56 protein-coding genes and 4 pseudogenes are annotated in these 57,671 nt (G+C 45.2%); 28 read left to right on the forward strand and 32 right to left on the reverse strand.

The annotated features are described in order from the left end of the window. Window positions 1-327 precede the first annotated feature (327 nt). Window positions 328-771: a SufE family protein gene (locus RH949_RS29425; RefSeq protein ID WP_006104027.1), complete on the reverse strand. Its 444-nt coding sequence runs from the start codon at window positions 769-771 to the stop codon at window positions 328-330. Between the two features lie 346 nt (window positions 772-1,117). On the opposite strand from RH949_RS29425, the gene RH949_RS29430 reads away from it, so the two are divergent. From RH949_RS29430 to RH949_RS29440, 3 genes are all read left to right on the forward strand, one after another. Further along, on the forward strand, window positions 1,118-3,559 hold the full coding sequence (locus RH949_RS29430) for a putative PEP-binding protein (protein ID WP_446358186.1): 2,442 nt from the start codon (window positions 1,118-1,120) through the stop codon (window positions 3,557-3,559). Between the two features lie 19 nt (window positions 3,560-3,578). After that, window positions 3,579-5,294 carry an asparagine synthetase B family protein gene (locus tag RH949_RS29435; protein WP_446358188.1) on the forward strand — a complete coding sequence of 572 codons (1,716 nt, stop codon included), beginning with the start codon at window positions 3,579-3,581 and terminating at the stop codon, window positions 5,292-5,294. Window positions 5,295-5,624: 330 nt separating this feature from the next. Further along, entirely contained in the window at window positions 5,625-6,050 is a 426-nt protein-coding gene (locus RH949_RS29440) for a leucine-rich repeat domain-containing protein (RefSeq protein WP_446358190.1), read from the forward strand. Between the two features lie 90 nt (window positions 6,051-6,140). On the opposite strand, the gene RH949_RS29445 is transcribed toward RH949_RS29440, so the two are convergent. From RH949_RS29445 to RH949_RS29455, 3 genes are all read right to left on the reverse strand, one after another. Further along, a complete protein-coding gene (locus RH949_RS29445) occupies window positions 6,141-7,418 on the reverse strand; it encodes an MFS transporter permease (RefSeq protein ID WP_446358192.1) in 1,278 nt (425 codons plus the stop codon). 201 nt (window positions 7,419-7,619) lie between these two features. After that, complete coding sequence (locus RH949_RS29450) at window positions 7,620-8,795, reverse strand: diaminopimelate decarboxylase family protein (RefSeq protein ID WP_446358194.1); 1,176 nt, start codon at window positions 8,793-8,795, stop codon at window positions 7,620-7,622. A gap of 314 nt (window positions 8,796-9,109) precedes the next feature. Next, window positions 9,110-11,281: a pentapeptide repeat-containing protein gene (locus RH949_RS29455; protein ID WP_446358196.1), complete on the reverse strand. Its 2,172-nt coding sequence runs from the start codon at window positions 11,279-11,281 to the stop codon at window positions 9,110-9,112. A gap of 493 nt (window positions 11,282-11,774) precedes the next feature. Here RH949_RS29455 and RH949_RS29460 point away from each other — a divergent pair, with 493 nt between their 5' ends. Beyond that, the gene (locus RH949_RS29460) at window positions 11,775-12,131 is read left to right on the forward strand and encodes a nucleotidyltransferase family protein (protein ID WP_446358198.1); all 357 of its coding nucleotides are present in this window, start codon (window positions 11,775-11,777) and stop codon (window positions 12,129-12,131) included. Further along, the gene (locus RH949_RS29465) at window positions 12,118-12,459 is read left to right on the forward strand and encodes a HepT-like ribonuclease domain-containing protein (protein WP_006104058.1); all 342 of its coding nucleotides are present in this window, start codon (window positions 12,118-12,120) and stop codon (window positions 12,457-12,459) included. The genes RH949_RS29460 and RH949_RS29465 overlap by 14 nt, the downstream gene beginning before the upstream one ends. A gap of 221 nt (window positions 12,460-12,680) precedes the next feature. Here the strand turns inward: RH949_RS29465 and RH949_RS29470 are convergent, their stop codons facing one another. Then, window positions 12,681-14,456, reverse strand: a complete 1,776-nt coding sequence (locus tag RH949_RS29470; RefSeq protein ID WP_446358201.1) for an asparagine synthetase B family protein — start codon at window positions 14,454-14,456, stop codon at window positions 12,681-12,683. Window positions 14,457-15,006: 550 nt separating this feature from the next. On the opposite strand from RH949_RS29470, the gene RH949_RS29475 reads away from it, so the two are divergent. Next, window positions 15,007-15,891, forward strand: a complete 885-nt coding sequence (locus RH949_RS29475; RefSeq protein ID WP_446358203.1) for a Uma2 family endonuclease — start codon at window positions 15,007-15,009, stop codon at window positions 15,889-15,891. A gap of 6 nt (window positions 15,892-15,897) precedes the next feature. On the opposite strand, the gene RH949_RS29480 is transcribed toward RH949_RS29475, so the two are convergent. From RH949_RS29480 to RH949_RS29490, 3 genes and pseudogenes are all read right to left on the reverse strand, one after another. Continuing rightward, window positions 15,898-16,515: a DUF3859 domain-containing protein gene (locus RH949_RS29480; protein ID WP_446358205.1), complete on the reverse strand. Its 618-nt coding sequence runs from the start codon at window positions 16,513-16,515 to the stop codon at window positions 15,898-15,900. Window positions 16,516-16,920: 405 nt separating this feature from the next. Further along, the gene (locus RH949_RS29485; protein ID WP_446358207.1) at window positions 16,921-18,093 is read right to left on the reverse strand and encodes a GTPase; all 1,173 of its coding nucleotides are present in this window, start codon (window positions 18,091-18,093) and stop codon (window positions 16,921-16,923) included. A 176-nt stretch (window positions 18,094-18,269) separates the two neighbouring features. Further along, window positions 18,270-18,410: pseudogene (locus RH949_RS29490) on the reverse strand (Rieske 2Fe-2S domain-containing protein); the annotation flags it as partial. A gap of 20 nt (window positions 18,411-18,430) precedes the next feature. Between RH949_RS29490 and RH949_RS29495 the strand changes: the two are divergent. After that, window positions 18,431-19,660, forward strand: coding sequence for a hypothetical protein (locus RH949_RS29495; RefSeq protein WP_446358209.1), 1,230 nt, complete (start codon window positions 18,431-18,433; stop codon window positions 19,658-19,660). On the opposite strand, the gene RH949_RS29500 is transcribed toward RH949_RS29495, so the two are convergent. Beyond that, window positions 19,647-20,651, reverse strand: coding sequence for an endonuclease/exonuclease/phosphatase family protein (locus tag RH949_RS29500; protein WP_006103970.1), 1,005 nt, complete (start codon window positions 20,649-20,651; stop codon window positions 19,647-19,649). The two genes, RH949_RS29495 and RH949_RS29500, sit on opposite strands and share 14 nt — an antisense overlap. A 595-nt stretch (window positions 20,652-21,246) precedes the next feature. On the opposite strand from RH949_RS29500, the gene RH949_RS29505 reads away from it, so the two are divergent. Next, entirely contained in the window at window positions 21,247-22,491 is a 1,245-nt protein-coding gene (locus RH949_RS29505; RefSeq protein ID WP_006104034.1) for an HhoA/HhoB/HtrA family serine endopeptidase, read from the forward strand. A gap of 76 nt (window positions 22,492-22,567) precedes the next feature. Here the strand turns inward: RH949_RS29505 and RH949_RS29510 are convergent, their stop codons facing one another. After that, window positions 22,568-23,659 (reverse strand): Rpn family recombination-promoting nuclease/putative transposase, encoded by a 1,092-nt coding sequence (locus tag RH949_RS29510; RefSeq protein WP_157453323.1) that lies wholly within the window; start codon window positions 23,657-23,659, stop codon window positions 22,568-22,570. A 169-nt stretch (window positions 23,660-23,828) separates the two neighbouring features. On the opposite strand from RH949_RS29510, the gene RH949_RS29515 reads away from it, so the two are divergent. Next, window positions 23,829-24,701, forward strand: coding sequence for a formylglycine-generating enzyme family protein (locus tag RH949_RS29515; protein ID WP_446358212.1), 873 nt, complete (start codon window positions 23,829-23,831; stop codon window positions 24,699-24,701). Between the two features lie 271 nt (window positions 24,702-24,972). On the opposite strand, the pseudogene RH949_RS29520 reads toward RH949_RS29515, so the two are convergent. After that, a pseudogene (locus tag RH949_RS29520) lies at window positions 24,973-25,158 on the reverse strand (Uma2 family endonuclease); the annotation flags it as partial. A gap of 69 nt (window positions 25,159-25,227) precedes the next feature. Next, window positions 25,228-25,662 (reverse strand): SRPBCC family protein, encoded by a 435-nt coding sequence (locus RH949_RS29525; protein WP_446358214.1) that lies wholly within the window; start codon window positions 25,660-25,662, stop codon window positions 25,228-25,230. A 23-nt stretch (window positions 25,663-25,685) separates the two neighbouring features. Here RH949_RS29525 and RH949_RS29530 point away from each other — a divergent pair, with 23 nt between their 5' ends. From RH949_RS29530 to RH949_RS29540, 3 genes are all read left to right on the forward strand, one after another. Beyond that, a complete protein-coding gene (locus RH949_RS29530) occupies window positions 25,686-25,814 on the forward strand; it encodes a glycine zipper domain-containing protein (RefSeq protein ID WP_006103991.1) in 129 nt (42 codons plus the stop codon). A gap of 164 nt (window positions 25,815-25,978) precedes the next feature. After that, on the forward strand, window positions 25,979-27,370 hold the full coding sequence (locus tag RH949_RS29535) for a malic enzyme-like NAD(P)-binding protein (RefSeq protein ID WP_446358216.1): 1,392 nt from the start codon (window positions 25,979-25,981) through the stop codon (window positions 27,368-27,370). Between the two features lie 265 nt (window positions 27,371-27,635). After that, complete coding sequence (locus RH949_RS29540) at window positions 27,636-28,730, forward strand: WG repeat-containing protein (RefSeq protein WP_446358218.1); 1,095 nt, start codon at window positions 27,636-27,638, stop codon at window positions 28,728-28,730. Window positions 28,731-28,984: 254 nt separating this feature from the next. On the opposite strand, the gene RH949_RS29545 is transcribed toward RH949_RS29540, so the two are convergent. From RH949_RS29545 to RH949_RS29575, 7 genes and pseudogenes are all read right to left on the reverse strand, one after another. Next, window positions 28,985-29,890 carry a DUF4340 domain-containing protein gene (locus RH949_RS29545; RefSeq protein WP_446358220.1) on the reverse strand — a complete coding sequence of 302 codons (906 nt, stop codon included), beginning with the start codon at window positions 29,888-29,890 and terminating at the stop codon, window positions 28,985-28,987. Between the two features lie 214 nt (window positions 29,891-30,104). Beyond that, window positions 30,105-31,922, reverse strand: a complete 1,818-nt coding sequence (locus tag RH949_RS29550; protein WP_044209595.1) for a Gldg family protein — start codon at window positions 31,920-31,922, stop codon at window positions 30,105-30,107. Window positions 31,923-32,078: 156 nt separating this feature from the next. Further along, window positions 32,079-32,879, reverse strand: coding sequence for an ABC transporter permease (locus tag RH949_RS29555; RefSeq protein WP_006104075.1), 801 nt, complete (start codon window positions 32,877-32,879; stop codon window positions 32,079-32,081). Continuing rightward, entirely contained in the window at window positions 32,879-33,979 is a 1,101-nt protein-coding gene (locus tag RH949_RS29560; RefSeq protein ID WP_044209592.1) for an ABC transporter ATP-binding protein, read from the reverse strand. Before RH949_RS29560 ends, RH949_RS29555 begins: the two co-directional genes overlap by 1 nt. Before the next feature lie 139 nt (window positions 33,980-34,118). Beyond that, window positions 34,119-34,334: a hypothetical protein gene (locus RH949_RS29565; RefSeq protein ID WP_446358223.1), complete on the reverse strand. Its 216-nt coding sequence runs from the start codon at window positions 34,332-34,334 to the stop codon at window positions 34,119-34,121. Between the two features lie 90 nt (window positions 34,335-34,424). After that, a pseudogene (locus RH949_RS29570) lies at window positions 34,425-34,886 on the reverse strand (hypothetical protein); the annotation flags it as partial. Between the two features lie 62 nt (window positions 34,887-34,948). Beyond that, window positions 34,949-35,848, reverse strand: a complete 900-nt coding sequence (locus tag RH949_RS29575) for a sugar phosphate nucleotidyltransferase (protein ID WP_446358225.1) — start codon at window positions 35,846-35,848, stop codon at window positions 34,949-34,951. 63 nt (window positions 35,849-35,911) lie between these two features. Between RH949_RS29575 and RH949_RS29580 the strand changes: the two are divergent. Next, window positions 35,912-36,133 (forward strand): annotated as a pseudogene (locus tag RH949_RS29580) (DUF1802 family protein); the annotation flags it as partial. A gap of 352 nt (window positions 36,134-36,485) precedes the next feature. Beyond that, window positions 36,486-37,478: an RluA family pseudouridine synthase gene (locus RH949_RS29585; protein ID WP_446358227.1), complete on the forward strand. Its 993-nt coding sequence runs from the start codon at window positions 36,486-36,488 to the stop codon at window positions 37,476-37,478. On the opposite strand, the gene RH949_RS29590 is transcribed toward RH949_RS29585, so the two are convergent. Beyond that, window positions 37,475-38,224 (reverse strand): phycobilisome rod-core linker polypeptide, encoded by a 750-nt coding sequence (locus tag RH949_RS29590; RefSeq protein WP_446358229.1) that lies wholly within the window; start codon window positions 38,222-38,224, stop codon window positions 37,475-37,477. The two genes, RH949_RS29585 and RH949_RS29590, sit on opposite strands and share 4 nt — an antisense overlap. Window positions 38,225-38,311: 87 nt before the next feature. After that, window positions 38,312-38,986 (reverse strand): hypothetical protein, encoded by a 675-nt coding sequence (locus RH949_RS29595; RefSeq protein ID WP_446358231.1) that lies wholly within the window; start codon window positions 38,984-38,986, stop codon window positions 38,312-38,314. 236 nt (window positions 38,987-39,222) lie between these two features. On the opposite strand from RH949_RS29595, the gene RH949_RS29600 reads away from it, so the two are divergent. The 3 genes from RH949_RS29600 (at window position 39,223) to RH949_RS29610 (ending at window position 41,278) form a co-directional block, all read left to right on the forward strand. Further along, window positions 39,223-40,182: an orange carotenoid-binding protein gene (locus RH949_RS29600; RefSeq protein WP_446358233.1), complete on the forward strand. Its 960-nt coding sequence runs from the start codon at window positions 39,223-39,225 to the stop codon at window positions 40,180-40,182. 91 nt (window positions 40,183-40,273) lie between these two features. Continuing rightward, window positions 40,274-40,600 carry a hypothetical protein gene (locus RH949_RS29605; protein ID WP_446358235.1) on the forward strand — a complete coding sequence of 109 codons (327 nt, stop codon included), beginning with the start codon at window positions 40,274-40,276 and terminating at the stop codon, window positions 40,598-40,600. Between the two features lie 351 nt (window positions 40,601-40,951). Further along, the gene (locus RH949_RS29610) at window positions 40,952-41,278 is read left to right on the forward strand and encodes a chromosome segregation ATPase (RefSeq protein WP_446358237.1); all 327 of its coding nucleotides are present in this window, start codon (window positions 40,952-40,954) and stop codon (window positions 41,276-41,278) included. Here the strand turns inward: RH949_RS29610 and RH949_RS29615 are convergent. The 5 genes from RH949_RS29615 to RH949_RS29635 all read right to left on the reverse strand — a co-directional run bounded on the left by RH949_RS29615 (window position 41,275) and on the right by RH949_RS29635 (window position 44,433). Then, window positions 41,275-41,877: a HEAT repeat domain-containing protein gene (locus RH949_RS29615; protein WP_446358239.1), complete on the reverse strand. Its 603-nt coding sequence runs from the start codon at window positions 41,875-41,877 to the stop codon at window positions 41,275-41,277. The two genes, RH949_RS29610 and RH949_RS29615, sit on opposite strands and share 4 nt — an antisense overlap. Window positions 41,878-41,952: 75 nt before the next feature. Continuing rightward, on the reverse strand, window positions 41,953-42,735 hold the full coding sequence (locus RH949_RS29620) for a HEAT repeat domain-containing protein (RefSeq protein WP_446358241.1): 783 nt from the start codon (window positions 42,733-42,735) through the stop codon (window positions 41,953-41,955). Between the two features lie 349 nt (window positions 42,736-43,084). After that, entirely contained in the window at window positions 43,085-43,573 is a 489-nt protein-coding gene (locus RH949_RS29625) for a phycobilisome protein (RefSeq protein ID WP_006103226.1), read from the reverse strand. An 83-nt stretch (window positions 43,574-43,656) separates the two neighbouring features. Beyond that, the gene (locus RH949_RS29630) at window positions 43,657-44,175 is read right to left on the reverse strand and encodes a phycobilisome protein (RefSeq protein WP_006103164.1); all 519 of its coding nucleotides are present in this window, start codon (window positions 44,173-44,175) and stop codon (window positions 43,657-43,659) included. Window positions 44,176-44,301: 126 nt separating this feature from the next. Then, window positions 44,302-44,433 (reverse strand): hypothetical protein, encoded by a 132-nt coding sequence (locus tag RH949_RS29635; RefSeq protein WP_269546324.1) that lies wholly within the window; start codon window positions 44,431-44,433, stop codon window positions 44,302-44,304. A gap of 863 nt (window positions 44,434-45,296) precedes the next feature. Between RH949_RS29635 and RH949_RS29640 the strand changes: the two genes are divergently transcribed. From RH949_RS29640 to RH949_RS29670, 7 genes are all read left to right on the forward strand, one after another. Then, window positions 45,297-45,815, forward strand: coding sequence for a phycocyanin subunit beta (locus RH949_RS29640; RefSeq protein ID WP_006103271.1), 519 nt, complete (start codon window positions 45,297-45,299; stop codon window positions 45,813-45,815). Between the two features lie 90 nt (window positions 45,816-45,905). Then, complete coding sequence (cpcA, locus tag RH949_RS29645) at window positions 45,906-46,394, forward strand: phycocyanin subunit alpha (protein WP_006103299.1); 489 nt, start codon at window positions 45,906-45,908, stop codon at window positions 46,392-46,394. A 102-nt stretch (window positions 46,395-46,496) separates the two neighbouring features. Beyond that, window positions 46,497-47,318, forward strand: coding sequence for a phycobilisome rod-core linker polypeptide (locus tag RH949_RS29650; RefSeq protein WP_006103229.1), 822 nt, complete (start codon window positions 46,497-46,499; stop codon window positions 47,316-47,318). Window positions 47,319-47,355: 37 nt separating this feature from the next. Next, window positions 47,356-48,225: a phycobilisome linker polypeptide gene (locus RH949_RS29655; protein ID WP_006103263.1), complete on the forward strand. Its 870-nt coding sequence runs from the start codon at window positions 47,356-47,358 to the stop codon at window positions 48,223-48,225. A 282-nt stretch (window positions 48,226-48,507) separates the two neighbouring features. Next, entirely contained in the window at window positions 48,508-48,747 is a 240-nt protein-coding gene (locus tag RH949_RS29660) for a phycobilisome linker polypeptide (protein ID WP_006103152.1), read from the forward strand. Between the two features lie 209 nt (window positions 48,748-48,956). Next, a complete protein-coding gene (locus tag RH949_RS29665; RefSeq protein ID WP_446358245.1) occupies window positions 48,957-49,784 on the forward strand; it encodes a HEAT repeat domain-containing protein in 828 nt (275 codons plus the stop codon). Between the two features lie 57 nt (window positions 49,785-49,841). Further along, window positions 49,842-50,492 carry a HEAT repeat domain-containing protein gene (locus tag RH949_RS29670; protein ID WP_446358247.1) on the forward strand — a complete coding sequence of 217 codons (651 nt, stop codon included), beginning with the start codon at window positions 49,842-49,844 and terminating at the stop codon, window positions 50,490-50,492. Between the two features lie 301 nt (window positions 50,493-50,793). Here RH949_RS29670 and RH949_RS29675 read toward each other — a convergent pair whose 3' ends face one another. Then, window positions 50,794-51,132, reverse strand: a complete 339-nt coding sequence (locus tag RH949_RS29675) for an alpha/beta hydrolase (protein ID WP_157453275.1) — start codon at window positions 51,130-51,132, stop codon at window positions 50,794-50,796. A gap of 312 nt (window positions 51,133-51,444) precedes the next feature. Here RH949_RS29675 and RH949_RS29680 point away from each other — a divergent pair, with 312 nt between their 5' ends. The 3 genes from RH949_RS29680 (at window position 51,445) to RH949_RS29690 (ending at window position 53,264) form a co-directional block, all read left to right on the forward strand. Then, window positions 51,445-51,879: a YidH family protein gene (locus tag RH949_RS29680; RefSeq protein WP_006103317.1), complete on the forward strand. Its 435-nt coding sequence runs from the start codon at window positions 51,445-51,447 to the stop codon at window positions 51,877-51,879. 118 nt (window positions 51,880-51,997) lie between these two features. Further along, complete coding sequence (locus tag RH949_RS29685) at window positions 51,998-52,600, forward strand: Uma2 family endonuclease (RefSeq protein ID WP_446358249.1); 603 nt, start codon at window positions 51,998-52,000, stop codon at window positions 52,598-52,600. A 61-nt stretch (window positions 52,601-52,661) separates the two neighbouring features. Next, entirely contained in the window at window positions 52,662-53,264 is a 603-nt protein-coding gene (locus RH949_RS29690; RefSeq protein ID WP_446358251.1) for a Uma2 family endonuclease, read from the forward strand. Between the two features lie 1,098 nt (window positions 53,265-54,362). Here RH949_RS29690 and RH949_RS29695 read toward each other — a convergent pair. The 5 genes from RH949_RS29695 to RH949_RS29715 all read right to left on the reverse strand — a co-directional run bounded on the left by RH949_RS29695 (window position 54,363) and on the right by RH949_RS29715 (window position 56,368). Then, a complete protein-coding gene (locus RH949_RS29695; RefSeq protein ID WP_006103112.1) occupies window positions 54,363-54,485 on the reverse strand; it encodes a hypothetical protein in 123 nt (40 codons plus the stop codon). Then, window positions 54,473-55,012: a hypothetical protein gene (locus RH949_RS29700; RefSeq protein ID WP_044208943.1), complete on the reverse strand. Its 540-nt coding sequence runs from the start codon at window positions 55,010-55,012 to the stop codon at window positions 54,473-54,475. Before RH949_RS29700 ends, RH949_RS29695 begins: the two co-directional genes overlap by 13 nt. Continuing rightward, window positions 55,009-55,512, reverse strand: a complete 504-nt coding sequence (locus RH949_RS29705; RefSeq protein ID WP_044208946.1) for a DUF4365 domain-containing protein — start codon at window positions 55,510-55,512, stop codon at window positions 55,009-55,011. Before RH949_RS29705 ends, RH949_RS29700 begins: the two co-directional genes overlap by 4 nt. A gap of 154 nt (window positions 55,513-55,666) precedes the next feature. After that, window positions 55,667-56,116: a hypothetical protein gene (locus RH949_RS29710; RefSeq protein WP_446358254.1), complete on the reverse strand. Its 450-nt coding sequence runs from the start codon at window positions 56,114-56,116 to the stop codon at window positions 55,667-55,669. Between the two features lie 102 nt (window positions 56,117-56,218). Continuing rightward, window positions 56,219-56,368 (reverse strand): hypothetical protein, encoded by a 150-nt coding sequence (locus tag RH949_RS29715; protein WP_446358256.1) that lies wholly within the window; start codon window positions 56,366-56,368, stop codon window positions 56,219-56,221. Window positions 56,369-56,407: 39 nt separating this feature from the next. Here RH949_RS29715 and RH949_RS29720 point away from each other — a divergent pair, with 39 nt between their 5' ends. Continuing rightward, window positions 56,408-57,601, forward strand: a complete 1,194-nt coding sequence (locus RH949_RS29720) for a cysteine desulfurase family protein (RefSeq protein WP_446358258.1) — start codon at window positions 56,408-56,410, stop codon at window positions 57,599-57,601. Window positions 57,602-57,671: the final 70 nt, after the last annotated feature.

The following is a 57,671-nucleotide window of genomic DNA, read 5'->3' on the forward strand; positions in this document are numbered from 1 at the left end:
AAATAGGGCGTTTCGGCTTTTAGAAGTTAGTTTGACCGAACCGAATTCTGTACGGTTTTTCCCCCTTGTCTTCTTTCCTTCCTTGTCCCCTTGTCTTGTCTCCACCCTTAAATAAAAAACCTACACCTGTCAGCTCTCCCAACCCCCCTCGTTCCCCCCTGCGAGGAGGGATGACTAAGGATGCTTCGCTTTTTTTGCACGGGAGAGGGGAGTAAGAGAATCCGATCCCCCTTCTCCCCACGGTGGGAGAAGGGGTTAGGGGATGAGGGGGAAAATGTCGAGAAGTAGATAGACATCCCCCTCACCACAACACTTATTCAGCAATCCCTAACTAGGATTCGTCGCCAGTTTGAATCCCAGGGCTTTTTTCTTCATCGTCTGGAAAATATTGTAGAAGCCATTGGCACGAGAGGGGGTTAAGCTGACATTTAACCCGGTTTCTTGGATAAACTCTGGGGACACGTCCACAATGTCCTCTGGGGGGAGTCCATTCAATCCTTCAATTAGCAGCGCCACTAGCCCTTTGACTAACTGGGCATCTGAATCCCCTTGATACCATACCTTTCCGTCTTCTAGGTTGGCAGTGATGTAAACCTGGGAAACGCAGCCTTGGACTTTATTTTCCGGTGTTTTGTCTGCTTCTGGCATATCCTGAAGCTTCTTGGCATACCAGAGAAGCTGTTCATACCGTTGTTTAGGATTCGTCCGTCGCTTAAATCGCTGCACAATTTTGGCGAGGGAATCGGGTAGAGGGGTTGAGGTTGATGACATACCCAGTATTCAAGACCTACTGTTCACATTTATCCTAACAAGACTTATGCAATTCTACTCATGCAACCCAGAAAACAGAAGTCAATCCTTAGTCAGGGCGGGTTTAGTTATAGCAGTAGACACATCGATTAGGACTTTCGGCACCATTGTAGAGACGCGCCATGGCGCGTCTCTACATAAATGATGTGTCCTAACCGCTATGGCGGTTGCTATACATCTGGGTGAGGTCAAAAACGATAGTAGTGAAACCCGCCCTTACACACTTGGTTAGGGCGGGTTTTGCACAAACGTTATCATCAATAGCGACAAGAGATTCCCTAAACCCGCCCCTACGCACTCAACACTGTTGGCTAATCGAGTTTCCGTTATTCTAGATCACTTAACCACGAGTGGTATTCCAAAGCAAATTGTGGACAATCTCTACTGGCTGGATCAGATTCAACCGTCACAACGTTCCCTGGTGGGAGAGAAAGCCTTTGGCTTAAGTCAACTTGGGCAACAAGGGTATCCGGTTATTCGCGGCTTTGTGATTCCAGCGATCGCGTTTTGGCAAGTCATCGCTGATTTAAGTCAATCAGAACCCTTGTTAGCCGATTTACCGCAGTCCTCGTTGTACGTGAATGTTGATAATCCCCGTCAGTTGCAACAGGTTGCTCAACATATTCGCCAAGTGATTACCTCTGCCACTGTATCAGACGGTTGGCGATCGCAGATTCTGGATGCAGCCGCAACTCTAGACGCCCCCGCCCTGATTTTACAGCCATCTGTGTCATTTCCTGAGGTGCGATCGCGGACGCCGATGTCTACTCATCCGGTTAACCGCGAGGATTGGGCTGAGTTTGCGCCGATTCCAGAACTTTTAGCATCTCATTATTGCCGCAAACAGCCGGATGCTCTGATCCAGACTTTAAAGCAGGTGTGGGCAGAATTGTTTCGAGCCAAAAGCTTATTTTACTGGCAACGGGTTGGCATGGGACTAGATCAGATTAATTTAGCGGTTCTGGTACAACCGATCTATGACACTTTAGCCTCTGGCGTTCTCCAGGCGAAATCTGATTTCTGTCAGATCCAAGCAACCTGGGGACTAGGGATAGCGATTACTCAGGGTAAAGTCTTACCGGATACCTGTCAAATCGCGATTCCCACCGATCAACTTTTGCTAAGTCAACCAGGAAACAAAACCCTCGCCTATCGGCTGAACCCGGAACCGACAGGAAATGCCGTGCAAGCTTATCCCCTCAATCAAGGAGAACAGCAGCAGTCTGTTTTGGACGATAACGCTTGGCAACAGATTATGGCGTTATCCAGAAAACTGCAAACCCAATTCAATCCCCCCTTTTCTTTTGACTGGACTCTTTGTAAAATTCCCAACACGACAGAACCTCAGCTATACGTGACTCAATTTCGCCCTCAGTCTACTTCTTCTGCTGAATCATTCCCCTCCCAACCTCAGTCACTGCGAGGATTATCGGCGGCGTCTGGACAAGTAACAGCCGTGGCGCAAGTGATGATTGGGGAGGAGCAAAATTGGCAGGCTATCCCCCCAGATCGAATTTTAGTGACTCAAACGATTGCTCCCGATTGGCTACCTATATTAAGACAAGCCGCAGGGGTGGTGACGGAACAGGGGGGAATGACGTCTCATGCGGCAATTGTGGCGAGAGAATTGGGGATTCCAGCGGTGGTTAATGTCCCTGGGATTACTCAATTGGTACAAACGGGGGAGGTACTGTTGGTGGATGGCGATCGCGGCGAAATTCAACGTTTAGCCAGGGATGCTAAACAGCTTGGAGAAGCCGTAGATGTCGCTATTGAGAAGCAGGAAACCGTTGCCGATGCCCCATCACCGAGGCAGTATAACCGATTTCCGATCGCGACTCAATTGTTGGTGAATCTCAGCCAAACCCAGTCTCTGGAACGAATTCGGGATTTACCCATTGATGGGATTGGCTTATTGCGATCAGAATTGATGATTTTGGACGTATTGAATAATCAACCCCCCCAGGAATGGTTGCGACAGGGGCGCAAACAGGAGTTAATCACCCGGCTAGCCCAATTGATCATGCAGTTTGCAGCAGCGTTGATGCCACGACCTGTATTTTATCGTTCCCTGGATTGGGGTGAAGCGGAATTGATCCATGGGGATACGTCGAATGTGAATGGTTCAACCTTATCGGTGGTGAATGCGATGTTGGGGCGGCGGGGGACTTATCGTTATTTACATGATCCGACGAGTTTTGATTTGGAACTGGCGGCGTTACATCAACTTTATGCTCAGGGGTATAGTAATGTTCAGTTAATGTTGCCATTTGTGCGGACGGTTGAAGAGTTTGTCTTTTGTCGCCGTCGGGTGGAACAAGCGGGATTAATGGATAATCCTCATTTTCAACTTTGGATTATGGCAGAAGTGCCATCGATACTATTTTTACTGCCGGATTATGTGAAAGCGGGGGTGCAGGGAATCTCGATTGGTACGAATGATCTGACGCAATTGTTATTAGCTGCCGATCGCAATTTGGGGGAGTTAGGTTCAACGTTAGATGGACGCCATCCCGCCGTCATGGGAGCGATTAAGCAGTTGATCGATATGGCAAAGGGGGCGGGGATTCCTTGTGCAATATGTGGTCAAGCCCCAGCCCAATATCCGGAAGTAGTGGAATCCTTGGTGGAATGGGGGATTCAGTCTATTTCTGTGGATGTCAGTGATGTGGAAGCGACTTATCATGCGATCGCTCGCGCAGAACAACGGTTACTTTTAGAGGCTGCACGGCGCTCATTAGAAGGGTAAGGATTCAACTGGATAGGATATGAGATGGTTATTGTCCCGATTAACTGATCAACAGGTTAGGGAACCCATTCCCTCGGTTCACCCAGGTTGGTTGTTAGCCTGGGGGCAATTTGGCGCTGAACCCCCTGATTGTACGTTCTTGATTCCTAACCAGTTAGCGGTAACTCAGATTCAACCCGCTTTTAGTCCTCAAGGAGAGTATGGGGTGGTGGGGGATATTTGGTTAAGTAATTCTGCCAGATTATTGCAACAGGTGGGAATTGAACCTGGGGAGTGGCGGGGAACCGATCAAGCGTTGGTGGCGCTGCTGTGGGAACGCTGGGGACAAGATTGTTTAGAGTACCTGGAAGGGGTATTTGGACTAGCGATTTGGCATCAACCGAGTCAGAGGTTGTGGTTGGTGCGCGATCGCGTCGGCGGTCGGACGTTATATTATACGACTATGGGTTCCTCTTGCTGGATTGCGCCTCGGTTGAGAACCCTGCGCCCCCACCATTCAGCCGACTTGGATTTAGTGGCGTTGCGGGATTATTTATCTTGTGCTTTTGTCCCTGGAGAACGCACCCTTTGGCAACAGGTGCGGGAATTGCGCCCGGGTACAGTATTGCAGTTACCTGATGGACAACCCAACGATTACTGGCAACCGCAAGAGCAAATTACCCATCCTCAACAAAGTTTAGCATGGCACTCTCAGCAGTTGCGATCGCGCCTCGATCAAGTGGTTCAAGAGTACTTACCCATCAATGAACCGGTGGGGGTTTATTTATCGGGGGGATTAGATTCCAGTTGCATCACCGCACTCGCCGCTAAGTTTCATCAGCATCCGGTTCATACCTACTCGATTCATTTTGGCGCAGATTGTCCCAATGAATTAGAATTTTCCAATTTAGTTGCCCACCATTGCCACACGCAACACCATATCTTAGAAATTACCCCAGAACAGATGTGGCAGCAATTACCGATAACTATGGCACAGTTGGATGATCCGATTGGTGATCCGTTAACAGTTCCCAATTATTTGTTAGCGCAACTGGCGAAGGAAATGGTTAACGTTATTCTCAATGGCGAAGGGGGAGATCCCTGTTTTGGTGGACCGAAAAATCAGCCCATGTTACTCAAGCAGTTATATGGTTCTCCGGAAAATAATCCTAATTTAGTAGCGGCTTATTTGAACTCCTTTAAAAAATGCGCTCCAGATTTGCCGAGGTTGTTTCAACCTGAACTATGGGACGCGGTTAAATCTGTGCCATCTGTCTTTGAGGCGGATCTGTTTTCCTCGGCGCAGTATTTGAATCGGTTAATGGGACTGAATATTAAATTTAAAGGTGCGGATCATATTTTAACCAAGGTGAATAATCTGACTTGTTCCGCTGGATTAGACGGGCGTTCTCCTTTATTTGATCAGCGCATTGTACAAATGGCAATGGAGATTCCGCCGGAATATAAACTGGCAGGGAATCAGGAGAAAGCCGTTCTCAAGCAAGCGGTTGCGGATATCTTACCTAGGGAAATTATTCAGCGACCCAAAAGCGGGATGATGGTTCCAGTGCAGTTTTGGTTCCGCCATTATTGGCAACGACAAACCAAGGCATTGTTGTTGTCCAAAAAATCGGCAATATCGCCGTATTTGAATCAGTCATTAATTCGCGATTGGATTGAGTATCGTGGAGATACATGGAGACGATATGGGGTTAAACTTTGGTTGCTGGTGAGTTTAGAATATTGGCTTAATTAAATTGTCATTGTTCATTTTGAAAATTCAATTCAGTAAATGCTCTCTCGGCATCTTTGGCAGTCCAGCTAAACTTATTTGTAAATTCAATAGCTTGTTTCTTTGTCATCATTGTTTCAATTAATTAGCTTGAACGATAGTCAATTTTGGTATAGCAACCGCCATGGCTGTTAGGACACATCATTTATGTTCCAGACGCGCCATGGCGCGTCTCTACAATGGTGCCGAACGTCCTAATCGATGTGTCTATTGCTATAAAACTGTGTCAGACTTAAAAAGTATTTTTAATTTTGAGCCGATTACCCTATTTGTTTACTGTATCAACTTTAGGAAATGAAACGGATTAGCACGCTTGCCCTCTACTTAAGTATATGGGGATGGGGATATGGGGTGGCAATAGCTGCCGAACCCAGTCTGGGGAGTTCTTTTAAAGAGTGGTGTCTGAAGCGCGAGAGCTTGTCAGATGAACCAAGAAATACGGTCGAAGTACTACTGGAAGAAGCAGGTGCGAGTGATTGTGAACAAGCTGACGATTATTTGTCGAGTCGCACTGAGCTTGACCTTAGTTCTAACCAAATAACAGATGTTAGCCCTCTATCCGGATTTACCAATCTAAGTAAACTTTACCTCAGTTTTAACCAAATAACAGATGTCAGCCCTCTATTCGGACTTACCAATCTAAATTTGCTTAATCTTGAAGGCAATCCCATCGCACAGCCAACTTGCCCAGTCAGTCCCCCAGATGTTTGTCGATTTTGAGAGAAAGCCTATCCCTACAAATACCCCAACTGATCCGTAATGGAGTCCTACCTGATGTAAGTAGAATTTTGCGTAACTCCTGTATATTTTTTAACCAAAACTGTCGGATGCAACTAAATAAACATCACTACTACTACTCTCACTCTCAACATCTATAAATACTGAATCTCTCCCCCCTGTGCTAATTTGACTCCGGTTAATTCCTTGAGTCACTATCTGTAATAGCCGTTGCGGTGTAAATGATTCCAACTCGACAAAATTACCGGATTTTAACCAGGCAAATTCCTCACCTGATAAGTCTAGTCGTGCCACTAACCCTAATTGTTCCGCCTCTTCTGCTGACTGTGGGGAGGATTGAATAAAAAGATTGCGACTATTTAAGACATGACGGGGAAGTAATCCTAAATCATAAATGGTGACGGTACTATCAGCAAACCAATTGGAACTTGTTTGCAGGTTATGAATCAGGGTGATACCATGAGGACTGGCATTATGTAGGGCGTAAACCTTTAATTCGGGATTGCGTCTCAGCATGTCTAATACCGTTGAAAAAATGCCTTGGGGATACCCAGTAATACTTAGCACCGCACAGTTATTTTCAAAGTGAAAATTATTAGCAATCAGCAGTTGAGCAATGGTAGCACTATCGCAAACGACAACTCTGTCAAAACTATAAGCGGTGATATCCGGATTAATGGATGTGGGTAAACGTTCCTGATTCGGAGGAGGTAATAGTGGCTCAACTGTACCATTAATTTGTTGCCAACGTTCTAACCAAGTTTGGAATTGACTGGGTGTGACGGAAAAACTTTGGGACAATGTGCTTTGACGACGCAACTGGCGAATTCCTAAATAGAACGATAACATCCCGACAATAATAGTGATAGCGAATTTAAAAAAAATCAGCCAATCACTTCCACTACCCTCTATGGGAGAGAATAAAAGGGATAAAATTCCATAAGCGAGGAGAAATCCACCAATAACTTGTAAAAATCGGGCATTGCGATTACGGATTTTTCGAGGCGTACTGGCAGAATTACTTATTCTGTAACAGGCAAAAATCCATAGCGGAATCCCGATGTAAGGTATAATTAAACTCAAAATCAAGGCAAATATTTGCAGCGCCAGATTATTAATTTTGCGTTTAAGTCGCTTGTTGATGAGATAGTATAATTGTTTGGGAGTAAAGCATAGAGTCCCGTTTACTGAGAGATCCGAGATGGCTTTGGCAAAAAATGGATCAGTGATTTTGGTTTGACCCATAGTTGTGGGTTCAAATACAAAAAGATGTCCACAATTTTTACATCGCCCTTGATTAGTGGTGCGGTCTTTGAGGTTATTATCAGTTTTACATTGAATACATTTCATGATTAGGCAATTTTCATCTTTAATAATTTCTGTAATTGGCTAAAAAATCAACTCACATACTCTCCATTCCTCTCCATTCCTCTGCGTACCTCTGCGTCAACCTCTGCGTCCCTCTGCGTTAAAAAAACATAATTTTGAGGTTTACTAAGGCGCACATTAGGTAAAGGGCGCACGTCAGTGCGCCCCTACGCACCTGGGAAATTAAGCAAATAACTGATTATTTAATAAAATACTATAATCTTCCCGTTTTCTAATCAACCGGTGAGTCCCCTGTTCGACTAACACTTCAGCCGGACGCGGACGATGTAAGAAATGGGACGACATGGCGTATCCGTAAGCACCGCTGTCGAGAATCGCGATAACATCTCCAATCTTTAACGCCGGGAGTTGACAATTGCGTCCCAAGTAATCCCGTGAATAGGTGGTATTTCCACAGACATCGGTGGGATACTGTTCACCCTGGTTATCGGTAAAACTGACAATTTTTCGATAGCCACCATGTACCGAAGGAACGGATAAATTCGCCACGGTGGTATCAACGCCGACGATTTGTTTGCCGTTTTGCCACTTAACAGAAACGACTTTTGCCAACAAGGACGCACATCCTGCGATCGCGGCACGTCCAGGTTCTATAATTAAGTCTATAGGTCTGCCGATTGTCTCAAGTTTCTGAGTTATCGCCTGACCAAATCCTTGCCAATCAAAGGTGACGCCATTCCCCTGATAAGGATAGCCAAATCCACCGCCAAAGTCTAAATAGTCCCAATCCGGTAATTGTTGACCAATCTCGCATAAGGAATCAATCACTTGGGTAAAGGCTTTGGTAGCATTGGTTCCGGTTCCACGATAAAAATGGATACCCTTGAGTTTTAATCCGGCTGATTGCGTAATTTTCAGCGCTTCGGGGAATTCTTCGGGTCTAACTCCAATGCGGCTATCCCCAGTTAATTCGGGTACATTTAACCGTAATCCTAAGTTTAATCGGGGTAATTTTGGGGTTAAGGACTGATAGACTTGACAGCATAAATCCAATTGGGAAATACTATCTAAATTTAAGGTGGTAATTCCCCAGTGGAGAACTTGCTCCATTTCTGGATAATTTAAATTACTGCCACTGTAAACAATCTTATCCGGGGCAAATCCCGCCTTTAAGCCTAAATAGATATCTCCGGGGGTGTTTGCATGGAGTCCCCACCCCTCTTGCTGGAAGATTTGCAGCAACGCAATATTACCATTCGTCACACTCGCAAACTGGAACCGAGTGCGCGGATAGGGGACAGCGTAAGAGATATAACGAATTGTATCCCGTATGCGATCGCCTTGATACACGTAGAGGGGTGAACCGTAGATATTCAGTAATTCTTGGTCATGATTCATGAGTCATGGGTCATTTGTTATTATTTATTTGTCATTGGTAATGTCGGCGCTTGTAGGGGCGACCCGCCTGCATTAATGAATAACTCTTTTCCTATCAATTTTGTCGGGTCGCCCTTGGTTCTGATGTGAGGGTGCAAGGATGGTGCCCCTCACCCCCAGCCCCTCTCCCACCCTGGGGAGAGGGGAGCAAGAGAGTCCGGGTTCTCCTTCTCCCATGAAACAAAAGCTCTCGCATCCTCTATTCTTCCCCGTGCAAAAAAAGCGAAGCATTCCTACATTTAGGTGTACCATTAGCACTGAGAAACCACTATAGTTCACAAACCGAATAATTTTGTAATCAACGGTTGCAACTTATTCCACGCTTCAAACAACGTCGCCGCCGTCGGTAATCCGACAATAATTCCTTTTAACATCGTCGTGGCTCGTTTCGCCATTTTCTGATTCCCCTTTTCCTGGGGATTTTTCCCCGCGTCGGCTAACATTTTTACCTGTTCTAACGCCTCCGCTTTATCGTCTTCATCTAAATTGGATTCCGCTTCAATCGCGGCTTGCAATTGTGCCAAAAGTTCTTTGATTCCCGGTTTATCCGGTTCGGGAGACTCCGGTAATTCATTGATGGCAACACTAACAGTACCGCTAATTTCACCAATGGCTGAACCTGTTATGCTTTCCCCTGCACCTGCAAGTCCACTGATTTTACTGCCATCTCCACTGGTTATGCTGATATTCCCTTTACTTTCAGACATCGTATCTCCTTGACTATAATAAGTTTGGGCTGAAATACTCGGACGCTTAATTGCTGCTTCCACTAAACTTGTCAGCATTTTAACTTGTCCATCTTTTTCCGCTAACAGTTGTTGTAGCGCCGCCGGGGACAAGGCTTGCAAATCATTATAAGTCGTGAAATAGTCGTGATGCAGTTCAGAACGGTTTGCCTGAGGTGACGTTTCCGCACGAATTAACACTTTATCGCGATGCTTTCCCCGTTTTTCAATGGATACAATATCTAGTTCAGCGTCAGGATGGGTTTCTTTAAGCTGTTGGAACGCCATGGCAATTAAACGGGGATCATCCACTTTGTTGTGATAGAGGTCAAGAGTTTGTACCATGGGCGCGATGAAGTCGGCAAATTCGCCATCTTCAAAGGTTTTATTCCAATCGTCTGGTTTGCGGCGGGGATTGGGGTCAAGGTTATCGGCTAGGCGCATGAAGACATAATCACATTGAATACCATTAAGTTGGGTTTCTGGAGTGATACCCCAATCTTCAATACAAGCACCTGTTAATGTAGCTCCGGTTAAATCCGTGTAGTCGAGTTGGGTTTGGACGAGTTTGGCTCTGGATAAATCAGTATCTTGTAAGTTGGCTTCGCTTAAATCAGCGCCGATAAAACTAGCATCGGCTAGGTTAGCGCCTTGTAAGTTAACACCGCGCAGATTTTTGCGGTCAAAGGTTTGAGCTTGTCCCTGGCGGGTAATTAATAGTTGTCGCACCTGAGCATCTTTAATATAGGTCATGCCAGGGCGAACGCGATCGAGTTTTTGGGTTTGATAAAAGCAAGTACGGGTAAGAATAGCCTGCCTCAAGTCGGTACTTTTGAGTGTTGCAGATGTAAAGTTTGCATCCGTTAAGTCAGCATGGCGAAAGTTTGTCCCACCTGTAGCAGCAAAGGCAATCGCCACTCCCCGAATCCAAGCCTCTCTTTCATCCCCCTTAATGGCTCGCCAACTAATGTAGGCACTGAGAAGTGTTCCACCGACAGCTATAGCACAAGCTACAGCGAAACTGACAGCGAAAGCTCTCGCAAAAGCTCCCGCAAAAGCAAAAGCAACAACTCCCGCAAAAGCTCCCGCAAAAGCACAAATCAAAGCACAAGCTACAGCGAAACTGGTAGAAAAAATTCCAGCTACAGTTCCAGTTACAGCGAATGCTAAAGCTACAGTGAAAGCTCCAGCTACAGTTCCAGTTACAGCTCCAGCCACAGTTCCAGCTATAGTTCCAGCTATGGCTGTATCTACAACAAAAGCCAAAGCAACAACAAAAGCAAAACTGACAACTCCAGCTACAGCTAAAGCAAAAGCTAAAGCGACAGAACCAGCGACAAAACCCTTGCGGATAGCGATAATAAAGAAGACTGCTAGCATTATCAAAGCCACCGAGCCACCAATAACATTGTTTATACTACTGCTATCAACAATGAATGCGACTAAACCACTTGCTAGTCCTGAAAGAGTTCCTGATAGTCCTGCAAGTATCCATGAACTAATAACCAAAACTGCTACCCAACGCTTTTGTAGTCCCGCCTTAGCGCCGCTAAAGTTCGCCCCCGTCAACTTAGCCTTAGTAAAATTTGCCCCTCGGATATCCGCCTCACTAAAATCTGCCCCAGAGAGGTTTTTTCCTTTAAACGATTGACCTCTCAAGTTTTCGCCACTGAAATCGCGTCTCCCAGCAGCGTATCGCTTCAAAACTTCACTGGCTTTCATTTTTCAGGGAATAGGGAACGGGGAACAGGGAATCAGGGGTGAAAGCAATGTATACTGTTCGTGGTCACAACCTGAGCTTTTTTCATACTGAATGAAACAAAGTGCAGCGAAGCATCTGGTGAGATTCTTCACTCCGCTTCAGTTCCTTCGCTTCGCTCAGGACTCAGAATGACATACTCTGACTGGAATGTCACTGATTTAAGGTTGGTGGGTTGAGCGAAGTCGAAACCCACCCTACAGCATATCCAAGGTTTTGGCGATTTCCTCATGCTTAATTCAGTGCTATTCGACTCTGACTGTGTGAGGTATAAATACGTGCCATAGCGCGTCTAAAGCAATGGTGTAGGGGGGGTTTTACCGATAACATTTTAGACACAACCCATAACTTAACTCAACCCGCCCTTATCGGAAAACAGTGTCCTTTATCCTACTACTGGCGTAGCTAACCTAATTAGGTAGATTATCATTGTACTTTATAGCTTGATCAAGATCTATGAATTATTTAGGATCATCAACCCTAACTGATCAAATTCCTATTGCCCATGGTCTAATGATTTCCGGTGAATCCCTAAAAAAATTATGTCAACACTGGCAGATTGTAGAGCTTTCTCTCTTTGGCTCAATCTTAAGGGAAGACTTTAATGCCGATAGCGACATTGATGTATTAGTGGAATTCGCAGCAGCAGCTAGAATTACATTTTTTGATCTCGATGTTATTGAGCAACAACTGAGCCAACTGTTTAACCGCCCCGTTGATGTCGTCACCAAGCCCGCCATTCAACAAAGTCATAACCCAATACGTCGCCAGAATATTTTGGCAAACTCGAAAGTGATTTATGAACAGAGATAGAGAGGTTTTGCTGGACTTGATTCGAGCCAGCCGCTTAATTTTGGAATTCTGCGAAACCTTAGATTATCAAACCTTTGCCCAAGACCTAAAAACTCAATCATCTGTCCTCTATCAAATTATCATTATTGGCGAAGCGGTGAACCGTCTATCTCCAGCATTCACTCAGGCTCATCCAGAAATTCCGATTAATGCCATTCGAGGAATGCGTAACCGAGTTGTCCATGAGTACAAAGAAGTTGATCTTAAAATTCTGTGGGAAGTCATTCAAACCAACATTCCCCAACTCCTCCAACAAATGCAAACCAGCATCACCGAAATGACAGAGTAGTCGCAATCTGTTGTACTATTTTTTAGTACCTTAAATAGAATGGCACTGACTTAAGACTGGTGGGCAATGCCTGACTTAAGACTGACCGTGTGAGGTATAAATACGTGCCATGGCGCGTCTAAAGCCATGGTGTAGGGGCGGGTTTTACCGATAACATTTTAGACACAACCGATAACTTAACTAAACCCGCCCTTCTAAGGGAACAGGTAATAGGCAATTCATCATTCATCCCGCCATTTCCAATACCATCGCCAAAACCGAGACGGTAACCAAAAGGGATGTAACCCAGAATACCCAGGTACCGTTTCATTTAACACCCTCCTACGCCAAACTTGCCACATCAACAATAACCAGAGAATTTCCCCAATTCGTCGCCCTCGCAAATAGGCGCTAAATTCCCCTTTAATCAGTTGCAGGGGTAATTGCGGTTGCCATCGTCCTTCAGCTGCTAAAATACCCGAATTTAACCAATATCCTACCTCAGACCATAATTCATTGAAACACCACGCCGTTAACGGCACCCCCATCCCCCGTTTTCCCCGCCACACCACCTCTGGCGGTAACCAAGATTCCACCGCACGTTTGAGGATATATTTTTCACAAGCACCTCGCAGGTAGAACTCCCCCGGTATCTGAAATGTCCACTCTGATAACGGAATGTCACAAAAGGGCGATCGCACCCACAATCCATGAGAGAATGCTAAGTTAGTCGCCCGTGGGTGGATATTTTGGGCGCCTTTTAACATTAACGTCGCCCGACGTAATCGGTCTAAGAGTGTAGTGGTAAACTTAGCGTCTAAAGCTTCTGCTAACCATTGTTCCGGTTGCACTGATAACGCCTGGTTTATCTGATCCTGAAAAACTTGCTCCTCATATCCCCAGAGGCGATGAAACGTTCGCAAATACTGTTGGGTAAACTCTGTATTTCCGCCGGGATGTTCTTGATTATAAACACCAGCCGCAATAATTGGTTTATTCGTCCATCCAGCAAAAAGTTGGTCGCCCCCTTCCCCATTAAAAATAACCTCTGTCTCTTGACTGGCGGCTTGACACAACAGATATAAAGGAACCGTTACCCCATCCCCAAAGGGTAAATCTAACGCCGTGGCTGTCGCTTGAATCGCTTGCTTAATCCGGCGAGGTGTCGCATCAACTTTAACCAGGGGAATATTCAGATAGTCAGCAACCTGTTCCGCATAGGGCAATTCCGAGACACCCGCTAACCCAAAATCTAAACTGTAGGCTTTAACCTTGACTCCCGCTTGCACTAATAATGCCGCTATTGTAGATGAATCTAACCCGCCAGACAGAAAAACGCCAACAGGTTCACGGGGTAAGTTTTCCAGTTGTCGATGAACGGCATTTTTTAACCGGATTTGCAGTTGGGAGATGGCTTCATCTTCATCATGAATTAACACAGAGGCGGATTGCCATTGATAATAACGCTGGGTGGTATGAGTGAAGTCATGTTGAGATGAAATTTGCCAATTTTCCAGCGTTCCGGCGGCTACGGAAAATATATTGGCTACTGGAGTCAATGGTGTGGGAACATAAGAAAAACAACTATATCCATACAACCCATGATTATTCACCTCTGGTGTTTTAAGCAGCGGTAATAATAGCTGCAACCTAGACGCAAACCAGATAACCTTTCCCTGTTTTGTCCAATAGAGAGGAACCCGTCCAAAGGGTTCGCGTCCTAAAATTAAGTGATTATTTTCTACCTTAACCCAAGCATCGGCTGAGTCGTTAAAACCAGAGGCGGATAACGCGGCGATGATACCGTCTTTATTAGTGAAGGAAGAAGGAGGATTACTGCCAATATAACCAACCTGCCCATTTAAAGCATATTTTTCAGGCAGTTTATTGATGATTTTTTTTGATTTATTCGATGTTTCCAAACCTGTCGCGACGACGAGAAGTTTGGTTAACGTCGCTTCGAGTTGATCGGGTAAATTTATACCCCAATAGCCGATAAATTGATAGGGATTACTCACAATAATCGAATCTTGAATTAATTTAAGTCAAATGGCGCTGAAATACGCATTTTAATATACCGTAGTTGTATGGCACACCGAAGCAAGATGAATTAGCATTCCATCCAGAAACTGTAGGGGCGCACTGACGTGCGCCCGATTCAATGGTCACATCTATACCCAATCTACCGTTCAAATTACTGGTCTACCCGTGAGGTTTATGGCGAAGACAACACAACTACGAACGCTATAGTAGGGTTGGATATAAAAACCCCAATAGGATTATAGGCTAAAGCCCTTACTACGAACCCAATCTAATTCATTAATTGAGGTGTGCTAAGCTGTCATGCATTTAAATTGGGTATTAGTAGCGAGCAAGATGCAAAGCCTGCGGCATGGCTTCGCTTAACGCACTACAAGGATTACGCCATTATTGACATTAAGGTTTAAATGCCGAACAGCTTACAAGGATTTCACCATAATTGACATTAAGGTTTAAATGCCGAACAGCTTACGCCAGTTGTTCAGTTAAAATAGGGAAATAGATTTTATTAATAACTCTCGTTAGAAAATGACTCAATTACCCCGCCAAACTGACCCCCCACTTCCCCCGTGGCAAACCCTGCCAACGATGTATGATTTACCCAGTGAAAATCCGGAGGAACCTGGTTTGCCTGATGAGTTCCATTTTTTGCAACCGTTGTTACTGTATTTGACGTTTTCCCCGACTAATTGGTATCCAGAACGAGTGTTTAGTGCTTGTGATTTGAATCTCTATTATGACCCGACTCATCCCAACTGGTATAAACGTCCTGATTGGTTCGGAGTTGTCGGTGTACCAAGGCTTTATCAGGAACGCGATATGCGTTTGAGTTATGTGTGTTGGCAAGAACGGGTGAAGCCGTTTATCGTGGTGGAGTTATTATCTCCAGGTACGGAAGATGAAGATTTGGGTCAAAGGGAAAGCGAATTAAGACACCCGCCGACAAAGTGGCGAGTTTATGAAGAGATTCTGCGGATTCCTTACTATGTTATTTTTAGTCGCTATACTAATGAATGGCAAGCCTTTCATCTAGTTGGTGGTCATTACGAATCCGTAGACTTGACTCAAGGCTGTTTACCGATACCGGAGTTGGGATTAAGTTTAGGCGTATGGCAAGGTGATTTTCGCGGGTTTAACCGACTGTGGCTACGGTGGATGACACTGGAGGGAACTTGGATTTCTTTACCCACGGAAGAAACAGAAATAGCCAGACAAGAAAGTGAAGTCGCCAGACAAGAAGCTGAAATAGCCAGACAAGAAAGTGAAGCCGCCAGACAAGAAAGTGAAGCTGCCAGACAAGAAACGGAAATAGCCAGACAGGAAGCTGAAGCGGCTAAACGACGGATTCAAGAATTAGCCGCACGATTACGAGAGTTAGGTATTGAGCCCGATGATTTGGGAAATAGGGAATAGGTATGATTATTTAACTGTAAACGATGATTGGTCGAGTGCGCGATCGCCTAATCTCATCCGCACTTGCCAATCCCCCAGGGTTGCAGTAGAACCCAAGCTATGACGACAATAGGTAGACCAAACCTCTCGGTCAATTTTACTGGTTTGATAGCGATTCTGATGCACGATTTGACCATTGGGGTTAATCCAATCACACTGTAAGGAAAGCTTTTGTCCCACAGGTGCGTCTTGTAAGGTAACCCGGTAGACTATCTCTTGGCGATTAAAGTCAGATATCGGTTCACAGGTTTGGGGATTTGAGGTTATGCAACTTCCAGAAGCAGACACTGCCGCGATCGCACGTTGGCGATTTACAATGAATACCGTAGAAGCCGCGATCGCACCCACTATCGCCACCCCTACTCCTATCCCAATCCAGCGATTCCGTTTTTGTTGAACGGCTAACGCTTGACGACGACGTAGCTGGATTAGCGCTTCATCCAGCAACTCTGGTGGTAGATTCAATTCCTGCAAAATCTGCTGAACTTGTTGGCGGTCAATTTCAGCCTCGTGGCGTCTGGCTAATTGATCCACCTCAGCAACGAGTTGCGTTAACTGATCTTGAGTAAGTCGTTCATCAGTCACAATTGATTACTTCTAAACCAGAAGCTTGAGACTATCTACTTTCTCTTTAACATAAAACCTCTTTTCCGTCAAGGTTAGCGCTGTGACCCAGACTCCGTGATTCATACTGAGTTGCGCTCAAACGTAGTAGATAGGAAGAGCAGGGGAAGCAGGGGGAGCGGGGGAAGCAGGGGGAGAGAAAGTTATATCTTTGAATAGCAACTTGGTATCAAAAGGATGCTTCGCTTTTTGTTCCAGGGGGAGAATTCAAAGCCTCTCTCCTTGTAGGAGAGAGGTTTGGAGAGAGGTTTTCCAGATCCCGTGAAAAGTAAGAACAAACCACACCCCCAATGACAAATGACGTAGCTTGCTTCTCAAGGACAGCGAGTTCTCCGCCGTTAACTTTAATTGTCCCCACCTACTTACTTATTCAATATCAATTTTGCGAGGGGGGGTTAGGGGTTCCTCTTTCAGGGTTTTTTGACCCGTTCTGGCATAAAACTTATATTGTTCAAGAATAATTTTTGCCAGTTCAGAGAGGGGAATCTCATGTCCCTCCAGTTTACGTTTCAGGTAATATTTGAGAGACTCGATATAAGCTAAACCCAGCGCCAAGGTTAACGCGGCGGCGGTAGAGGCGGAAATTGCACCGCCCACAATTGTCCCAGCACCCGGTATCATTTTAAGTAAATTCGCCGCGATCGCTCGACCCACAGTTGCCACACCGCCCACTCCGACAATGGTTGAGAGTACGGTGCTAGTAAAAGCACGATCAAAAGGTAACCCAAAGATAGCCGTGATATTTGCTAGCATCACGGTTTGCATGGTAACTAATATCGGTGCATCAGAAAAAGGAATCGGAGACGCGCCGACTAATGCAGAACCCGCCACATATCCCGTCACATATTTAAAGGCTTCCCCAGCTTTTAAGGTAATATTGCGACTCTGTTCTCTCAGAAATGCCTTGCGTGCTTCGGTAGACAGAAGATTAGCCGTTACTTCGACAAGATGGTCTAAACCATGGGCTTTAATTGTATACTCATCATCGATGGGTTTAGGTTGAGCAAGAACCGCAACAATCTGAGAAACGGGTAAATTTTTACTATCCAAAAAGACTTGAAACTCGCTGCGCTTTCGGGTTAAGGTTTGGGTTACGACTAAAATAATTGGTACATCTTGTAGTTGTAGCTTATTCAGCCATTCTTCCTCGACTTCATCAAATCGTCCCGCCTCATGTTCTAAACAGTACCAAATCACATGAATATGTTCTTGGGCGGCTTGTAACCGTTGCGTTTCAATCAATTCCGCGACATCTAAGCGCACCTGTTGAATCTGTTCTGGATTGAGTTCAAGTCCAGGTGTATCGTAAACCGTAATCGGACATCCTTTTTTCCGGTAGCGTCGGATGGTTTGGGTAACCGGATAACCCACCCCAGTTTCGGCTAGACGAGATTGGAAAATAGCATTAATCAGCGTACTTTTGCCCACACCTGTTTTGCCAATTACCAGCACATTACACTGTCCCGTGTCCTTTCCGGCATCTTCGTAGGCTTCGCTCATTTTGTCCAAAAGCTGATCAACTGAAAAATCCTCTGCCATTCCCAGTCATTCCTTGGTCGTTTGATCTGATAGAGCCACGCTATCCACTGTTTTCTTAGTGTATCAAGTTGTGCGATCGCGCTCCTTACTTATAGCAGTAAACACATCGATTAGGACTTTCGGCACCATTGTAGAGACGCGCCATGGCGCGTCTCTACATTACATTGCTTATCAAAGTGAGGACAAACAGCGGAAACCGCATGAATTGAACCCTTTTCATCTCGATACGCGGCGACTTTGTTCCCATCAATGGTGAGCAGTTTCCCTTCCCCTTTGCTAACATCAGCAAAAGAGGACTCATCTAACCCCCAGAGACTAAATCCCGTGGCGACATAAAATGAACCAAGAGCGATCGCAGGACTATACCTCGACTCATCCCTCTGCGCCCCTATCACCTGGCGCTGAGAAAACCCAAACGCCCTCTAACCCTACTCATACCCCCACATTGTCCCCAGCCAATCCATCGGAAAAACCAACCTACACAGAAAAGTCAACTCGCCTACAAGCCTGGAGTCAGTTGATTAAATCGGTGACACCTTATATTTGGGTGGCGGTGATCCTAATTGTGATTATCCCGCTGATCGGAAGTGGTTTTATTGCCAGTTCATTATCAACCGATGCGGGAAGTTCACAGAAGCCGAACCATGAGGTTGTCACCATTGAACGGACTGTACCGGATCAGGATAAAATCGATCGCGCGATCGCAACCGCGATTACCCATGCTCATCATACCGCTGAACGGTTTGCCTCAGACCAACTCGATGGGTGGATTGATCAACTCATGAGTCGCGTGGATGACAATTTTTTGGATTGGTATTTTGATTATTTTAATCAAAAGAAACTGGAGTTTAGCGCTCCCTTTGTCTGGGTATCTTCAGCCGTTTCCCACTGGATTGATACCACAAAACCGACTCCAAATCAAGCCGTCGCCGAAAAAATGACGGAGGAATTCCAAACGGAATTTACCAAACGAGTCCTCCGCCCTAAAATTGCCCAACTTCAATTGGAACATATCACCAGAGATACGGTAAATTTGTATATTGCTGACTTAGAAAACAACATTTCCAACATTCAAACTCAGTACCAGATTCCGCAAGGCGAATGGGAGCGCTATTTGGATGATATTGCGGTAACGATCCGAGATACAGAAGGCAATCTGTCTAATTTATCGTTAAAAGTTTTAGTTGGCGGAAGCACTTACTTATTTGCCAAAGCCATGATTCCCGTTGTCACTAAAATTGGCAGTAAAGTTGCCGTATCTTTTGCCGGAAAAGCCTCCGCTAAAATGGCAGCAAAAACGGGCGGCGCTGTAGCTGGTAAATTCGGCGCTCAGTTTCTTGATCCGATTGTTGGCGTAGGAATTATTATCTGGGATGTTTGGGATTATCAACATACCGTAAACGTTGAGCGCCCTGTTTTGCGGGAAGCGATTCGGGATTATTTACAAGAAGTTAAGGCGTCCCTATTGGATAATCCAGATAATGGCATTATGGCAGCGATTTATCAGTTAGAGGGAGGGATTTTGAAGTCGGCTTGTAGTAAGGGCTTTAGCCCTATATTCTGTTAGTGTTCCTGTCCGATATCACCAAATCGACAATTAAGGGACGATGATCTGAACCAATATCTCCGCCAGTGCGAATAGCTAAAACGTTAATTTCTGGACTAATCAGACAATGATCCAGAGGAATCTGTAGCATTGGCGCACCCTGGGGCCAAGTAGGGAGAATACCAAAACCCGATCGCGCATTTTTCAATCCAGTCTGACGGATAAATTTGCGGTAATAGGGAGACCACATTGTTGTATTCAAATCACCGATGACGGCATGAATAGTGTTGGTTGAACTTATCACCTTTTCCAGTTCTAAAAGTTGCTGATTGCGTGACTTAAAATATTCCGCATTAATCGGCGGTAATGGATGAGTGGCAATAATAGAAACAGTTTGTCCTTGCCACTGTACCTCAGTAAAAATAGAAGGGATATCATACTCGGTGAACGATTTAATATCCGTATTCCTCAGGGGAATCGCACTGTAGACAGCAATGCCAAAGTTATCAAATCTCGGATACACAATCTGGTAAGGAAGGAGAGGCTTAAGCGCTTCTAGTTGCTTTGACCAAATTGGATTAATTTCCTGGACAACGAGCAGTTGAGGCTTTTCGGCTTTGACCAGGGAGATAAACTCAGCATAACGCTGGTTATCACTATAGACATTTGCCAGTAACACTCGTAAGGGTTGTCCTGAAGGCGTATTAATTGGCGAAAATTGGGGAATATACCAGGGAATAACCTCTACAGCATTAAGGGTTAAACAAAATAAACTGATCAACCACCAGGTTTTTCGTCGTGCGAAGGACAATAAAAGGAAAACAATACAACTAATTACGAAGTATTGCACTTTGAAGTGGGAGATTAATTCAAAATATCGGTGAAATTCTCCCAGATAAGCGACTAAGGATAAGAGAAAACAAGGAATGAGTCCTGTGAGTCCTAAGCCAAAGGCGATATTCTTGATTTCAATTTTTCGGGATGTTGGTTGAGAGAACCAGAAGTGTTTCATATCGAGTTGCTGTAGTGGTACAGTAAGTGGTCATACATTGAGATAGTATTAGTAGCGAGCAAGATGCAAAGCCTGCGGAATGGCTTCGCTAAACGCACTACGAGGACTTCGCCATGCTTAACATTAAGGTTTAAATCCAAACAACTTATCCTCGCCATAGCCAGGGAAGTTGTTGTCATCTATTTCTGATTCCATCTCCCTTATGCAAAAGGGAGTATCCTATAATTACGGTAAGCACAACCTCAATGGGAGGATTTCCTCCAAAACACTAGAAAGTTACAGCCCTAAGCCAGAAATCTTCACATCAGCGAAACTACACTGTCATAAGCACGTCACAACAAGTATCTATATTGATAAATGTCAGCGATAGGTCATTGTGATTCCTTCCCAAGCAACGGATTCACTCCGCCGACGCCAGACTCGGTTAATACCTTATCCGTAAATAATTATCACAAAGTCAATGGGGGTGTTAGCCATGGGTAGGAGAGAGTTGATCCTAATTCGGGTTTTCTCTATCTGGAAACGAATTAACCGAACTCCGACAAACTGTAACTGACATCATCCAAATCAATCCTATTTCAACAGCAGAATCATTATGGTACTCAACACGAAAACATCTCAATCTCATGACAGTGACGCTTCCCCAGTAAAAAAAGCTGTCACCTATCTATCCCTGATGTTACTAGGCGCTGGTGTTTCCTTTGGCGCCAACTCTTTCATCTCCGGTAATCCTCAAGTTTCAGCCAACTCCATTGTTCCCCAATCCTCTCAGGTTTTGGGAGGAATCATTCCTCCAGCTAACCTGTCCACTCCCCAAAACAGCAATTTTATTACTAAGGTTGTGGATACTGTGGGACCCGCCGTCGTGCGGATTAACGCCTCCAAAACTGTGACCTCTCAAGTTCCCGATGCATTTAATAACCCGTTTTTCCGCGAGTTCTTCGGCTCTCAATTGCCGGAACAACCGCAGCAGCGAGTAGAACGGGGAACGGGTTCGGGGTTTATTATCAACACCGATGGGATGATTCTCACCAATGCTCACGTTGTTGATGGTGCGGATCAAGTGAATGTGGTTCTCAAAGATGGTCGCACATTTGCTGGGAAAGTGCTAGGAACTGACCCCGTAACTGATGTGGCGGTGATCAAAGTTGAAGCCGATAATCTCCCCATTGTTACCTTAGGGGATTCAGAACAACTCAAACCGGGGGAATGGGCGATCGCGATCGGTAATCCGCTAGGATTAGATAATACCGTCACCACAGGTATCATCAGTGCGACAGGACGTTCTAGTGCTGAAATAGGCGTTCCCGATAAGCGCGTCCAATTTATCCAAACTGACGCCGCAATTAACCCCGGTAACTCAGGCGGACCCCTGCTAAATGCATCCGGTGAAGTGATTGGGATGAATACAGCCATTATTCAAGGCGCTCAAGGCTTAGGATTTTCCATTCCGATTAATACAGCGCAACGAATTGCCCAACAATTAATTGCTAACGGGAAAGTTGAACATCCATTCTTAGGAATTCAGATGGTTACATTAACCCCTGAGTTGAAAGAAAACATCAACAAAAATCCAAATTCGGGTCTTACCGTTGATGAAAGCCAAGGAGTGCTAATTGCCAGAGTGATGCGGAATTCCCCTGCTGATAAAGCTGGATTGCGAGCCGGGGATGTGATTCATAAAATTAATGGTGAGTCGATCAAAGATGCCGAAGATGTCCAAAAGGTTGTAGAAATGACTCCAGTAGGTAGTGATTTAAACCTAGAATTACGCCGCGATCGCAAAAATGTTGAGGTAACAGTACAACCCGGTGCTTTACCAACTCAGATGCAGCAGTAAAGTTCATCAAAAATAGTAGAGACGTGGCATGATAGTTGTAGAGACGTTGCATGCAACGTCTCTACAGTTCCCGGTGTCAATTCCCTTCAATTCCCTGTTGCACCATTTGTTTAGTTACGGGAGAGGAAGTCAGATCCAGAGTCTTGGGGTAGGTTTTCAAGATGCTTTCCACCGTCGCCTTCCATAAATCAGACAGAACTTGACGCCAAGCCTGACGCTGGAGGGTATGTGATTCCTGATTGCACCATTGTGCGATCGCCCCGGATAAATCTTTAATCTGATCCGGTAACGGTGCTATCCACTCCTGTAACTGTGCCAAATCTTGAGCTGAAAACAAGTCACGCTGATTATTTAATAGTTCAAGAAAAGCGGCAACTTTTTGTTTCTGAAATGACTGTTCTGTCTGTTGTACAACCTCTAGTGGTAAATCTTGCAGTTGGGCAATTTGCGGCAACCTTAATCCAAATTCTATCATGCGCGGTATCGCGGCTAACTTGGCTTTGATTTCACCTTCTTCTAAGGCTTCTTGATAAACTTTAGTTTGCTTGAGTTCACTTAAGCTGAACATCGCTTCAATCTCCTCGCGGCTTTTTTGGGGTAGTTTGTAAACAAGGATTGTCTCAATTAATTTGATGAGGTTGCGCTGGCTTGCTTCATCATCTATCTGTATTTGAGCTTGTGCGACTAATCGTCTTGCTCGTTCCGGTGCAGTTTCCTCATCCTCAATCACCAGCTTAATCATTTCAATTCCAAGGGAACCGGATGGGGTTTCTCCTAATTCATCAATGTAAATGCGTTTGACGCGATTGAGGGCAAGGATTTCACCAAATTGAAACGCTTGTTCTCGTTCAATCCTACGAGTAGGATAGATCACGACAACCTGCCAAGGGTGAGGCGGTTGGTATTGCCTCAAGTAGAGAAAGAGTTCACCAAATAATCGATAGTATAACGCTTCATCGGGTTGAAACTGAACTTCCAGCAGATAGAACGGTTTTTCGGCGTCTTCTGTCGTGGGTAAGAACAAACCGTCTAACCGGAAGGAGGGTTGTTTGATTTCACGGGAGGTGAATTCATAAATTGTAGCTTCCTCTGGGTCTGAATCAATGAGTTCAAATAAAATACCTGGAAATTCGAGAAACAGGTTATAGAAGATGGTGTCGGTTTTCACGCTGAATTGCTGGACATGGGCGTTCTGAACATTGACCACTATGCCAGGAGCGATCGCGAAAAATTCCTATCACCGTAATCTTGACAAATTGACAGGTTTACCCAATTAGGCTACATTAACTAAACGTAAGCCACCATTTGGTCAAACATAGGACATAATCGCCATTATTATGAATGCAGGTACGAGTTCATTTTTCCCCTTGCAGGTGTTTGAGTTTGAGGTGGTGAGGGTTGATAAACAGGGGACTATTATTGACCGCAGTTCGGAGCAAGCTCAATATTTCCGCGAAGATTTAGGCAATGGCGTCACACTGGATATGGTGGCGATTCCAGGGGGTACATTCCTAATGGGTTCTTCGGCAACAGATAAGAAGCGGTATGAGCGTGAAAGTCCTCAACATTCGGTAACAATTCCGCCCTTTTTCATGGGGAAATATCCCGTGACTCAGGCACAATGGCAGGCTGTTTCTAATCTACCTCAAGTCAATAAAGAACTCAATCCTGATCCTTCTAGATTTAAAGGAGCCGATCGACCCGTTGAGCAAGTATCGTGGTATGATTGCATAGAATTTTGTCAACGCTTATCGCAGTACACAGGACGAAACTACCGACTTCCCAGTGAAGCCGAGTGGGAATATGCTTGTCGGGCGGGAACAACAACGCCCTTTCATTTTGGTGAGACGATTAGCACAGATTTAGCTAATTACGACGGCAAATTTACTTATGGTGAGGGTGCTAGGGGTAAGTATCGTGAACAGACTACCCCAGTCGGGAGTTTCCCCGTAGCGAACGCCTTTGGCTTATTTGATCTGCACGGAAATGTGTACGAATGGTGTAGTGATCATTGGCATGATAACTATATAGATGCGCCGTCAGATGGTCAAGCTTGGTTAATTGATGATCATCAGAAGCATTTTAGAGTGATGCGCGGTGGTTCATGGTTTGATGATCCGTGGTTCTGTCGTTGTTCCCTGCGCTTCAGAAACGTGCCAGACTACGGGTTTCTCGATATCGGGTTTCGGGTTGTTTGTACGGCGGCGTGAATTGTTTAGCTACACCTAGGAAAAGGGCGGGTTTTGTTAAAAGGTTATCGGTGATATGTTTAATTGAATCCTTAAACCCGCCCCTACAGTATTTATTGATCGGCTACACCTAGGAAAAGGGCGGGTTTTGTTGAAAGGTTATCGGTGATATGTTTAATTGAATCCCTAAACCCGCCCCTACAGTATTTATTAATCGGCTACATCTAGGAAAAGGGCGGGTTTTGTTGAAAGGTTATTGGTGATATCTTTAATTGAATCCCTAAACCCGCCCCTACAGTATTTCTAATCTAAACCCTGGTAATATTTCCTCCCCTGACAACACAACAGGCATCGCTACAACGTCCACACCTGTTCCCTCTCGATAAATCTCCACTTGCCGATCCTGGTAATTAATTAACCACCCTAAACGCAAACCACTTGCCAAATATTCCTGCATCTTATCCTGAAGTGGCTTTAAGTTTAATACGGTGGTCATAATTGTATGGAATAGCAGAACGTTTGGTCTCAAGAGCCATATTTTCCCTAATTATAAATGCTCAACATACCGCTTCAACTCCCGCGCCATGCGTTGCATTCCCCGATGCTCATCTTGCCGGATAAAGGGGACAAAAACACGAGTGAGAATACCCAAAAAACGGCTTGTGTGAACATATTTAGTCCGACTCAAACCAATCTCTTGTAACTCAAATACGTACTCACTGCGAAAACCAGGAATCGATGAAACCCAGCGCAGACAAATTCCGGGTTGTAAGAGTGTGATCAAGGGTTCAAATTCCGTTTCTTCATCCTTGGGTAATCGTCGTAATGACAGGGACACTGCTTGTCCTTTTTCCAAGGGCTGTTCGGGTTCGCGGTCAAATAGAAACGTGTTCCAATACTTCCACTGCTGTTTGTCTAACAATACCTGCCACACTTGTGACTTGGGAGCATTTATTTCGATTTCAGTATAGAGACTTGCCATAATAAAAAAGTAATAAATCAATTGTGGGGGCGGGTTTAGGGACAATTGTAGGGGCGGGTTTAGGGACAATTGTAGGGGCGGGTTTAGGGACAATTGTAGGGGCGGGTTTAGGGACAATTGTAGGGGCGGGTTTAGGGAATCAATTCAGCTAGTCACCGATAACGGAACAACAAAACCCGCCCTCCCCACCACTAACGGAACAACAAAACCCGCCCTCACCACCACTAACGGAACAACAAAACCCGCCCTCCTCACTTTCCCTTGGATTGGGAATTAGGTCTACAATTGAAAGCTTGAAACCCGAAATCAATCCAGCATGGCAGACCTGACACCGAATTCCAGTTTCAGTTTAACGATTCGTATCCAACTTCCCAACCGCTCTGGGATGCTCGCCACCGTTACTCAGGCGATCGCACAAGTGGGGGGTAATCTGGGACAGATTGATCTGATTCACCAAACCCACAAAGTTACGACTCGTGAAATCACCATCGATGCGACGAGTACCGAACACGCTGAACAGATTGTGCAAGCGGTTAAGGAACTTAACCATATCAAAGTGATCGATGTCTACGATCGCACGTTCAATCTACATCGAGGGGGCAAAATCAGCATCGAGAACAAACTCCCCCTGAAAACCCAAGCTGATTTAGCTATGGCGTATACGCCAGGGGTGGGTCGAATTTGTAACGCGATCGCAGAAGACCCTCAACAAGTTTACTCCCTGACCATTAAAAGTAATACAGTAGCGATTGTTACAGATGGTAGCGCTGTATTAGGGCTAGGAAACTTAGGTGCCGAAGCCGCATTACCCGTGATGGAAGGGAAAGCGATGCTGTTTAAAGAATTTGCCGGAATTGACGCCTTTCCTATATGTCTGGCAAATCAAGACACCGACACAATTATCGAAACCGTTAAAAACATCGCTCCTGTTTTTGGCGGGATTAACCTGGAAGATATCAGCGCCCCCCGTTGCTTTGACATTGAAGCCAAACTGCGGCAAGTCTTAGATATTCCTGTGTTTCACGATGATCAGCATGGAACCGCCATTGTTAGCCTCGCGGCGTTAATTAATTCCCTGAAACTGGTGAAGAAATCCCTGGAAGAGGTGCGAATTGTGATTAATGGTGCTGGCGCAGCGGGAATTGCGATCGCGCGGTTATTGCGTCAAGCTGGGGCGAAGATGATTTGGATGTGTGATTCCAAAGGGATTCTCTCAACCAAACGCACGGATTTAACGTCCCAAAAGCAGGAATTTGCCGTTGAATCCAGTGGTACTTTAGCCGGTGCAATGGTGGGGGCGGATGTGTTTCTCGGCGTCAGTGTGCCCGGTGTTTTGACCCCAGAAATGGTACATTCGATGGCACGAGATCCAATTGTCATGGCAATGGCAAATCCGATCCCCGAAATTCAGCCAGAATTGGTGTTAGATGATGTAGCCGTTATGGCAACGGGGCGCAGTGACTATCCCAATCAGATTAATAATGTTCTGGCATTTCCTGGTGTTTTTCGTGGCGCCCTCGACTGTCGCGCTTCAGTAATTACCAGTACGATGTATCTAGAAGCGGCAAAAGCGATCGCGTCGTTGATGTCTACCACAGATTTAGACGCTGAACATATTATCCCATCTGTTTTTGATCAGCGCGTCGTGACAGCCGTTTCAGCCGCCGTACAACAAGCTGCACGGAATGAAGGGGTAGCAAGGCGGTAAACACTGATTTCACGGATTTACGTCATTTGTCATTTGTCATTTGTCATTTGTCATTCGTCATTCGTCATTTGTCATTTGTCATTCGTCAGGGAACACCTCGACTTCGCTCGGTGTGTCACAGGGAACCGGGAACAGGTAAGGTAGAGTTTTGAGTTAACTTCCTCATCTCCCCCAGCTAAGAGACGTAGCATGCTACGTCTCTACATTGCTCCCTCTGCTCCCCGCAGCACTTATTTAGCAAGCCCTAAATAGTTATTAGTACCCCATGGGTAGAGGATTGTTATATTACAAGTTTAGACATTGGCTAATTTTTAAGATCACCAGTTTCTTCTTAAGTTTACTGGTTACTCAATTATCTGGATGTCAAATTATATCAACGATTAACAACGGTTTCCATAATTCTCGAATTTCTAGCGAAAATGCTGTTCCTGTACAATTTACTTTCCCGTTTGAGTTAGAGTCGGGACATGATTTTTCTCAGGGGTTAGCGGCGGTTAAGTTGGAGGGGAAGTGGGGCTATATTAATCAAAGCGGAAATTGGGTAATTCAACCGCAATTCGAGTTGGCTGATTCGTTTAATGAAGGGTTAGCCCCGGTCAAAGTTGATGGGAAATGGGGTTATATTGATCAAACAGGTAACTGGGTAATTTCAGCCAAATTCGATGGCGCTAAATCGTTCGCCGAAGGATTAGCTCCGGTTAAACAAGGTGAGGATTGGGGCTATATCGATAAAACTGGCACGGTAATAATTTTACCTCAATTTTACGATGCTGATTTGTTTTCGGAAGGATTGGCAATTGTTGAAAATAATAATCAGTATGGTTATATCGATAAAACCGGAAACTGGATTACTCCACCTCAATTTCAGGAAGCAAAACCGTTTTCTGAGGGGTTAGCTACGGTCAAAGTTAATAATCAGTATGGCTATGTCGATAAAACTGGAAACTGGGCGATTCAACCTCAATTTCAAGATGCGAGTTCTTTTTCCGAAGGCTTGGCGTCTGTAACTAATCAAGCGATGAAATCGGGGTATATTAATCATCAAGGCGAGTTTGTGATTATGCCTTATTTTGATTGGGCGGGGGATTTTGTCCAAGGTGTGGCTGGAATCTCGATGCACGATAAAATTGGTTATATTGATCAGCAGGGAAATATGCTAATTGCTCCCCAGTTTGATAACACGTATAACTTTTCGGAAGACTTGATCGCGATCAAAATAGGTGACAAGTGGGGTTATATTAACAAAATAGGTAATTTAGTCATCAAGCCTCAATTTGATAGTGCTTGGTCATTTCAGCAGGGGGTAGCCAGAGTTAGAATTGATGACAGGTACGCTTTCATCACTCATCCTCTCAAATAATAAATTATGAGGATAAGATTAAGAAAATTTATTGTCAATAATCATGCAATTCTTGTAGTGCGAGCATCTTGCTCGCTACAAATACCCAATTTCAATGTATAGCGGTACTAAGACAGGTTAGGACATTCTTGAGTGTTCCCTGTTCGCTGTTCCCTCTGGGACTAACTAACGTATCCTCGTAGTGCTATATGACAGTAAAGACGTTGTATGAAACGTCTCTACATTCGGATTGCCAATATGAAAACACTATAAATTTATTCCGACGGACTGTCTTCCTCTTCAGAATCATTGGAGGAATTTTCAGATTCTGTTTCCTCATTGGGAGAAGCCGTTTCATCCTCTATTGACTGCTTTTTCTCTTCAGAAGAGGACGGCTTTTCAGGAGAGGGAGATGCGGACGGACTTTGGTTAGCCGGTGTCGGTGTTGGTTCAGAGGTTGATTCCTCTGTTTCAGTATCAGAGTTATTAGGAGTAGCTTGGTTTTCAGAGGGGTCTGTTTCCTCTGTAGCGGGTTCTGTTTCCTCTGTAGCAGGTTCTGTTTCAGACGTTGATTCCTCGTTTTCCGTATCGGATGGCTCAGTTTCTTCAGGTGTTTCCTCTTTTGTTTGTTCCCATTCGGATAAGGGGCGATTGACAGCATATTCAAAGTCCATGGGGACTAAAAAAACATTTGATTTTTGCGATTTGTCGGAAAACGGATCAACTTGAGCATAGAGAAAACTGTTATTAAAATCTGGTTTTCCTAAAAGAATTTCATGGGTTTCATCGTTGTTCAGTCGCACCGTTACCATGGCTTGGGGTTTGTCTAAGCCATACTCCTTAAGGTTTTCCGGGGAGACATTGGGAATTATGCGATCGCTCTTTCCTTCAACGAGTAAATTCAAGAGAAATGCAACTGATGGATCACTGGCGGGGACATCCTTCGGTTCCGTCATGCGCCAACCGGGTTCAGGTTCACTCACCCGTTCAAATTTTCGGCTTTCTTCCTGGATATAAATGTTAACCCGTTGAATCTCATCTTCTTCAAAGCTAAACAGTTGCTTTTCGGCTTCCTTCGCGGCTTCCCGTTGGGGAGTTCCTACGATTTCATAAAAGTAGACAAACCCTCCCAGGAAAAGGGCGAGGATTAATAACATCCAAGTAGTCTTCTGTAGCTTCATTGGTTATTCGTCATTTGTCATTGGTCATTCATCAATCGTCATTACCCCTTTGCGTCCATCTGCGTCAACCTCTGCGTCCCTCTGCGTTAAAAAAACATAATTCCGATGCGAACATTTTATATCACTCGGTCGGGGCGGGTGTAGGGTGCGTTAGCGTTAGCGTAACGCACCATTTCAAAAGATAGTAGTAAAACCCGCCCCTACAGATGTACCTTTACCGCCGTAACCACCACAGCATCCCTGCGGTCAAAAAGCCAAACGCTGGAACAATTAACAGGGCTAACCATCCCAATATTCCGGATTGGACTGGTGTTAAGTTAATTCGGCGGTCTTCTGGTTCTTTGGGACTAATCGAAAGGGCTTGTTCATCTCGCTTACTTAACCAACTCACGGAGTTGATAAAAATATCAGGATTGAGTTGCTGATCAAACCAACTATCTGTGGCAAAGTTTGAATTACCATACACAATTAATCGTGATTCAGCTTCGTCTTCTTTAGCTTGAGACTCATTGGTCTGGATTGGTGAAGGTGAGGCTTCTGGGGATTCCTCTGGCGAAGCCGTTGGAGATGCTTCTGGAGTTTCCGCTTCGGGTTCATCGGTGTCTTCTGGCGACACTTCTGGAGTTTCCGTTGCTTCGGGTTCATCAGTTTCTTCACCTTCAGCTTCTGGAGTTTCGGTGGCTTCAGGTTGATCAGTATCTTCGCCTTCAGCTTCTGGAGTTTCGGTGGCTTCGGGTTCTGATTTCGATGAAGCGGTAGACGATTCAGCTTGGCGACTTAACGCCACACCTAATACTAAAGGACCGGGGCGATCGCCTTCTTGTTCGTTAAACTCCAACGGTTGTTGTTCTGGCGTATTTTCCGCCCAACTTTGGGGGTTTGTGATCACCAAAGGAGTTTCCTGAATCCCTTCTACAGGTTGCGTGTCCACCGGTTGCGCTAAGGGATAAATCGAAAAGCCAGTTCCAAAATCTTGGGTAATTGGATGATCGCCATATTGCGTAACCAAGGGGGTTGCTGGACCCAAACCGACTAACCTCCCTTGACCCGACGCATCAATCACAATCTGATTCGTCAACATCACTCCCCAATCTGACAGTAAGGGTTCTAATCCGGGATTAGTATCGGGATCTATCATCACTAACAGACTTCCCCCATCAGCCAAATAGTCTTCTAACGCTTGCACTTCCGGTTCAAACAGCGCTCGTTTGGGTCCAGCGATGACGATTAAAGACGCATCATCGGGAACGGCTGGCTGTTCAGCGAGATTCAGGGGTTCGACGGTGAAGTTTTTTGTCTCTAACGCACTTACGGCTTGAGATAATCCACCTTCGTCTGACGCTTCTAACGGGCGTTCACCATGACCTTGGAGAAAATAGACCTTATCCGTGCGATCGCCAGTGATGCGTTCAATTGCATTGGTTAGTTGAACTTCCGATAACCGTTCCCCTTGGCTAATGGTTTGGACTAACTCGCGTTGATTCCCATATTCTAAGTAAACCTCCCCGATATAATTTACATTAAACTTTTGGGCTAATTCAGGTTGTAGCTGGGGGTCAATAAACTCAAATTCTAAATTTGATCCGTAGCGGCGGTAGTTTTCCAGGAGTTCTTGATCGGCGGGATTAGCGGGACTCTCAAACACCCAAACTTTCACCGATTGATCTAAGTTTCTCACCACCTGCTGTGACTGGGGTGAAAGGGTAAATAGTTGATTTTCGGTTAAATCAATCTGTACCCCATAACGCACGCCTAAAAAGTTAATTAACCCGATAATCACAAACATGGCTAAGGTGGCAATTATCGCATTAGTTCCCACTTGAGTGGAACGGCGTCCCCAAAAACCAGGGGCGATTTGATCTAGAAGTAGGAACCATAAGCCAATGATCAATAGCCCCGCAATTAGCAGCGCTAAGGAGACAGGAGACCACTCACCCGCCACTTCTTGGGCGGTAATTCCCATGATTGTCAGGATCGGTCCGAACCAAAATAGATATTTTAAATACGTCCACTTAATCGGCTTTGTTGTCATAGTTTATAGCGTTTTGATTGTGTAGGGGCGGGTTTTACGATTATTGTTTCTGACCTAACCCAGATTTGACTAAACCCGCCCTGACTGAGTGATAAAATAGTTACAGGTTTGTCATCAATACCAAAATGCTTAGGGCGCTAAAGCGCAACTACGAACTTAAGATCGCTGAAAGCGGAAAGCTTCAATAGACTGAGCGGTGAGGAATATGCCCAAAAAGATATAACTAGCAAATAAAATAAGACTACTGGTATCCAGAACACCCCGAACTAAATTGGTATAATTCTCCATCAACGATAAATAACCTAACGCTTCGCCAAAAGCACCACCGATAAGATTAGCAATTAAATCAATTACCCAGAGGAACAATATTAAAACAAACGTGAGGAAAGCTGCCAGGATTGAGCTATCGGTTAACGATGAAATAAACATTCCCAGGGAAAGCACCGATGCGGCGAGTAAAATTAATCCAGCATGGGCTAATAAGGGAACCCAGGGTTGAATGGGTGGATTAGCGGCATTCAAGGCAATCACTTCATACAGGAGTAACGGTAGCACCATAATCGTAAAGAAGGTTAGCACGCCTAATAGTTTGCCCACGGCTACCGCCCAATTTGTCACTGGCGAAGTTGCCAGCAGTTCTAACGTTCCCCGCTTGCGTTCCTCGGAATAAAGTCCCATGGAGAGAATGGGGAGAACGAATAAAATCAGAGAACCCATGACACTCAAAAACATATTCAAAAACTCATACGCCACATCCACAGGAGGTGTAGGCATTCCCAGTTGATCGCGTTGCGCTACTTGCTGAATAATCCCATCGGGACTTAATAGAATCCACACGAAAAAGAACCCCGACAATAGCCAGAAAAACCCAGCCACTATATAAGCCAAAGGTGAAGCAAAATAGCCCTGCAATTCCTTGCGGAAAATTGCCACAATATTGCCAAAGAGTATACGCATTAACGATCTTCTCCTGATTGGGGAACGTCTGACTCAGGAACCTCTGATTCAGGGACTTGGGATTGAGAAACATTGGATTCAGGGACTTCTGATGGAGAATCAGAGATAGGCGATTCAGCTAAATTGTTCCCTGTCTCTATTTCCAGGTTCTCCGCCCTCCGTTCCTGAGTCGTCAGTTCTAAAAAGACATCTTCCAGGGTAGCGCGAGTGCGGCGCATTTCATGCAATCCGATCCCAGCGCCCACGGTAACAGCCGCAATATCTCGTCCCGGATCAGTACCCGGTACCGTCACAATCCGAATTAAGGAGCGATTTGGGGGTAACTGTTGAGTGGGGACAATTTCGACTAAGCAGACTCCCTGCAACACTTGTAATAGCTTTTGCAGTTGAGTTGCATCCCCATCCACTTCTAACTCATAGCCCGCCCCTCCCGTCAACTGCGCCATCAGGTTTTCTGGGCTATTGGTGGCGACGATTTTACCTCGGTTGATAATGGCGACGCGACTACAGGTCATGCTCACCTCTGGCAGAATATGGGTAGACAGGATAATCGTATGTTCACCTGCAAGGCTTTTGATCAAGTTGCGGACATCAATAATTTGCCGAGGATCGAGTCCGACGGTGGGTTCATCTAAGATAATCGCGGGTGGATCATGGACGATCGCTTGAGCAATTCCGACTCGTTGACGAAATCCCTTGGAGAGTTTGCGGATCAAGACTTTGCGCTTTTCCACTAGGTTACAGCGTGCGATCGCCATCTTCACCCGCTTAGTGCGATCGCCTGCGGATACCCCTTTGAGACGGGCGACAAAGTACAGGAATCCCTCAACCGTCATTTCCGGATAAAGGGGAGGCGTTTCCGGTAAATAGCCGATGCGTTGACGAACAGCCAGAGAATTTTCATGGACATCATACCCAGCAATTCGGGCGGTGCCACTGGTGGCGGGTAAATATCCGGCTAAAATCCGCATGGTAGTTGTTTTCCCCGCACCATTGGGTCCGAGAAATCCCAGGATTTCCCCCGGTTCCACCTTAAAACTGACATCCTGAATTGCTGGAGTGACGCCATAGAGCTTGCTCAGACGATCCACTTCGATCATAAAGATTCCACTGGAGAGGATAGATATTTTTTAGGCTAACGTTTATCAATCATACATAGTCCGACTACTGATCAACTGTAGGGGCGGGTTTAGGGAATCTGTAGGGGCGGGTTTAGGGGCTAAATTCAGATATTCACCACTAACGGAACAACAAAACCCGCCCTCCCCACTCATCCGCCGCCAGCCGCAACACCTGAAACGCCACCGGAGAATCCCGGCGCAACCGTTCCAGCATTTCCTCCCGCAACCTGGCATAATTGCAGCGCACCAGAACCAGGGAGAATCGGCGTCTACTGACAAACCGCATCACCCGGATTATAGACTGCAACGCGCGATCGCACTGATAAGCTGTCATGCATTTAAATTGGGTATTAGTAGCGAGCAAGATGCTCGCACTACAAGGCTTTCGCCGTTATTGATATTAAGGTTTAAATGCCGAACAGCTTACCATGGGTAAGACTCTCGGCGCTACCCCACCGCCAAATCGATTCGTCAAGGCTTGATAATCATTGGAGAACATCAACGTTAAAGGAATGGTATACACGAGATGACAATTCAGCCGACGTAACTGTTCACCGCGATCTACAAATAAGTATTCCGGTTGCGTGCGTCCACTATCATTACGTCGATCTTCCACCCGATCTAAATTATCAACAATTACTACCAATCCTTTCTTCCCTCGACGTAACTCCGTAGACTTACCACAGCCAATATGTCCCGTAAACAACTGACAAGTTGGTTGATTAAGACGCGAACGTAAACTAATCGTCCGTTCCAATGCCTCAATAATCTTACCGCCCCGAACTGAGGCAAAATCAATATAATACTGCCGATCTTCAGGATTCGCGATCGCGAGGGTTTTACTCGGATCGCAGGCGTCAAAGAATCTCAAAAAATCTAATTCCATAAGGGATGAAAATTAAAGACTCAAACAAGGAAACCTCACCGAATGAAGGGCTAAAGCCCTTACTACGAACTACGATAGTCGTGACCGAAATTGATTAACGTTTGTCGATAAAACTCTGGCATTCCGGTATCAAAATATTGTCCTTTGACCCAATATCCCATCAATCCCTCCTCTTGGCGTAATGTATCCAGACAAGTGGTTAACTGAAATTCACCTTTATAGCGCTGATTCTGATTAATACTGTCAGCTAGACTATCAAATATTTTCGGCTTGAGGACATACATGCCAAAAATCCCTAAAAACCTATCCTCCGCCATCCCTTCCACACGTAAGTGCGATCGCGCATAGTCCAGATCCGGTTTTTCACAGACTTGTGTCACCGTTAAAATAGAATTCATCTCCTGCCAAACCCCAGTCACACAACCCGCTTTATGGATAATATCGGCAGACATTTCTGTCAAACCAATCACACTTTGACCCGTTTTTTCATAAATTTCTAGCACCTGACGAGAACAAGAAATTTCGGTATCGGAGGTATAAACGTGATCGCCAAGTAACAGTAAAAAAGGCTCTTGATTCACCCAATCCTTGGCACAGAATACCGCATGACCATAGCCTTCTTGCTCATTCTGGGTTAAAATAGTAATCCGCTCTCCTAACTCTTGCAGATACTGACAATACTCCTGATTGGCATCAGAGAGTTTATCCAAAAGTGCCTGTTTCGGGGGAGTTTTAAAGAACGCCTCAAAAATTGCGCGATCGCTCGGTTGTACCACAATCCCAATTTCTTCGATACCACCGCGCCTTGCTTCTTCCACAATCGCCAAAATTACTGGCTTCGTCCGCCCATCGCGATCGATAATTGGAAATAGTTCTTTTTTTACAACCTTTGTGGCTGGAAACAGGCGAGTACCAAATCCGGCGGCGGGAATTACGGCTTTACGAACAATCTGGCTGGACATGATCTAAATTATGAATTATGAATCAAGATAAGACAATCTATTTAAAAAATTAGTTTTAATCTCAGCACTCAAGCCGCAGTAGATGCCCTGCTACCCTACCACATCTGGAATGAACAATTTGCCAGTGGGCGTTTTAAATGGAAGCCACGTCAACCGTTGTATGTCCTCCTACTACGAATCTACAAGCTCTCCTCGGTTCAACGTCTACCCTATCGTTCTGAATACGGCGGCTGTCGTTCTTGGATTAATGTAGCTGAAGTTCGTAGTAGGGGCTTTAGCCCCTAATTTCTTATGTTTTTTGGCTCTTCTAGAGAGAAATCTTTATCGTTAGTGACAAAGGATAACCTGGTGGGTTACGGCGGACATAAGATTACAGGCTCACCACACCACTTATTCAGCAGCCCCTAAGTATCGCCTCACCCACCCTAATGGCGTGGCACAGCTAAAATGGTGGGATAGATTTTACCATTGAATCGGGCGCACGCCATGCGCCCCTACGGTTTACGGGCGTAATTCTAATTCATCAAATAAGGTGTGCCACGCCACTACGAGTTAAAAATCTGAAAGCCGTCCTAAAAGGTGTTCCTGAGCCTGTCGAAAGACGGGGCTTGCATCCCTAATTCCCGGTCAAACAAGCGTGAAAGAAATTAATTTATACAACCAAGAAAACAGTGATAGACTCGATCGCTATCTTGCTCAACAATTACCGGATTTGTCGCGATCGCGTATCCAAAAACTGATTGAAGAGGGCAATGTACAGCTTAACCATAACCTCTGCACCTCTAAAAAAGCCACCATTCAACCCGGAGACTCTATCCACCTAACTATCCCCGACGCCAAACCCTTAGACTTAAAACCGGAAGCGATTCCCCTGGATATCCTCTATGAAGACGACCAACTTCTGATTGTCAACAAACCCGCTAACTTAGTCGTGCATCCCGCCCCTGGACACGAAAACGGCACACTTGTCAATGCCCTGCTTGCCCATTGCCCCAACCTAGCTGGAATTGGTGGCGTCCAACGTCCCGGAATTGTCCACCGTTTAGACAAAGATACCACCGGTGCGATCGCGATCGCCAAAACTGACCACGCCCACCATCACCTACAAGCCCAACTCAAAGCCAAAACCGCCCGTCGAGACTATCTCGGCGTGGTCTATGGTTCTCCCGCCACCGAGACTGGCACCATTAACCTGCCCATCGGACGCCATCCGAGCGATCGCAAAAAAATGGCAGTCGTTCCCCTAGAAAAAGGAGGACGCTCAGCGATTACCCATTGGCAGATTAAAGAACGCCTTGGTAACTATACCCTAATCCACTTCCAACTGGAAACCGGACGAACCCATCAAATTCGCGTCCACACCGCCCATATCGGACATCCGATTATCGGTGACCCCGTGTATAGTAAAGGTCGAGATATCGGCGTCAATCTCCCTGGACAAGCACTTCATGCATGGCGACTACAATTACAGCATCCCAATACAATTGCCCGTCCCCTCTCTCCTAACCAAGGAGACCAGAGGACGGACAATAAATCTGGGGACTGGATTGAGGTTATTGCCCCACTCCCCCCAGCCTTTAACACACTCCTAACCGTACTGCGGCGGCGTGCTTCATCCGTTAATACCTAACGCTTAGGTACACGGGACATGTAATCGATATTCTGGGCAGACACCCGAGGAAGCGGATTAGGTTTGGCATTAACTCCCCGTGCCATATCCAGGAAGTTCGTGGGATCACCTGCTTTAGCCTGCTTGTCTTGCGGGACAAAACGGCGTACTTCGTTCTGCCAAATAATTTGGGGGAAGCCCAATTGAGCACGATAGTAGCCGTCGTAGCGGGGTGATTTAATGTTAAAGGGTCTTTCACCTTGACGACGACCAGGCAATACACGACGCCGTTGATAGGGAACGGTGTCATAGCCAAAGTTGGTCAGGTACTCTTCGCTGTTGAGTAGTTCATCAACGAAGCCCTTAATTCCCTTCGTCGCCACGACGATAGACCAAGCAATTTTTTCGCGTTCGTTGTAAACATCGCGCCCCAGTACCCGTTGCACGCATTGTTCAACAAAGCGATAGTTGCTGTTTTTCTCGTAGAAACTGTTGTAGAAGGTTTTCGACAGCAGCAATCCACGAATAAAGTCCCGCACGGTTAGTTGACCATTGCGGAGTTGGGATTCTAGGAACCGTTCCCGATCCCAAGCAAAGGCATGGAAGAAGATCTGACGGTATGCCGCTTCGATCAATTCATCCAAGTCTGTGCCGAACAGGATGTTCTCGGTTGTATAAATCCTCGGTTGCTCATCTCCCGGTACTTCATAACCAGCGACACGCTGATTTTGACTTACCGGAGTGTAGCTTAATAAAGGTAGCGCCACGTTTAAATCTCCGTAATCTTAGAAAATCTTACAAACCTTAACTTTCAACTATATAACAGATTATGTAACCTTCTTACAAAATTCGTCTTAAAAGTAACCCATCCAGAACGCCAAGGGATTTGCCAGGGAACGACAGTGGGGCCAATTTCGCAAATAGTTTTCTAAATCAGGTTGCCAGACTGGAGGTCTTAATCCAAGTCCTAAGCAAAGATGAGACAAAACTTCAAAAAACCGCCGATCATGACCCGGTGATCCTATATGAGCATGGGCATATTCATGCACAACGATACCTAACCAATCTGGCGGTGATGTTCGTCCCACATCAACGAGGATGGTAACTGGATTGAGGAGAATGTTACAAAAGCCATCAATCCCATACTCCTGGGCTAACGGCGCTGCCCCAATCTGGATCGGACGACGTAATTCTGGATGAAAACAGTCATGACAGGCATTGAGACAAGAATTGAGTTCAGCGTTAACGGTATCAATGTTGTAGCCAATCCACGTACAGATGCGATCGCGTACCCGATGATTATCGCTGATATCAACCATACGTGGCTCTAATGCTAGCTGACGTACAGCTTCTAGGTACTCATAGCCACGTACCAAGGGTTCATTTCTACTTTGGGATTTCTCCACCCAATACGGACTCAATTTGTCTCGTTGCTCAAACATGTCATAGATTCTAACTGTTAACGAGGTGACAAGCAAGCTGAAACCACTACTAATCAGGCTTTCAGGACTGTACCCCGATGGAGACATTTTGACAGATTCCCCAACAACGATAGATAAGCCTGATGAAAATCATAAGCATTAGTTGCTGAAAAAAAACTGCCAAAAAAGATACAAAAAACTCGAAATATATCTTTACATTTACTTGCAATTTGTTAACATTGTTTGTAGTGAATAAATTTTCTGCCTGCCTCCATAGAGTCCAAAACGGCTCAGGGCAAGCGCCGACGTAGTATTTCGATAATTACCTAAACAGGAGATCCTGAATGCCTTTTACCATTGATTCAGCTCGTAGTATCTTTCCGGAAACCCTCACAGCCGATGCTGTACCTGCTACGATTGCTCGTTTCAGTCAACTTAGTGCTGAAGATCAATTAGCATTAATTTGGTTTGCTTACCTAGAAATGGGGAAAACCATCACCATTGCTGCACCAGGAGCCGCCAGCATGGTGCTTGCAGAACCAACCTTGAATCAAATCAAGCAAATGTCCTTCCAGGAGCAAACCCAAGTCATGTGTGACTTGGCAAACCGCGCCGATGCGCCGATTAGCCGCACGTATGCCAGCTGGTCAGCTAATATCAAGCTTGGCTTTTGGTATCAGCTCGGACAATGGATGGAACAGGGAACAGTCGCGCCTATTCCCGAAGGCTATCGCTTATCCGCCAATGCATCCGCCGTGCTACAAGCCATTCGCAACCTTGATCCGGGACAGCAAATTACAGTGCTGCGAAATGCAGTTGTGGATATGGGGTTTGATCCGAGTAAGCTAGGTAGCTACAAAAAGGTTACTGAGCCGATTGTTCCGCCTAAGGACATGTCCCAACGGACGTCGGTGGCGATCCAGGGAGTGGACAACCCGACGGTGTTGAGCTACATGAATTACATGAATGCCAATGACTTCGACGCCCTGATCCAAATGTTCACCGATGATGGAGCGCTGCAACCTCCGTTCCAAAGACCGATCATTGGTAAAGATGCCGTGTACCGCTTCTTCCGGGAAGAATGCCAGAACCTGAAGCTGCTGCCGGAACATGGCGTTTCTGAACCGACAGAAGAGGGGTATACTCAAATCAAAGTCACAGGTAAAGTTCAAACGCCTTGGTTTGGTGCCGGAGTAGGAATGAATATGGCGTGGCGATTCTTGCTCAACCCTGAGAACAAAATCTACTTTGTGGCAATTGATTTATTAGCCTCGCCGAAGGAGTTACTCAACTTGGCTCGCTAAAGCCATCCTGAGTAGGGGTAAACTGTAACAAGTTGTTAATGATCGAGCGAACACTCCCTGCTCGTTTTGGGAGTGTTCATCATACTGGAGAATGCAAGTAAACGAAATTATTTGGTCTGAAGTAGAGCAGCAAATCGCCAAAGATGCTTTTGAGAAAGCCTATCAACGAGAAACGAATGCTTTGATCACACAGGTGCGGGAATACGCCAGTGGAATTACTGAACTCGATGAGGTTTGGCGTCTGCACGATTTTTTGAGTGCAAGGCGGCATGATATTGATGGTAAGTACGACTACGACTATTCCGCTCTCCTGTTTCTTTTCGCTAGGTTAGTTAAAGAAGAGTGGCTAAAACTGGAAGATTTGAGCGGTCTAGATCAGAGTAAACTGGCTAAAATAAATGCCTTGGCTCGGATGTAACCTTCCGCACACTGAATCAGGCTCTCTTGCCCTTAGTGTGCAAAAATCCCAATGTTGCTGATTGCTTTCTGAAACTATTGATCTGAAAAACTTGTCCTATAATATTTTCAGCAACAATAAGCTTTGCTTATCAGCCAAAGTGCAAGAGAGCCTTTTGGGTTAGTAAAAATAATAGCTTTGCAATAATTCTCGAATGGCATCCATGCTGTTATTTTGTTCACAACCGAACAGCAATTGCGTTTGGTTTTATGCTTTCCCCTCAAACTCTCCGTTTGCTATAATCTTCCTGAATGGTTAAACCCGGAAACCCGGATATCTTAAGTTAGCAAACAGAAAGGACTTTTAGTCGTTTTGGAATTACCACCAATCAAACCTATCAAGCCACCCGAAGAACCGCCGCCTATTCACGGTAATTGGTACTTGGTCAATGTTCGCCACAAGAAACGTGATTTATTTTTGAGATGTCTGAATGTTGTTATCAAACGAAATAATCTGGACGATTTAATTTTAGCGGTTGAAACTCCTGATGATTCAGTGTACGAAGATATCGTTTTATTGAATTTGGCTAGCTTTAAAGCCGTGCGACCTCACATTCAAACGATTGAGTCTTGTCAGAGAATTGAACCGAAACCATTGCCACAAGCACAAGTGAGTCTAATGTTGGCAGCTAGCCGCTAGACGCCGAATTGTAACTGGGCGATCGCACGATTGAGCCGTGCTTGTACTACCCGATCCGACTCTTGAGTCAACGCCTGCTGTAAGGGAGGCATAACTTCTGGTTGGGCAATATCTTGTAAGGACGCGATCGCAGCATAACGCAGCGCCCAATCCTCTGGCGTCAATAACGCCCAGGTCAATTTATCTATGGCTTGACGAATAATGGCGGTATCCTTGGCTAAACTGCCAATCCGCCCTAATCCGCGTGCCGCTACGCGCCGGACATTTCCTTGACAGTGATTGGCGACGGATGTGCCAATGACGTCCTCTAACAAACTCAGCGCCTTTGGATCACCAATTCGCGCTAACGCCTGAATGATATGGGCTTGCACCGCTTGGTCACCAGAGGCTTCAAAGGCAGCAATTAAAGGATTAACGCTGGCTGACCCCAATTCCACTAACCCGTCTACGGCGGCGGCTGGTACAGCCGGATGATGATGACTTAATCCCTCAATTAAGGCTGTGATTACGTCATCACTGGCACGCTGCGGGTGAGAGACTAACTCATGAATCGCTTCTACGGCTTCGTTAGGCGTAACCGCTTGTTGTAATTTTGTCATTTTTTAGGGAACAGGGAACAGGGAACAGGGAACAGGGAACAGGGAACAGAGAATAGGGAATAGGGAATTAATAATTTATAGCTGAATTAATAACTGATCAATGGTATCCATCAGAAACTGGCATTTATCCTGCTGATTTGATTCGGCTTCCGGATCACTTTCTAAGATGGCTTCTAACATTCGCTTGATATTCAGCAGCTTTAAACTATTCGGCACCTTCGCCTGAATGATCGCCTGCGCTGCGGCTAAATGACCGATCGCGCCTAGGTCAAACATCGCCGCCCAGCGCAAATACATATTCGGATGATCCAAATTCTTGATGATTCGCTCAATATATTGCGGCTCTTTTGTCAATAGATATAAATACCGAGCTGCCGCACATTGAACCCGTTCCGACTGATGGGTTAAAAAGGGTTCAATCTGGGGACGGGCTTGCCAAACTTCTAACGTGCCTAAGGCTTCAATCAAAGCCTCATAGGGTTGCTCGGCTTCAGCGTTTAGCAGATTCAGCAAGGGGGAGATAGCTGTGCGATCGCCAATTGCCGCTAAAGCCTGAATAATCGCCTCTCGAAGGCTCAGATCCGGACAATCTAAGGCAGCAATTAACGCGGGTACAGCTTGGGGATTTTGTAACTCACCCAATGCTCGCGCCGCCTGACGTCGCAAGGGATATCCACCTGCTTGAGTACGATAGGCTTCATCTTGGAGAGCTTCACATAGCACCGTCCACGAGTCCTGTACTTTATTCTTACCCAACCACCACGCGGCATAATAGCGCAACTGATTATCGTCTCCGTTTAAGGCTGCGATCGCAGTTTCTGCCGAACTTATGGGTTGGGGGGGAGAAGCGGTAGTCATTTATACAAAAAATTGGAGATCTAAATCGCTTTTTATTACTATGTATTTTAAATCGAATGGTACTGAAAAGCGTGCATTTAGGGAGCGCTAAAACCTTTGATATACCGTAGGATGGGTTGAGCGAAGTCGAAACCCACCAGCCTTCTACCTTGCCGCCTTCTACTATAAACAAGATTCGGGTCTGGGGGATAGACAATAACTGCTTATCGCCTATCCTCCAGACCCGATACAGGCTAGTACAAGGGAACTCAAGGAGAGCCTACTATTACAAACCCGCTTGTGGTTTGTGTAGATCTGTTCTCAAACATCTCGACTGAATCCATGACTTCCCAGGTAGCCGTACTGGTTTCTAGCTCAAAGCATTGATGGCATAGTTGAGGTAAATGTTCGCTTCACCTGCAACATCTCCCGATAAACCATGATTGTCACGGACAAATTCGAGAGCTGCCACATACCAACTCGACGACAAACCGAGAGCCGCATTGAATTCTTTAACGCCAGCAATCACATATTCATCCAGTGGACCCGTTCCACCGACTACGCAGCAGTAGCTGATCACACGCAAGTAGTTGTTAATATCCCGCACACACTTGGACTTGCCTTCTGGAGTTGAGGCATATTGGGGTCCTTCCATTTGAGTGGTGTAGGGGAATTTCTGATAAACATGATTAGCAGCAGCTTCAGACCATCCCTGACCATTATCAGTAAACGCTTTGGCAGCATCCAGACCCGCCTTCGCCCGACTGAAACGACCAAAAATGGCTTGCATTTCAGTATTAGTCGGATAAGAACCGCGCACGTCAGCGGCAGCAATCGCCTCGGTAATTGGGGTTTTCATGAGTATCTTTGTTCTCCTAAATGATTGACTTGGTTAAGTTGTCAGATTTAATTTAATTGTCAAAAAGCCGTTTACACTCGACCTTAAGCAACGGCGGCTGCTGCTGTATCAAAGTAACCTGCTAACTCAGACATCAGAGCGCTGCAATCTCCTTGGGTAATGCCATTGGGGTCATTGGCAATAGCGATCGCGGCATCTTTCATCTTGCCAATCCCGGATGCTACAGCATCTCCAGGTGTTCCTAGGGCTTGGTAGGTTTCCTTCAGACCATTCAGACAACGGTCATTCATCACACTGGCATCTCCTGCCACCATGGAGTAGGCGACATAACGGAGAATAAAGCCCATGTCCCGGATACAAGCGGCATGGTTACGATGATGGTCACAAGCACCACCGGGGGCGAACACTTGGGGACGTTCAGCCACTAATTCTCGGTACGCATTAGCGACGATCATGGAAGCGTTACTGGTGATACGGTTAACCGTATCTAAACGCTTATTGCTTTCCGACACCATCGCTGAAAGTGCGTTGATTTGATCGCCACTCAGATAGGCACCACTTTTATCGGCTTGCTCTACGACTTTGGAAAACGCATCAAGCATCTTAATTAATATCTCCTAGCTAAACGTTGTTTGAACGATTGATCGAGATGGCGAGATTCGCCGGAGTCTGGCATTGGGTCAAATCCAGCCCTGAAAAAATTTATCGGATCATCGTGGTTCAATTGCTCAAGTGGCTGCACTATTGACTTGACCAATACGACACCTTGAGAGTGACTCTGGCAACCGTTTCACCGCTTGCACAACAATCCGCAAATCCTCGACTTCAGGGAAAGCTGGGTTTTGCCCCAAATAATCCATCTGTTTCTTTATACAATAGGCTGAATATTTTTAAGCGTTAAAAAATATTAAGTTGCATGTCATTGTACATGATTTTGCTCAAACCTTCTCATAGAAAGGGCTAAGAATGGTTCGTTTGATTAAAAAATTTACATTTTGAAAACTAATCAGCGATTTGAAGTTTACTTTTGTTAAGACTACGACGCCGAAAACTTACGGGCAATCTCTTATTTCCCAACGCCTTGAGCCTTCTATTCCCGTCTGGCACATCATCTCACTCAACGTAATCTTTCTTAATAGATAATGATGTTAAGGGGTAGGGGATTATCGTGGCTTTATAACGTTAAGACCAAATTGTTTTGTGATTACACAAAAGTCAGGCAGCAATCTTTAGTAAGTATATTTGCTTAAGTAATTATTACCAAAGTTCTGAGCAAGGCGATGAAGAAGGGGATGAAGATCTCCACCCCTAGACAGAACTCGGCAATGAGGTTGTAGCGTAATCCGGAAATCTGTAACCCTCTGGTCATGCTAGTTTTAGCAGTTTGGGCATCCTCAGGATTGGCGAGTTTGATCCGCCAAGGATTAAAAACTTAACAATTTGTAACAAATAAAAACTCAACATCATTGTATAAAAGTAACCTGAAGGGTAAAGATGACAGGTAAATGTTAACCAAAGCACCAAACAACCGTTATTTGGGGGGTTCTCATAATCAGCCGGAAATCTTCTCAGGTTTCTTGACGCTCCGTTTACGTTTTCCTTCTTAGAACGTGATTGGTATCTGTGAGAACAGACCCGATGAGGTGTTAAGGTTTCACTGTCTCGACCTAACCTGTCTAGATTTAAACCCTAGACTCAACCAAGCAAAGGAGGATTTGAGTTCATGTTTGATGCATTCACCAAGGTGGTAAGCCAAGCTGATACGCGAGGCGAAATGCTGACCGGCTCTCAGATAGATGCTTTGAATGCAATGGTTGCTGAAAGCAACAAGCGGATGGATTCGGTTAACCGGATCACCAGCAACTCTTCTAAGATCGTTGCTGATGCGGCTCGTGCTTTGTTTGCGGAACAGCCTCAGTTAATTGCTCCTGGTGGTAACGCCTACACCAGTCGTCGGATGGCGGCTTGCTTGCGGGATATGGAAATCATCCTGCGCTATGTTACCTACGCAATTTTTGCCGGAGATTCCAGTGTACTGAACGATCGCTGCCTAAACGGTTTGCGTGAAACTTATGTAGCGCTGGGTGTACCCGGAGCGTCTGTTGCTGCTGGCGTGCAAAAAATGAAGGATGCCGCGATCGCAATGGCAAATGATCGTAACAATATCACTCCTGGTGATTGCAGCGCTTTAATGTCCGAAATCGGTAGCTACTTTGACATGGCTGCCAACGCGGTTGCCTAAAACAAGGTAAAACAAAGATTGCCTGTTGAAGTTTCAACTTCATCAACACGTTTGAAAAAGTAAGCAAAAGATTAAGGAGATATCTCGACGATGAAGACGCCATTGACAGAAGCAGTCGCCGCTGCCGATTCACAAGGACGTTTCTTAAGCAGCACCGAAATCCAAGTTGCTTTTGGTCGGTTTAAGCAAGCTCAAACCAGCTTACAGGCAGCTAGAGCCTTAACTGACAAAGCGCAAATGCTGATCGACGGTGCAGCTAACGCGGTGTACCAAAAGTTCCCCTACACCACTCAGATGCAGGGACCGAACTATGCTTCTACTCCCGAAGGAAAAGCCAAGTGTTCTCGTGACATTGGTTACTACCTGCGGATGGTAACCTACTGCTTAGTTGCAGGTGGCACCGGTCCGATGGATGAGTACCTGATTGCTGGGATTGATGAAATCAACAGCACGTTTGAACTGTCTCCTAGCTGGTACATTGAAGCCCTCAAGTACATCAAAGCTAACCATGGCTTGTCTGGCGATCCTGCCGTTGAAGCCAATTCCTATCTTGACTATGCGATCAACGCCCTGAGCTAGATTGATCGCCTTGCCCGGAAAGGCAAGCAGTTGTTAGCAAAAAGGGTTAGCAATTGTTTGCGTTTCCGGGTATCGTTTTATTCATTTTCAGGGAGGGTTAAGATGACAAGTTTAACGGCAGCAAGGCGGTTAGGAATTGCTGCATTTGCGGAGTCTCCCAAAGTGGAGCTGCGTCAAAATTGGACAGAAGATGATTTGCAATTGGTGATCCGAGCCGCTTATCTACAAGTCTTCGGTAACGATAACTTGATGGAGTTTGATCGGTTAACCAGTGCCGAATCACTGCTGCGCCACGGAGAAATAAGCGTTCGCGATTTTATTAGAACTCTGGGTCAATCGGAACTATACCGGGAAAAGTTTTTCTACTCCACTCCACAAGTGCGATTTATCGAACTGAATTATAAGCACTTTTTGGGACGAGCGCCCTACGATCAGTCAGAGATTGCTTATCATACTGACTTGTACAATCAACAGGGGTATGAGGCGGAGATCAACTCCTACATTGACTCAATGGAGTATCAAGAGAACTTTGGCGAGTCCATTGTTCCCTATCCAATTGGATTTGAAACCCAACGTAATCAGAAAACCGTGGGTTATAGCCGGATCTTCCAACTATTTGGCGGATTAGGCAGTAGCGATCGCACTCAGCCGGCGGGGAATCGTTCTCGTCTGTTGCGGGAAGTCGCATTGAATACCTCGTCTCCTATCTACGCTGATCCGCAAGGACAGGCGATCGTGGGTACTCGGGGCGGAACTCGCGAGCAGATTTATATCGTGCGGGTAATTCAAATCCCCAAACCCGGACGCATGACCCGAATCCGCCGCAGTCAGACGGAATATTACGTCCCTTACGAACAGCTTTCCCAAAAGTTACAACAAATCAATAAGATGGGCGGTAAGGTGACAGACATCATACCCGCTTAAAGATTTCAGCATTGGCGTTTAATTAGGAGACATTTAAGTGGCTATTACAACAGCAGCGTCCCGATTAGGGACAGAAGCGTATAGTAATTCAACTCCGGTAGAATTGCGTCCCGATTGGGTTGAATATGATATTCAAGCGGTTATCCGTGCCGTCTACCGTCAACTGTTGGGTAATGACTATGTGATGGCGTCTGAACGCCTAACCAGTGCCGAGTCACTGTTGCGGAACGGGTATATCAACGTGCGCGAATTTGTGCGTTGTGTTGCCAAATCGGAACTTTATAAAACCAAGTTTTTCTACGGCAATTTTCAAACTCGTGTAATTGAACTCAATTACAAGCACCTATTAGGTCGCGCACCTTACGATGAGTCTGAGGTAATTTACCACCTGGATTTGTACGAAACCCAAGGGTACGACGCGGATATTGACTCTTACATTGACAGTGAAGAGTATCAAGAGAACTTCGGCGATTATATTGTTCCGTATTATCGCGGTTTTGCCACTCAACGGGGTCAGAAAACCGTCGGGTTTACCCGTATGTTCCAACTGTATCGCGGTTATGCCAATAGCGATCGCGCTCAGTTGGCAGGAAGTGAGTCGCGTCTGGCGACTGATTTAGCACAAAATTTTGCTTCAGCCGTGGTTGGACCATCGGGTAGCAATGAAGGCTGGGCATATCGCCAGTCGGCGAAGGGTGAAACCCCAAGTAAAGCATTAGGCGGTCCTGTTCCCTATGGCACACAAGGCAAAGTGTATCGCGTCGAAGTAGCGGGGATTATTAATCCCAGATATCCGAAAGTGCGTCGCAGTAGCAAAGCCTTCTTAGTTCCTTATGAGGAATTATCCAACAAACTCCAACAGATTAACCGTCTAGGGGGTAAAGTGGCGAGCATTACACCAGCTTAGTCCAAGCAGGCAGACGTTGACGTCTGCTATAAATAGGCAGATTGAACCGATCTGAACGGATCAGATGGGACTGGGGACTGGAGAGATTAGGACTAGAGAGAAAATAGCGGAAATCGTTATATTATTTCTAATCTCCTAACTCTTGAGACTCTAGTCCCATTGGTATGTTGAGTGAGCAGACAAGTTGAGAATTAAGCCAGATAAAAATAGCTGTTTATCGGTCTAAATCAGAAACTTGGATGATTGATAATTAAATTAGTTAAAAAAGGAGAATTGATTACTATGCTAGGTCAAGTAGCAGCAAGCAGTGCGCCTAACAGCCCATCGGGGAGTCGTTTCTTTACCTATGAAGTCACAGGTTTGCGTCAAAACGAAACTAATGACAAAAATGAATACCCTTTTCGCAAAAGCGGTAGTGTTTTCATTAAAGTGCCTTACAATCGCATGAATGAAGAAATGCGCCGCATTACTCGGATGGGAGGAACAATTGTCAATATTCATCCCGTGAATTCTGATAGTTAGTTGGCGGATTAAACAGAAGGCTGGTAAACGGTAAGGGGTAAGGGGAAATACTATGCTCATTATCTGTTACCGATTACCAGCTTAGGAGGAACAGTTTTGAGTTTTGAGTTTGTAGGGGCGGGTTTTACTACTATCGTTTCTTACTGAACCCAGATATAACTAAACCCGCCCAGACGAGTGAAGGACATAAGACAAATGACATAAGACAAATGACATTTGTAACTGAACAATCGAGTGGTGGCGAGTCTTTAACAATAGAACAAGCACTGGCGAACCTCAAGCAAAGGGATGATTTAAGTCTTTGCTATTATGCGGCGTGGTGGCTGGGAAAATTTCGGATTCGAGACGCCGCTGTAATCGACGCCTTGATTATGGCGCTAGAGGAAGAGGCAGATCGTACCGAGGTAGGCGGATATCCCCTGAAACGCAACGCAGCACGGGCGCTGGGGAAGTTGGGCGATCGCAAAGCGGTTGCGCCGCTGATAAACTGTCTAGACTGTTCCGATTTCTATGTGCGGGAAGCCGCCGCGCAGTCGTTAGGAATGTTAGGTGATCCCGTTTGTAGTCCTCAGTTAATGGAGTTATTAGAAGGGGGGATAGAGGCGGCTAAACCCGTACCCGGATCACCCCACTTAGCACAACCGTATAATGCCGTCATAGAAGCATTAGGCAGTTTAGGGGCAAAAGAGGCGATCGCATTAATCGAACCCTTTTTAGAGCATAATCAAGAACGGATACAGTACGCCGCTGCACGAGCCATGTATCAGTTAACCGAGAATCCCGCCTATGGCGATCGCTTGGTGCAAGCCCTGAAGGGGAAAAAGTTACAATTACGACGGGCTGTATTAGCCGATTTAGGGGCAATTGGCTACTTAAAGGCAGCGGATGCGATCGCCCAAACCTTAGCGGAAAATAGTTTAAAGCTCATTTCCCTCAAAGGGGTATTAGAGCATGAAGTAAAAAACTCCGCCAGCGAATCGGTTCAGCTATCAGAAGGAGCCATCCATGTGATCAAGCTCATGGATGACTTGCTGTAACCTTGTAACCAATGACTTGCTGTAACCTTGTAACCAATGACAAATGACAAATGACGAATGACAAATGACCAAAACCTCATTCAAGCTGTTGAACAAGCCGATTCTTCCCCTCGCTTACTTGCTGCGGTGCGAACCTTAGCCAATGCCAAGATAGAAGCGGGGATACCCACATTAATTGCCGTCCTCAGTTATAACAACCCCGGTGCCGCCGTCGCCGCCGTTGATGGATTAGTGCAATTAGGAGACGTGGCAGTAGAACCATTACTCAACCTGCTTGATGAATATAACTATGGAGGAAGGGCTTGGGCGATTCGAGCCTTAGCCCAACTTGCTGATCCCAGAGCCTTAGATACCTTACTGAATGCGGCTGAAACAGACTTTGCCCTAAGCGTGCGTCGTGCGGCGGCAAAAGGGTTAGGAGATATACAATGGTTAAAACTATCTCCTAAAGAGATTCCCTTAGCCCAAGGGCGAGTGCTGAAAACGTTACAGATAACCTCATACGATCCCGAATGGGTGGTGCGTTATGCTTCCGTGGTAGGGTTGCAAGGATTAGCCACGGTGGTAGCCGAAACACAACCGGATTATTGGCAACAGATTATCGCTCATTTTGAGCAACTGATGAAAGATGAGTCAGATTTAGCAGTTCGCACCCGCGTACAATTCGCCTTAGCGCAACTGCAACCGGAAATGGCAAAAGCTGGGTAGGTGGTAGCACTGGCTATCGCCCATCAAACCGTAAAATTTATTCCCCAATTTTAGCTGTGCCACGCCAGTATGTTGGCGGAGATTAACTATGTTGGCGGGGATTAACGTACCTTTCCCGCTATCGTGTAGATGAATACGTTGTTTGATACAGTACCCCTGAGTTTTACCCAAGGTTTAATCTGTATTGGTGCTGGCTTCCCGGTGATTATTATCGGAGCCTTGTTAAGACATTTTGACTCTCTTGAGTAAGAAGTGAGTCAACAAATAAATGAGACAACGAATACCCCGACTACGCTAAAAACTATAGCTTGGGCAGACGCTCAGTTACCCGACTAATTTTCTGAACAACTTCAACAAGGCGATTGCCCTCAACATGAACTTCTGGGGTTGGATAGTTTTGCAACGTCTCAATTAGAGTAATTTTTCCATTCGGTAAAGCCGAACTCATCAAAGCGCCTCGTAAAAACTGGCGATTAGCCCGATTGGTAGGCGTATGAATGACTTGGCTGGTTTGATCCAACAGTAATTTCCCAGGGACGCTATTGAGTACCCGATGAAGCAGGATTGGATTTACAGCCACCTCTTTTGTCAAAACTTGCCGCAACTCTGCTGGTTCTTTTACAGAAGTAATTTTGCTTATTTATATTTCAAATATTGGATATTTTTTTGATTCATGCATCTCTCTAAAGATAGAAATAACGATTTTAACTAAAATTATTTTATAAATTATGGTTTTAACGAATAATTTCATATAAAATTCCAATAGATATGTGTACGATAATGTCTAAAGATGTTATTCAAAAACCATGCTAATTGCATAGGGTTTGAGTTTTGGGTTAAATCTAACTTTTGACAGTTGTGTTGATACCTAAAGACGTTGCTATTTGTAGCCAAATCTGCCATTTTTTCAGAGTTTTAACGAATAAACTAAAGATTTAATTGGGATTATTTTATGGATAAAAAGCCGCAAGTCGATCGTCAACGGGAGCATCAAGCCAACGAGCGCACCTTTCTGGCTTGGCTGCGAACTTCGATTGCTTTAATCGGGTTTGGTTTTGCTATTGCTAGATTTGGCATCTTTTTACGTCAAATTCAAGTAGCAGTGACTCAAGCAGAAGCAGAAATACATCCTCTGTTCAACTCTGAGAACCTGGGAGTAATGCTGGTTATTTTTGGAATTGTGACAATCGCCTTAGCCGCTTGGCGTTATAATAGAGTCTTTTGGCAAATTGAGCGAGGAGATTATCGACCCAATCGACTGATAATTTGGATGACAACTGGGATAGTAATGATTCTGGGAGCTCTAAGTCTTCCGTTTGTGTTTTGGCGCAATCAAATACCTAATCCTCCAGCGTCGCCCCCAAACAAGCAACAGTCTAATTACTGAAGAATCACAAAAATAGCCCTAGTTATGATTGTGGCAGATAAGCCGGCTGAGTCTTGGAGTGATGAAGATATGACTCAGTTTGCCGTACTATTAACGACAGCCGCCAAGGATTTGTGCTATGACTCAAGCAACAACTCAGATAGAAACGTTTCCTTTAGTGTTGCACCTGCATCCAGTCATTAATTTGACTGATGATCAATTCTTTGAATTCTGTCAAATTAATCGCGACTTACGCATTGAACGCACGGCTACGGGAGAACTACTAATTATGCCTCCCACTGGTACGGAAACAGGTGGACGCAATTTTAGACTGAACGGACAATTGTACAATTGGACTGAACAGGATGGGACTGGTATTGGCTTTGACTCCAGCACTGGCTTTACCCTTCCCAACGGTGCAGAGCGATCGCCTGATGCGGCTTGGGTGAAACTAGAGCGGTGGAACACCCTGACTCCTGAACAGCAGCAAAAGTTTGCGCCGATCTGTCCTGACTTTGTGATCGAACTGCGATCGGCTTCTGATAATTTGACACCGCTCAAAACTAAGATGCAGGAGTATATTAACAATGGGGCGCTGTTAGGTTGGCTGATTGATCGCAAAAAGCGACAGGTTTATATCTATCGCCCAGGAGTGGCGGTGGAATGTTTGGATAATCCCGCAACTGTAAGTGGTGAGTCGGTATTACCCGGATTTGTGTTGGATTTAAGCAAAATTTGGTGAGGGTAGCTAGGCAGAGTGTCCTACTATTTCATAACAGCCGCCAAGGATTTGTGCCATGACAATGACTGAAGCAACAACTCAAGTAGAAAATTCTCCGTTGGTGTTACATTTACAGCCGATAATTAATCTGACAGATGAGCAGTTTTTCGAGTTCTGTCAAATTAATCGCGACTTGCGAATTGAACGCATGGCGACAGGAGAATTACTAATTATGCCCCCCACCGGATCAGACACGGGCAACCGAAATGCTAAGTTGAATCAGCAATTAGCAAATTGGACAGATGCTGATGGTACGGGAATTGAATTTGACTCATCATCTGGCTTTACGCTTCCTAATGGTGCAAAGGTTTCCCCTGATGCGGCTTGGGTAAAACTAGAACGGTGGAACGCCCTGACTCCTGAACAACAGAACACTTTTGCTCCCATCTGTCCTGATTTTGTGGTGGAACTGCGATCGGCTTCTGATAATTTGACACCGCTCAAAACTAAGATGCAGGAGTATATTGACAATGGGGCGCTGTTAGGTTGGCTGATTGATCGCAAAAAGCGACAGGTTTATATCTATCGTCCAGGAGTGGCGGTGGAATGTTTGGATAATCCCGCAACTGTAAGTGGTGAGTCGGTATTACCCGGATTTGTGTTGGATTTAAGCAAAATTTGGTGAGGGCAGTGTAGGGAAAGCGCCTTGCCCGCATTTTTCAAAAATTTTGCTATCTGAGTAGTCGAAACCTTTATCCTGAATGTTCCCCCAGCCTAAAAATCTTGCACTGCCTCACCGTGCCTTATACAACTAGAACAGAGACAGGGTTATTCAGGCAAAGATAAGTATTTTTCTCTATCCTGTTTAACTTTATACAATAACTCTCGAATATCCGTCGTGCCTGTCCAAAGGGTTATATCGATGTTATCCAATATTTTCTCTAGCCTGCTAACCAATTCTTCAAGCTCATCTTCTTTACCTATTGTTCCATCAACTCCGTAAAGTCGAGTGATTTCAACTAAAAGTTTCAGCCACAGTAAGCTATCACAAGCACCTTTCCACGCATAAAAATCCAGCGAACGGGAAAAGAGGAATACTTTGATGAATTTGTGAATCTACAGCATTTAGGGCTTTCTATAGCAAATAAAAGCCTGGGACAAACCCAATGGAGTAACTATATTGAACCTTATCTAACTGACTTGAAAATTGGGGATAAAAATAATATTCTGGATTTACATATTCTTAAAGCTGCTTATGAATCTACTCTTAGTCCTTTACTGTCTATAGCTACAAGGCAAGGGTTTGCTAGATGGTCTTACAGATAATCATGTCTAAGCAATAAAAAAAGCCGATGAAACTGAAGGAGGAATCTTAAATGAATAACTTTAAAAGCCGAGCAAGAACCAGGAAAAGTTGCTCTCAATGCAAATTAAATTTAACTGACCATTTATCCCAAGGTTGTCATATTCCAGGAATCTTTGTACTTCGCCCTAGAGCAGAAATTGGAGCAATTATTGACAACTTAATTTTCATTGCTCTAGCAGCCGAATAAAATGAATTTCAAGACCAAATTATTCACATCCCTTTAAGGTAGCTAATAGCTCTAGTGGCGGGTACACCTAATTTGAATGTCACTGACTTAAATCGGGTGGGCAATGCCCACCCTAGGGTATATCAAGGGTTTTGGCGATCTCATAATGCTTATTTCAGTGCCATTCCACCTAATTTTGTGGATGACGCTTACGCCCGGAAACCGTAGGGGCGCACCGACGTGCGCCCGATTTAACCATAAAATCTATTCCACCATTTTAGCTGTGTTACGCTACCATCGTGCATTAGCACTCTGGGTAACTCTCCGAATCCACTGCCTTGCGATCGCCAACCACTCCAGTTTAGTTTTTCCATGACTCATCTAGAGCAAAATTACGGATATTTTTCAGAACAAAAAGCTCGTTCGCTTTAACTAAATCCCCCGTACACACTACTGGCAAGCGTTCTTGATAAGCTTTAACAGCGAAGGGATAGTCTGCTGCTGTTAAATCAAACTTAATTTTACGGAACTTCCCGACAGCACACCCCATCAAAATCACACGTTCAGCTTCACCAAACTTGTCCAACTGAGTAATAATTCCCTGAACGTGAATATTCGTAGCTTGAGTGACTAAATCACCTAAGATTTGAAAGTACGAACGATTTTCCACAAGTTCTAGCGTTTGCACCACCTCATAAAGGCGTAACGCAAAACCAGGAATTTCAGGTTTCAAGGGTAAAACTATCTCAAATTCTGGCTCGGAGTTGGCTGGCAATGTCCAAATTGAAGCTTTCTCCTTTATCTGACTTTGTTTCTGCCAACCATGAGATTGTAAATATTTAGCCACTTCTGTCGGTTGTATACCCAGTAGTAAATCCACATTTTGAATCGTTGGTTTCATAACGTTTCTCCTTTTTCCAGACTGTCCATAATCCTTTTTAGGGCATCAGCCGTAAAAACATTTTGGCGTGGAATTGAGACAGTGACAGATGTTTGATTAGATATAGCAGGCTGACCTTGCAATGACACCCAGTAACCGCATCGTCTCAAACACAGTTCCCTTTCCGACTGATGCAACCAATCAGCGGGATTTTCTGGAACTAAAACTACAACTAAAATTCGGGTATTGTAGGGTTCATCGTATCTTAAATCGTCATAGTTTTTCACGCTGAGAGGATACTTAATTTCCTCAGTACCCAGTACATCTTGTGACGTGCATTTTATCTGCACTTCTAGTCGGGGACGACGCATTACTCCCGGCGCAGCGGTAGCGGCGATAATTGCATCAATGCCATCCATGTCCAAGGGTCTTGGTGCCAATTGGAACGAGTAACCTGCAGCTGAGGCGATCGCATAAACATAAGCATAACTGAATTCTTCTTTTTGGATGTTAATATTCACCCTGATTATACCCTCTACCCAGTTAACAGAGTATTTTACCTGAATCTTGTCCCTAAGCAATGAACTCTCAACTTTTTTGGGCTTATGCGAAACCTGTCACCTGCGCCAGTTGAAAATAACCGAATATGAAAACGCGATCACAAAGCATTCCCGTTTAGTTTTTCCACGACTCATCTAGAGCAAAATTATGGATATTTTTCAGCACAAAGCCGCTATCTTCTTTAACTAAATCTCCTGTACAGAAAATAGGAAACCGTTCTTGATAGGCTTTTATAGCAAGAATGTACTCATGGTTAAACAACTCCATCTTAATTTCCCGAAGTTGATCAAATACTACACCAAAGATGATAATATTTCCACTTAATTGGTCAGTATTAGGAGCATGAATTAGCCGAACAATTCCCTGGATTTTTAGATTATTAGCTGTAGTAATGAGTTCGCCAATAATCTCAAGTTGAGAACGATTTTCCTGTTTTTCCAGTGTTTCCAAAATAACACTCATAGAAACCGGAAAACCCGGTATACCCTGATTCAGGGGTAACAGAATAGTCACCGACTCTCCTGTCTCATTTTCTTGTATCCAAGTTGAAGCTTTATTCTCCAAATAGTTCTGTATTCTTAACTTTGAGTGGATACTTCAGATGATTTTCATCTAGAATTGCTCTTGAAGTACATTTGAGTTGAACGTATAGCTGAGGATTCCCCATTATTCCCTGCACACCAATCCCTGTAAAATCAAGTCAATTCCCAGTTGATCTAAGGGCGTAGTTGTTCTCTGGAAGGAATAACCTGCGGCTGAAGCGATCGCATAAACATAAGCATAGCTGAATTCTTCTTTTTGGATGTTAATATTCACCCTGATTAAACCTTCTACCCAGTTATCGCCAATTAAATTATGTCCCTATCCCAGCCGTCTAGCCAATCCCGCCCCATATACCTCGACTACCACTCTACCACCCCCACTGACCCCAGAGTGGCAACCCAAATGCTACACTACATGACTACCGCCTTTGGTAACGCTAGCAGCATTGACCATACTTATGGGGATGAAGCCGAACAAGCTGTATCCCAAGCCGCAACTCATATCGCTAATTTAATCGGATCATCCGCCAAAGAAATTATCTTCACCTCTGGCGCAACTGAAAGCATTAACCTCGCCCTCCAAGGATTCGTTAGATTACACCATAGTAATACCTCAAAAATACCCCGCCTTGCTGTCTCCCCGGTGGAACATAAAGCCGTTTTAGACACCTGCAATACCCTCGCCAAAAAAGGATTAGCCGAAATCATTAATCTTCAGGTTGACTCCAAAGGTAGACTGGATTTGGATTATCTGGAAAATATCTGTAAAAACGGCATTTCCTTGCTGTGTATTATGGCAGCCAATAACGAAATTGGTACAATTTATCCGATACAAAATATCGGACAAATTGCCCAAACCTACAGAATTCCCTTCCTCTGTGATGCATCCCAAGCGGTAGGGAAAATTCCCATCAATTTTCAAAACTGGGGGATCACATACCTCGCCATCTCCGCCCATAAACTCTATGGACCCAAAGGTTCAGGCGCATTAGTGGTGCGAAAAAAATATCCCCTAGAACCGATTCTCTGGGGTGGGGGTCATCAGAACGGGATGCGATCGGGTACACTTAATGTTCCGGGTATTGTCGGTTTAGGTGAAGCCTGTCGCCTGCGTCAGTTAGAAATGGCAGACGATGAAACCGCGATCGCATCCTCTAGAGACAAACTCCAAACCCTGCTGCAAGACAGCATTACCGACGTCGTTATTAATGGCGACACGACTCACCGCCTTGCTGGGAATCTCCATATTTCTATTCCTGATATTCCCAATAGTGCAGTGATTGCCAGAATCCGTTCCCAACTCGCCATCTCCACAGGTTCCGCCTGTACGTCCGGGGTTGAAACACCATCCCATGTACTGCGATCGATAAACTTATCGGATAATTTAATAGAAGGGGCATTACGTATCGGTTTGGGCAAATTTACCACAGATACAGAAATTAGTCAAGCCGCTGAAATTTTGTCAACAGCCGTTAGCAAAATTCGTCAAGCTATTGATGGAAATTAAACAAAAACCAAGCACCATTGTAGAGACGTTGCATGCAACGTCTCTACAAACGCATTTAAATTGTGTATTC

Origin of the sequence: Coleofasciculus sp. A1-SPW-01, from assembly GCF_040217205.1 — a bacterium.
Taxonomy (GTDB): domain Bacteria; phylum Cyanobacteriota; class Cyanobacteriia; order Cyanobacteriales; family Coleofasciculaceae; genus Coleofasciculus; species Coleofasciculus chthonoplastes_A.

Bases quoted from the DNA above. Each gene is read 5' to 3' on its own strand.
- RH949_RS29425 (WP_006104027.1), bottom strand. From the start codon at position 771: ATGTCATCAACCTCAACCCCTCTACCCGATTCCCTCGCCAAAATTGTG.
- RH949_RS29435 (WP_446358188.1), top strand. From the start codon at position 3,579: ATGAGATGGTTATTGTCCCGATTAACTGATCAACAGGTTAGGGAACCC.
- RH949_RS29440 (WP_446358190.1), top strand. From the start codon at position 5,625: ATGAAACGGATTAGCACGCTTGCCCTCTACTTAAGTATATGGGGATGG.
- RH949_RS29445 (WP_446358192.1), bottom strand. From the start codon at position 7,418: ATGAAATGTATTCAATGTAAAACTGATAATAACCTCAAAGACCGCACC.
- RH949_RS29450 (WP_446358194.1), bottom strand. From the start codon at position 8,795: ATGAATCATGACCAAGAATTACTGAATATCTACGGTTCACCCCTCTAC.
- RH949_RS29455 (WP_446358196.1), bottom strand. From the start codon at position 11,281: ATGAAAGCCAGTGAAGTTTTGAAGCGATACGCTGCTGGGAGACGCGAT.
- RH949_RS29460 (WP_446358198.1), top strand. From the start codon at position 11,775: ATGAATTATTTAGGATCATCAACCCTAACTGATCAAATTCCTATTGCC.
- RH949_RS29465 (WP_006104058.1), top strand. From the start codon at position 12,118: ATGAACAGAGATAGAGAGGTTTTGCTGGACTTGATTCGAGCCAGCCGC.
- RH949_RS29475 (WP_446358203.1), top strand. From the start codon at position 15,007: ATGACTCAATTACCCCGCCAAACTGACCCCCCACTTCCCCCGTGGCAA.
- RH949_RS29485 (WP_446358207.1), bottom strand. From the start codon at position 18,093: ATGGCAGAGGATTTTTCAGTTGATCAGCTTTTGGACAAAATGAGCGAA.
- RH949_RS29495 (WP_446358209.1), top strand. From the start codon at position 18,431: ATGAACCAAGAGCGATCGCAGGACTATACCTCGACTCATCCCTCTGCG.
- RH949_RS29500 (WP_006103970.1), bottom strand. From the start codon at position 20,651: ATGAAACACTTCTGGTTCTCTCAACCAACATCCCGAAAAATTGAAATC.
- RH949_RS29505 (WP_006104034.1), top strand. From the start codon at position 21,247: ATGGTACTCAACACGAAAACATCTCAATCTCATGACAGTGACGCTTCC.
- RH949_RS29515 (WP_446358212.1), top strand. From the start codon at position 23,829: ATGAATGCAGGTACGAGTTCATTTTTCCCCTTGCAGGTGTTTGAGTTT.
- RH949_RS29525 (WP_446358214.1), bottom strand. From the start codon at position 25,662: ATGGCAAGTCTCTATACTGAAATCGAAATAAATGCTCCCAAGTCACAA.
- RH949_RS29535 (WP_446358216.1), top strand. From the start codon at position 25,979: ATGGCAGACCTGACACCGAATTCCAGTTTCAGTTTAACGATTCGTATC.
- RH949_RS29540 (WP_446358218.1), top strand. From the start codon at position 27,636: ATGGGTAGAGGATTGTTATATTACAAGTTTAGACATTGGCTAATTTTT.
- RH949_RS29545 (WP_446358220.1), bottom strand. From the start codon at position 29,890: ATGAAGCTACAGAAGACTACTTGGATGTTATTAATCCTCGCCCTTTTC.
- RH949_RS29550 (WP_044209595.1), bottom strand. From the start codon at position 31,922: ATGACAACAAAGCCGATTAAGTGGACGTATTTAAAATATCTATTTTGG.
- RH949_RS29555 (WP_006104075.1), bottom strand. From the start codon at position 32,879: ATGCGTATACTCTTTGGCAATATTGTGGCAATTTTCCGCAAGGAATTG.
- RH949_RS29560 (WP_044209592.1), bottom strand. From the start codon at position 33,979: ATGATCGAAGTGGATCGTCTGAGCAAGCTCTATGGCGTCACTCCAGCA.
- RH949_RS29565 (WP_446358223.1), bottom strand. From the start codon at position 34,334: ATGACAGCTTATCAGTGCGATCGCGCGTTGCAGTCTATAATCCGGGTG.
- RH949_RS29575 (WP_446358225.1), bottom strand. From the start codon at position 35,848: ATGTCCAGCCAGATTGTTCGTAAAGCCGTAATTCCCGCCGCCGGATTT.
- RH949_RS29595 (WP_446358231.1), bottom strand. From the start codon at position 38,986: ATGTCTCCATCGGGGTACAGTCCTGAAAGCCTGATTAGTAGTGGTTTC.
- RH949_RS29600 (WP_446358233.1), top strand. From the start codon at position 39,223: ATGCCTTTTACCATTGATTCAGCTCGTAGTATCTTTCCGGAAACCCTC.
- RH949_RS29605 (WP_446358235.1), top strand. From the start codon at position 40,274: ATGCAAGTAAACGAAATTATTTGGTCTGAAGTAGAGCAGCAAATCGCC.
- RH949_RS29615 (WP_446358239.1), bottom strand. From the start codon at position 41,877: ATGACAAAATTACAACAAGCGGTTACGCCTAACGAAGCCGTAGAAGCG.
- RH949_RS29620 (WP_446358241.1), bottom strand. From the start codon at position 42,735: ATGACTACCGCTTCTCCCCCCCAACCCATAAGTTCGGCAGAAACTGCG.
- RH949_RS29625 (WP_006103226.1), bottom strand. From the start codon at position 43,573: ATGAAAACCCCAATTACCGAGGCGATTGCTGCCGCTGACGTGCGCGGT.
- RH949_RS29630 (WP_006103164.1), bottom strand. From the start codon at position 44,175: ATGCTTGATGCGTTTTCCAAAGTCGTAGAGCAAGCCGATAAAAGTGGT.
- RH949_RS29635 (WP_269546324.1), bottom strand. From the start codon at position 44,433: ATGGATTATTTGGGGCAAAACCCAGCTTTCCCTGAAGTCGAGGATTTG.
- RH949_RS29640 (WP_006103271.1), top strand. From the start codon at position 45,297: ATGTTTGATGCATTCACCAAGGTGGTAAGCCAAGCTGATACGCGAGGC.
- cpcA (WP_006103299.1), top strand. From the start codon at position 45,906: ATGAAGACGCCATTGACAGAAGCAGTCGCCGCTGCCGATTCACAAGGA.
- RH949_RS29650 (WP_006103229.1), top strand. From the start codon at position 46,497: ATGACAAGTTTAACGGCAGCAAGGCGGTTAGGAATTGCTGCATTTGCG.
- RH949_RS29660 (WP_006103152.1), top strand. From the start codon at position 48,508: ATGCTAGGTCAAGTAGCAGCAAGCAGTGCGCCTAACAGCCCATCGGGG.
- RH949_RS29665 (WP_446358245.1), top strand. From the start codon at position 48,957: ATGACATTTGTAACTGAACAATCGAGTGGTGGCGAGTCTTTAACAATA.
- RH949_RS29670 (WP_446358247.1), top strand. From the start codon at position 49,842: ATGACAAATGACCAAAACCTCATTCAAGCTGTTGAACAAGCCGATTCT.
- RH949_RS29680 (WP_006103317.1), top strand. From the start codon at position 51,445: ATGGATAAAAAGCCGCAAGTCGATCGTCAACGGGAGCATCAAGCCAAC.
- RH949_RS29685 (WP_446358249.1), top strand. From the start codon at position 51,998: ATGACTCAAGCAACAACTCAGATAGAAACGTTTCCTTTAGTGTTGCAC.
- RH949_RS29690 (WP_446358251.1), top strand. From the start codon at position 52,662: ATGACTGAAGCAACAACTCAAGTAGAAAATTCTCCGTTGGTGTTACAT.
- RH949_RS29695 (WP_006103112.1), bottom strand. From the start codon at position 54,485: ATGGAAAAACTAAACTGGAGTGGTTGGCGATCGCAAGGCAGTGGATTC.
- RH949_RS29700 (WP_044208943.1), bottom strand. From the start codon at position 55,012: ATGAAACCAACGATTCAAAATGTGGATTTACTACTGGGTATACAACCG.
- RH949_RS29720 (WP_446358258.1), top strand. From the start codon at position 56,408: ATGTCCCTATCCCAGCCGTCTAGCCAATCCCGCCCCATATACCTCGAC.